The 57,671-nt window shown below is 34.6% G+C and carries 46 protein-coding genes and 3 pseudogenes (2 of these 49 cut by a window edge); 36 read left to right on the top strand and 13 right to left on the bottom strand.

Annotated elements, in window-relative coordinates; all coding sequences use genetic code 11:
* Nucleotides 1-433: the end of a SulP family inorganic anion transporter gene (locus tag RTP99_RS17295; protein ID WP_000486700.1), read on the top strand. 1,064 nt of this gene lie to the left of the window's left edge; the window shows 433 of its 1,497 coding nt (coding positions 1,065-1,497); its start codon lies beyond the left edge, outside the window; its stop codon occupies nucleotides 431-433.
* Nucleotides 434-591: 158 nt separating this feature from the next.
* The gene (locus RTP99_RS17290; protein WP_000278023.1) at nucleotides 592-963 is read left to right on the top strand and encodes a hypothetical protein; all 372 of its coding nucleotides are present in this window, start codon (nucleotides 592-594) and stop codon (nucleotides 961-963) included.
* A 27-nt stretch (nucleotides 964-990) separates the two neighbouring features.
* Here the strand turns inward: RTP99_RS17290 and secA2 are convergent.
* A pseudogene (gene secA2, locus RTP99_RS17285) lies at nucleotides 991-1,656 on the bottom strand (accessory Sec system translocase SecA2); the annotation flags it as partial.
* 272 nt (nucleotides 1,657-1,928) lie between these two features.
* Between secA2 and RTP99_RS17280 the strand changes: the two are divergent.
* The 3 genes from RTP99_RS17280 to RTP99_RS17270 all read left to right on the top strand — a co-directional run bounded on the left by RTP99_RS17280 (nucleotide 1,929) and on the right by RTP99_RS17270 (nucleotide 5,214).
* Entirely contained in the window at nucleotides 1,929-3,449 is a 1,521-nt protein-coding gene (locus RTP99_RS17280) for a putative polysaccharide biosynthesis protein (RefSeq protein ID WP_001060182.1), read from the top strand.
* A gap of 141 nt (nucleotides 3,450-3,590) precedes the next feature.
* Entirely contained in the window at nucleotides 3,591-4,700 is a 1,110-nt protein-coding gene (gene csaB / locus RTP99_RS17275) for a polysaccharide pyruvyl transferase CsaB (protein WP_001241615.1), read from the top strand.
* A gap of 268 nt (nucleotides 4,701-4,968) precedes the next feature.
* Nucleotides 4,969-5,214: a hypothetical protein gene (locus tag RTP99_RS17270; protein WP_001103254.1), complete on the top strand. Its 246-nt coding sequence runs from the start codon at nucleotides 4,969-4,971 to the stop codon at nucleotides 5,212-5,214.
* A gap of 96 nt (nucleotides 5,215-5,310) precedes the next feature.
* Here RTP99_RS17270 and patB1 read toward each other — a convergent pair whose 3' ends face one another.
* On the bottom strand, nucleotides 5,311-6,501 hold the full coding sequence (patB1, locus tag RTP99_RS17265; protein WP_000733047.1) for a secondary cell wall polysaccharide O-acetyltransferase PatB1: 1,191 nt from the start codon (nucleotides 6,499-6,501) through the stop codon (nucleotides 5,311-5,313).
* 24 nt (nucleotides 6,502-6,525) lie between these two features.
* Nucleotides 6,526-7,941, bottom strand: a complete 1,416-nt coding sequence (locus tag RTP99_RS17260; protein WP_000232131.1) for an MBOAT family O-acyltransferase — start codon at nucleotides 7,939-7,941, stop codon at nucleotides 6,526-6,528.
* Between the two features lie 225 nt (nucleotides 7,942-8,166).
* Here RTP99_RS17260 and RTP99_RS17255 point away from each other — a divergent pair, with 225 nt between their 5' ends.
* Both RTP99_RS17255 and RTP99_RS17250 read left to right on the top strand, forming a co-directional pair.
* Nucleotides 8,167-9,624, top strand: coding sequence for an MBOAT family O-acyltransferase (locus RTP99_RS17255; protein WP_000898518.1), 1,458 nt, complete (start codon nucleotides 8,167-8,169; stop codon nucleotides 9,622-9,624).
* 9 nt (nucleotides 9,625-9,633) lie between these two features.
* Entirely contained in the window at nucleotides 9,634-10,665 is a 1,032-nt protein-coding gene (locus RTP99_RS17250; RefSeq protein WP_000792068.1) for a hypothetical protein, read from the top strand.
* Between the two features lie 142 nt (nucleotides 10,666-10,807).
* Here RTP99_RS17250 and RTP99_RS17245 read toward each other — a convergent pair whose 3' ends face one another.
* Entirely contained in the window at nucleotides 10,808-12,202 is a 1,395-nt protein-coding gene (locus tag RTP99_RS17245) for an O-antigen ligase family protein (RefSeq protein WP_000256712.1), read from the bottom strand.
* 309 nt (nucleotides 12,203-12,511) lie between these two features.
* On the opposite strand from RTP99_RS17245, the gene RTP99_RS17240 reads away from it, so the two are divergent.
* The 3 genes from RTP99_RS17240 (at nucleotide 12,512) to RTP99_RS17230 (ending at nucleotide 14,067) form a co-directional block, all read left to right on the top strand.
* A complete protein-coding gene (locus tag RTP99_RS17240; protein WP_000454174.1) occupies nucleotides 12,512-13,300 on the top strand; it encodes an enoyl-CoA hydratase in 789 nt (262 codons plus the stop codon).
* A gap of 102 nt (nucleotides 13,301-13,402) precedes the next feature.
* Nucleotides 13,403-13,723, top strand: a complete 321-nt coding sequence (locus RTP99_RS17235; RefSeq protein ID WP_000755705.1) for a hypothetical protein — start codon at nucleotides 13,403-13,405, stop codon at nucleotides 13,721-13,723.
* 17 nt (nucleotides 13,724-13,740) lie between these two features.
* On the top strand, nucleotides 13,741-14,067 hold the full coding sequence (locus RTP99_RS17230) for a nucleoside triphosphate pyrophosphohydrolase (protein ID WP_001277353.1): 327 nt from the start codon (nucleotides 13,741-13,743) through the stop codon (nucleotides 14,065-14,067).
* 28 nt (nucleotides 14,068-14,095) lie between these two features.
* On the opposite strand, the gene RTP99_RS17225 is transcribed toward RTP99_RS17230, so the two are convergent.
* Complete coding sequence (locus RTP99_RS17225; RefSeq protein WP_001027096.1) at nucleotides 14,096-14,272, bottom strand: hypothetical protein; 177 nt, start codon at nucleotides 14,270-14,272, stop codon at nucleotides 14,096-14,098.
* A 126-nt stretch (nucleotides 14,273-14,398) separates the two neighbouring features.
* Between RTP99_RS17225 and RTP99_RS17220 the strand changes: the two genes are divergently transcribed.
* The 7 genes from RTP99_RS17220 (at nucleotide 14,399) to RTP99_RS17190 (ending at nucleotide 23,327) form a co-directional block, all read left to right on the top strand.
* Nucleotides 14,399-15,448, top strand: coding sequence for a M42 family metallopeptidase (locus RTP99_RS17220; protein WP_046646422.1), 1,050 nt, complete (start codon nucleotides 14,399-14,401; stop codon nucleotides 15,446-15,448).
* A 240-nt stretch (nucleotides 15,449-15,688) separates the two neighbouring features.
* A complete protein-coding gene (locus tag RTP99_RS17215; protein WP_000877252.1) occupies nucleotides 15,689-17,278 on the top strand; it encodes an N-acetylmuramoyl-L-alanine amidase in 1,590 nt (529 codons plus the stop codon).
* A gap of 132 nt (nucleotides 17,279-17,410) precedes the next feature.
* Entirely contained in the window at nucleotides 17,411-18,364 is a 954-nt protein-coding gene (locus RTP99_RS17210; protein ID WP_001059298.1) for a TRM11 family SAM-dependent methyltransferase, read from the top strand.
* A gap of 260 nt (nucleotides 18,365-18,624) precedes the next feature.
* Complete coding sequence (locus tag RTP99_RS17205; RefSeq protein ID WP_001265869.1) at nucleotides 18,625-19,779, top strand: tyrosine-type recombinase/integrase; 1,155 nt, start codon at nucleotides 18,625-18,627, stop codon at nucleotides 19,777-19,779.
* Between the two features lie 83 nt (nucleotides 19,780-19,862).
* Nucleotides 19,863-21,989 carry a tyrosine-type recombinase/integrase gene (locus RTP99_RS17200; RefSeq protein WP_000739305.1) on the top strand — a complete coding sequence of 709 codons (2,127 nt, stop codon included), beginning with the start codon at nucleotides 19,863-19,865 and terminating at the stop codon, nucleotides 21,987-21,989.
* Nucleotides 21,982-22,377 (top strand): DUF6262 family protein, encoded by a 396-nt coding sequence (locus RTP99_RS17195; protein ID WP_000526290.1) that lies wholly within the window; start codon nucleotides 21,982-21,984, stop codon nucleotides 22,375-22,377. Before RTP99_RS17200 ends, RTP99_RS17195 begins: the two co-directional genes overlap by 8 nt.
* 536 nt (nucleotides 22,378-22,913) lie before the next feature.
* Entirely contained in the window at nucleotides 22,914-23,327 is a 414-nt protein-coding gene (locus tag RTP99_RS17190) for a YjdF family protein (protein WP_000778908.1), read from the top strand.
* Between the two features lie 1,180 nt (nucleotides 23,328-24,507).
* Here the strand turns inward: RTP99_RS17190 and RTP99_RS17185 are convergent.
* Complete coding sequence (locus tag RTP99_RS17185; RefSeq protein ID WP_000383890.1) at nucleotides 24,508-25,353, bottom strand: AraC family transcriptional regulator; 846 nt, start codon at nucleotides 25,351-25,353, stop codon at nucleotides 24,508-24,510.
* 447 nt (nucleotides 25,354-25,800) lie between these two features.
* Here RTP99_RS17185 and RTP99_RS17180 point away from each other — a divergent pair, with 447 nt between their 5' ends.
* Nucleotides 25,801-26,568, top strand: a complete 768-nt coding sequence (locus RTP99_RS17180) for a polysaccharide deacetylase family protein (RefSeq protein WP_000742568.1) — start codon at nucleotides 25,801-25,803, stop codon at nucleotides 26,566-26,568.
* Between the two features lie 694 nt (nucleotides 26,569-27,262).
* Here RTP99_RS17180 and RTP99_RS17175 read toward each other — a convergent pair.
* A pseudogene (locus RTP99_RS17175) lies at nucleotides 27,263-27,504 on the bottom strand (YflJ family protein).
* A gap of 242 nt (nucleotides 27,505-27,746) precedes the next feature.
* Between RTP99_RS17175 and RTP99_RS17170 the strand changes: the two are divergent.
* From RTP99_RS17170 to RTP99_RS17155, 4 genes are all read left to right on the top strand, one after another.
* Entirely contained in the window at nucleotides 27,747-28,799 is a 1,053-nt protein-coding gene (locus tag RTP99_RS17170; RefSeq protein WP_116733406.1) for a proline racemase family protein, read from the top strand.
* A 19-nt stretch (nucleotides 28,800-28,818) separates the two neighbouring features.
* Nucleotides 28,819-29,796 carry an ornithine cyclodeaminase family protein gene (locus tag RTP99_RS17165; RefSeq protein ID WP_000960303.1) on the top strand — a complete coding sequence of 326 codons (978 nt, stop codon included), beginning with the start codon at nucleotides 28,819-28,821 and terminating at the stop codon, nucleotides 29,794-29,796.
* Between the two features lie 295 nt (nucleotides 29,797-30,091).
* Entirely contained in the window at nucleotides 30,092-31,117 is a 1,026-nt protein-coding gene (locus RTP99_RS17160; protein WP_001030813.1) for a hypothetical protein, read from the top strand.
* Between the two features lie 16 nt (nucleotides 31,118-31,133).
* Nucleotides 31,134-32,435 carry a hypothetical protein gene (locus tag RTP99_RS17155; RefSeq protein ID WP_000038219.1) on the top strand — a complete coding sequence of 434 codons (1,302 nt, stop codon included), beginning with the start codon at nucleotides 31,134-31,136 and terminating at the stop codon, nucleotides 32,433-32,435.
* A gap of 254 nt (nucleotides 32,436-32,689) precedes the next feature.
* Here RTP99_RS17155 and RTP99_RS17150 read toward each other — a convergent pair whose 3' ends face one another.
* Nucleotides 32,690-33,028: a hypothetical protein gene (locus RTP99_RS17150; protein WP_000141793.1), complete on the bottom strand. Its 339-nt coding sequence runs from the start codon at nucleotides 33,026-33,028 to the stop codon at nucleotides 32,690-32,692.
* A 286-nt stretch (nucleotides 33,029-33,314) separates the two neighbouring features.
* Between RTP99_RS17150 and RTP99_RS17145 the strand changes: the two genes are divergently transcribed.
* Genes RTP99_RS17145 through RTP99_RS17125 form a run of 5 tightly spaced genes read left to right on the top strand, consistent with a single transcriptional unit; the run spans nucleotide 33,315 to nucleotide 38,755 of the window.
* On the top strand, nucleotides 33,315-34,904 hold the full coding sequence (locus RTP99_RS17145) for an ABC transporter substrate-binding protein (RefSeq protein WP_000823589.1): 1,590 nt from the start codon (nucleotides 33,315-33,317) through the stop codon (nucleotides 34,902-34,904).
* A gap of 59 nt (nucleotides 34,905-34,963) precedes the next feature.
* Nucleotides 34,964-35,914 (top strand): ABC transporter permease, encoded by a 951-nt coding sequence (locus RTP99_RS17140; protein WP_000278794.1) that lies wholly within the window; start codon nucleotides 34,964-34,966, stop codon nucleotides 35,912-35,914.
* A gap of 6 nt (nucleotides 35,915-35,920) precedes the next feature.
* Nucleotides 35,921-36,772, top strand: coding sequence for an ABC transporter permease (locus tag RTP99_RS17135; protein ID WP_001065304.1), 852 nt, complete (start codon nucleotides 35,921-35,923; stop codon nucleotides 36,770-36,772).
* A gap of 26 nt (nucleotides 36,773-36,798) precedes the next feature.
* The gene (locus RTP99_RS17130; RefSeq protein ID WP_001291153.1) at nucleotides 36,799-37,791 is read left to right on the top strand and encodes an ABC transporter ATP-binding protein; all 993 of its coding nucleotides are present in this window, start codon (nucleotides 36,799-36,801) and stop codon (nucleotides 37,789-37,791) included.
* A complete protein-coding gene (locus tag RTP99_RS17125; protein ID WP_001206445.1) occupies nucleotides 37,784-38,755 on the top strand; it encodes an ABC transporter ATP-binding protein in 972 nt (323 codons plus the stop codon). The genes RTP99_RS17130 and RTP99_RS17125 overlap by 8 nt, the downstream gene beginning before the upstream one ends.
* Before the next feature lie 71 nt (nucleotides 38,756-38,826).
* On the opposite strand, the gene RTP99_RS17120 is transcribed toward RTP99_RS17125, so the two are convergent.
* The 4 genes from RTP99_RS17120 to RTP99_RS17105 all read right to left on the bottom strand — a co-directional run bounded on the left by RTP99_RS17120 (nucleotide 38,827) and on the right by RTP99_RS17105 (nucleotide 42,099).
* Nucleotides 38,827-39,369 (bottom strand): hypothetical protein, encoded by a 543-nt coding sequence (locus RTP99_RS17120; protein WP_000792410.1) that lies wholly within the window; start codon nucleotides 39,367-39,369, stop codon nucleotides 38,827-38,829.
* 47 nt (nucleotides 39,370-39,416) lie between these two features.
* Complete coding sequence (locus RTP99_RS17115; protein WP_001045661.1) at nucleotides 39,417-39,659, bottom strand: hypothetical protein; 243 nt, start codon at nucleotides 39,657-39,659, stop codon at nucleotides 39,417-39,419.
* A gap of 90 nt (nucleotides 39,660-39,749) precedes the next feature.
* Entirely contained in the window at nucleotides 39,750-40,205 is a 456-nt protein-coding gene (locus RTP99_RS17110) for a hypothetical protein (protein ID WP_000084805.1), read from the bottom strand.
* Nucleotides 40,206-40,776: 571 nt separating this feature from the next.
* Nucleotides 40,777-42,099: an MFS transporter gene (locus tag RTP99_RS17105; RefSeq protein ID WP_000079848.1), complete on the bottom strand. Its 1,323-nt coding sequence runs from the start codon at nucleotides 42,097-42,099 to the stop codon at nucleotides 40,777-40,779.
* A gap of 225 nt (nucleotides 42,100-42,324) precedes the next feature.
* Here RTP99_RS17105 and RTP99_RS17100 point away from each other — a divergent pair, with 225 nt between their 5' ends.
* From RTP99_RS17100 to RTP99_RS17085, 4 genes are all read left to right on the top strand, one after another.
* A complete protein-coding gene (locus RTP99_RS17100; protein ID WP_000749701.1) occupies nucleotides 42,325-43,914 on the top strand; it encodes an ATP-binding protein in 1,590 nt (529 codons plus the stop codon).
* 19 nt (nucleotides 43,915-43,933) lie between these two features.
* Entirely contained in the window at nucleotides 43,934-44,611 is a 678-nt protein-coding gene (locus tag RTP99_RS17095) for a response regulator (RefSeq protein ID WP_000921497.1), read from the top strand.
* On the top strand, nucleotides 44,608-45,582 hold the full coding sequence (locus tag RTP99_RS17090; protein ID WP_046646435.1) for a tripartite tricarboxylate transporter substrate binding protein: 975 nt from the start codon (nucleotides 44,608-44,610) through the stop codon (nucleotides 45,580-45,582). The genes RTP99_RS17095 and RTP99_RS17090 overlap by 4 nt, the downstream gene beginning before the upstream one ends.
* A gap of 251 nt (nucleotides 45,583-45,833) precedes the next feature.
* A complete protein-coding gene (locus RTP99_RS17085; protein WP_001104028.1) occupies nucleotides 45,834-46,478 on the top strand; it encodes a hypothetical protein in 645 nt (214 codons plus the stop codon).
* A 55-nt stretch (nucleotides 46,479-46,533) separates the two neighbouring features.
* Here RTP99_RS17085 and RTP99_RS17080 read toward each other — a convergent pair whose 3' ends face one another.
* Entirely contained in the window at nucleotides 46,534-48,714 is a 2,181-nt protein-coding gene (locus RTP99_RS17080) for an ATP-binding domain-containing protein (RefSeq protein WP_000974579.1), read from the bottom strand.
* A gap of 236 nt (nucleotides 48,715-48,950) precedes the next feature.
* Between RTP99_RS17080 and RTP99_RS17075 the strand changes: the two genes are divergently transcribed.
* From RTP99_RS17075 to RTP99_RS17055, 5 genes and pseudogenes are all read left to right on the top strand, one after another.
* On the top strand, nucleotides 48,951-49,451 hold the full coding sequence (locus RTP99_RS17075) for a hypothetical protein (protein ID WP_011040052.1): 501 nt from the start codon (nucleotides 48,951-48,953) through the stop codon (nucleotides 49,449-49,451).
* Between the two features lie 14 nt (nucleotides 49,452-49,465).
* Nucleotides 49,466-52,045 (top strand): MrcB family domain-containing protein, encoded by a 2,580-nt coding sequence (locus RTP99_RS17070; protein ID WP_225991085.1) that lies wholly within the window; start codon nucleotides 49,466-49,468, stop codon nucleotides 52,043-52,045.
* Nucleotides 52,046-52,071: 26 nt separating this feature from the next.
* Nucleotides 52,072-52,202, top strand: a pseudogene (locus tag RTP99_RS17065) (PD-(D/E)XK nuclease family protein); the annotation flags it as partial.
* Between the two features lie 691 nt (nucleotides 52,203-52,893).
* Nucleotides 52,894-54,903, top strand: a complete 2,010-nt coding sequence (locus tag RTP99_RS17060; RefSeq protein WP_000938709.1) for a site-specific DNA-methyltransferase — start codon at nucleotides 52,894-52,896, stop codon at nucleotides 54,901-54,903.
* 18 nt (nucleotides 54,904-54,921) lie between these two features.
* Nucleotides 54,922-57,671, top strand: partial view of a type III restriction-modification system endonuclease gene (locus RTP99_RS17055; protein ID WP_000698184.1) — the 5' portion only. 214 nt of this gene lie beyond the right edge of the window; 2,750 of the gene's 2,964 nt are visible here — the first part of the coding sequence; it begins with the start codon at nucleotides 54,922-54,924; its stop codon lies beyond the right edge, outside the window.

Below are 57,671 nucleotides of genomic sequence, written 5' to 3'. Positions count from 1 at the left end.
TATGCTCGTAACGATGATTGTCACAGTGAAGTTTGATTTAATGATCGCGGTTGCGTTCGGTATTATTCTTGCCTTCATTATATACATGGTGAAATGTAAAGAACGTAAAGCTTCTATTGTAAAAGAAAAGGAAGCAATATATAAAATTAAGGGCCCACTTTCGTTTTTAACAGTGGATCGTGTTTTTTATGCTTTACAAGACGTAAAATCTCCGGTTGTTTTACGTATGAAAGATACACGCTATATGGATGTATCAGGAGCTATGGCGTTATTGAATTTCATTGAGCAGTCGGGTAAGTCAGGATTGAGTGTAACGCTAGAGCAAGTGCCTGCTCATATTGAAAAGATATTAGTAACAATGGCGAGTAGTGAGCAGAAAGATAAATTACTATTTACAGAAGCTGATGTTATGCAAGGAAATGCCCTCGTATGAGGGTGTTTTTTATTGTTTTAATATTTTTCTTTTATTGGAATTTATTAATCTTAGCAGTATAGTAACATTCTAGATTAGGTATGTAATATTATATTAATGTATATGAATTATGAGAATTTTCGTTGGAAGGAAGAGCTTTAAGCTGGGGGGAATAATTGATGTACAAACAGTTGCCACACGGAGTGAAAATTGGGATTACACGCTCAATTGTTGTTTCTTTTGAGAAGTATATGAAAGAAATTGAATGGAACGAAGAAAAGTTTGATATGCAACAATTTGTTGAACAGTGGAAACAGTATTTATACACAAAATCAACTTGGATCAATAAAGTAGATGATGAGTTGAAAGGACATCCAGATTTCCATCAAGCGTTAGCAATGAAAGTAAATGAAAAAATTAACGAGCTTATTAATGAAAAACCGAGCGAAGAACAAGTGGAGCAATTAAAAAGAAATAAAGTAAAGCATGCAGATGAAATGTGCAAACTAGAAGCTGAATATCATATTGAACGTTTATTCGTAACGAAATAAATTTTACATAAAGAAAAAGCCTGTCCAAAGAGGTGTCTTTGCTTCGTCAATTAAAACGCTATCAATCTCATCGATAATAGCAAAATGATAAGGACGTTGTACCTGTTCATTTTTTGAAGAGGCCATATTATCACGTAGATAGTCAAAGCCAAATTCTGTTCCAATACCGTATGTAATATCAGCTTCGTAAGCAAGTTTCTTTTCGGCAGGATCGATTTGAGGAATATTTAATCCAACCTTTAAACCTAGAAATTCATGAACTTGGCCAATTAATTCTTTATCTCGTTTTGCTAAATAGTCGTTTACAGTAATAACGTGAACGCCTTTTCCTTCAAGAGCACGTACGTATGTTGGAAGAGAAGAAACTAATGTTTTTCCTTCGCCAGTTGGCATCTCTGCAATATTACCTTCTAATAGTACAAGGCCACCAATTAACTGCACATCGTAGTGACGTAATCCAAGTACACGCTTTGCTGCTTCACGTACAACAGCGAATGCTTCAACTTTTATATCATTCACTGTTTTTCCATCATGTAGCATGTTTTTAAATGTGATCGTTTTATGACGTAATTCTTCGTCAGATAAATCAGATAGTTTTTCTTCTAGATTATTAATTTCTTGAACAAGTTGTTCATATTTTTTTAGTTTTCTCTTTTGAGAATCTCCTAACAGCTTTTTTACCGAATTCAGCATGTTGTAAACACTCCTCTTACTGACAATAGCTACATTATAGCACATGTTTATCCTGAATAAGTAGAAGTAGTAAATTCAAGAAAAAACTGGATATAAATAAGGTGTTATTGTACATAATATATTTAAAACTTAGAAAGAAAGAGAGTATTCAATGTATAAGAAATTTGGTATGATAGCTAAATGAGATTTTTCAAAAAAGAGAAGAATATAGCTATCTCGTTTTATGATGTAATAGGTATGGAAATTATATATTGAAAGAAAAGAGCTAGAAGATGAATAATAAGTTTGTGAAAGGCGCTGCGATTTTAACGATTACAACGTTTCTATCGAAAGTGTTGGGAAGTTTTTTTCAAATCCCATTACAAAATATAGCAGGAGATGAAGTGCTGGGGATTTTCCGCCTTGTTTTTCCTGTGTATATGATAGCTTTAACTTTATCAGTAGCGGGAGTACCGCTAGCTATATCAAAATTAATTGCTGAACTTCATGAGAAGAATGACGAGGACGGAATTGCCAAACTATTTACTTCAGCATCTATTATTGGAGTAATATTTGGAGTTCTTGGATTTTCAGTTATTATGATTGGATCAAGTATGTTTGCAAATATGCTTGGTGGACAAGATACAAAACTTCCACTAATTGTCACTTCGTTTGCGTTATTAATCGCACCATATATGGCGGTATATCGAGGGTATTTCCAAGGTTTTGGGGATATGATTCCTACCGGGTTGTCACAAGTAATTGAGCAGTTCATTCGTGTTTTCTTTATGTTAGCAATTGCATTCTTATTTGTATCTTGGAATAAAGGGAGTGACGTTGTAACAGGCGGCGCAATGATTGGTTCTTGCCTTGGGGTAATTACGTCACTTATCTATTTGAGATTGAAGTATGTAAAAAGTGTATATCGTTATAAAAGTAACGCATATTCACTACAAGATTTTAAAGATAATGCAAAAAAGATACTTTTGGTTTCGATTCCAATTGCAGTTGGAGCGTTATCGATGCCGGTGTTAAATTTAGTTGATTCTGTAACAATTCCACATATGTTGCATGAATCCACTACAACGATTCAAGAACAATTTGGTATATATAGTCGTGGATTTGCGTTTACACAATTAATTGTCGTGTTTGCAAGTGCGATGGTATTCCCGTTAATCCCATTGTTAACTGCTGCATTAACAAAAAAAGATATAGCCTTAGCCAAACAAACAATTGAACGAACAAATGAGCTTGCTCATGTTTTAACAACGCCGATAACAATCTGGCTCATGGCACTTACAATCCCGTTAAATATTGGATTGTTTACAGATGCTAAAGGGAGCGGAATGTTAGCTATTTTAATTGGTAGTTCGTATTTTACGTCACTTATGGTATTATCAATAGGAATTTTGCAAGGAATTAACCGTTCTAAGCAAGCGGCGTGGATAGTTGCTGGGGCGAGTTTTGTAAAAGTTATATTAAATATAGTACTTGTAAGTCAATTTGGAATAATTGGTGCGGCTTATAGTACACTTATCATATATATCATGATTTGTATCGTAAATTATATATACATTCGAAAAGAATTGGCTTATTCGATTCACATAGGGAGATTTTTTGCTGTAATTGGGATATCTAGTATAGTAGGTATAGGATTATATTTCACATCTACTTTCATAAATGTGGTAGATTCTAGACTTATTGCAATAACATATAGTGGTTTAGCGTTTTGTATAGCCTCGTTCATATATGGCATATGCGTATTAAAGTTGAACTGGATATCCAAAAAGCAAATCCCGTTTTTACGTAAATAAATGAGTCCATAAATGAGTATGGCTATTTATATGTTTGTGAAAGAAATCAATCTGAAGTTATCCAACTTTTCTTATTAAAGAGTTGATAGCAATTTGTTGCATAACAAAAAGTTGATTGCGAAATGTTGGAGGAGATTAAGAGTGCGGTTAGTTTTATCAGGATATTATGGTTTTTATAATGTTGGGGACGAAGCGATTTTACAATCAATTATTAAAGCGCTATATGAAGAGGAGCCTACTCTTGAACTTGTTGTACTTTCGAATGACCCCGACTATACAAGAAAAATGTACGGTGTAGAGGCAGTAAATCGCTGGGATATAAGAGCAATTTATAAGGAAATAAAAAGAAGTAGTGGCTTAATTAGCGGAGGGGGAAGTCTCCTTCAAGATAAAACGAGTATTAAAAGCATTTTGTACTATACAGGTATTATGCGAATTGCTCGTTTTTTGAAGAAGCCATATTATATTTATGCGCAAGGAATTGGTCCAATTACGAAAAGACAAAATCGTTTATTAGTGAAATGGCAAGTATCCAAAGCGGAATATATATCAGTTCGTGATGAAGATTCATTTTTGTATTTAAAAGAAATCGGTATTAAGAAGGATATCGAACTAGTTCCAGATCCAGTATTGGCATGTCAATCAGAAGGAATGAAGTCAGAGTGGCTGCAAAAACATTCGATTCAAGGGAAAGTAATTGCAGTTAGTGTAAGGTATTGGGACGCGAAAGAAGATTATATGAAGAAGCTAGCAGATACGCTAAAAAAATTTAAGCGTGATGGGTACCATATTTTATTCGTACCAATGCATGGACCATTTGATCAAAATGCATCACGCGATATTATTAACTTAATGGGAGAAGAAGCTCATATGCTTCCGTATAAGTTGGATATTCATGAGAAAATTTCAATTTTTTCGGAATGTTCGCTTCTAATCGGTATGAGACTTCATGCGCTCATACTATCAGCCGTTGCTAATATTCCCATGGTAGGTATTTCATATGATCCAAAGGTTGATTCATTTTTACAACAAGTAAATCAGCCGATTATCGGAAACGTAGATGGTGACTGGACGGCTGAAACTTTGTATAATGTCGCAATGAAGCAACTAGAACAAAAAGAATATATACAAGCAAAATTGGAACAAAGAGTAGAAGAATTACGAGAGCAAATTTCAACAGCGTCTCGATACATCATAAGTGATTTGAACTCAAAAGAGTTTAAAAAAGAAAATGTCGAATTTCATAAGTGATTGTAAACTTATGCTTATAAAAAAAGAAGTTTGAGAAATAAGACATATGTTTTAAAATCCTAATGTTATATATATATAATATTAGGATCAAATGTTTTATTTAGTAAATGGTAAGAAAATAGGTATGCTAATAAAGATGTCGATTAACGTACCAACATCTTTATAGTTATATTTTGTAATTATAATCTTTTTCTGTGATAGTTGTAAATGGTTATAAGAAGATTGTTGAAAATGTAATGCTAACGGTGAAACTCTAGGTTCATTATATGTGAACGTAACAGAAGGTAATGTAGCATTTAAAAACTTTGAACTTGTATCTAAAGTAGGTCAATACGGTGCATCACCTGATACAAAACTTGATCTAACTGTTTCTAACACAGTTGCATATCAATTATCTAAGTACACTGACAAAGGTACATTAGTATTCAAAGTATTAGGCGATAAGAATGTTGTAACAAGTGAAATTGGTTCACAAGCAGTACAAGTGAACGTTCTTAACAATCCAAATCTATAAGTCGATTATAGATAAAGTAAAAAATCAGTGGGGATTCATCCCCGCTGATTTTTTTAATAGAAAGAAGGCTCTTGTAAAAATACAAGAGCCTTCTTTCTATTTCTTAAACTTAAACATATCCCCGCTCAAATTCGAATCACTATACACGAACAATACCATGTTAATGTTGTTGTCTTGAATGTATTGATATACATCTTTTTCGTGATAGTGACGCAGGTCGAGGATAGATGTGTGTTTGAAACTTTGTGCTAAGTGTGGCACGATTGCGTTTGCGAATGAGTCTTTTAGGACTAGGGCGCGTACTTCATTTTGTGCATTGTTATTTTCGATGACGATTTCTGGATAGTCATCCGTGTAATAACCTGCGTATGATGTTGTATCTTTTTGTTTTTCTACGCCGTATATTTCATCTAAGTTTTGGTGAACGGTACCTTGCACATCTTTTGCGGTTACGCTTGTGAAGTTGAAACCGTCTTTCGGTGTGTAGTAGCATAATTTTTCACCATTGGCATCGATGAGTTGGTATAGTTGGTTGTTAAAACTTCCGACTAAATGTTTATTTTGCGCACATGTACGAGTGTAGTCTTCTTTTTTTATTTCTTTTCCTTTATATATAGAAGATTGTTGCCCGATTGTGTTCATTATATATTGGTAACCTAAGAAGGCACCGTCCATATTCCAATGATGATCTGTTTTGAAATACATGTCTTGTATTTCTTCGTTTGTATAGTTCTGTTTAAAGTGTTCCATAAGTTTTATTGGCTTTACGTCTGCTGGAAGCTTCTTTAGAAAGTAATTTAAATTTTCCTGTGCATATGTGTGAATATGAGAAGGTAATTTAAATGATAATGCATTCGTTTTTGACGGTGGTAAAGCAAAGTAAAACTCAACGTTTTGTTCTTTTAAAAACTGAGACAAATCGTTTATAGCAGGCATAGATTGTTCAATTTCATTATATTTTTTTGTCCACGCCGGGTTTTTCAGGAGCCATTTATCATCAGTTAAAATAATGTCGTTAATGAGAGATTTGCCCATATTAATTTGAGCAATTGTATAGTTTTTAATAAGCTCATCTCGTCCGATTAGTTGATCATTTGTGTATGTTTCGACATCTTTAAAGAAGCTACCAGTTAGGAGAGCTTCTTTCGTAAGTGCTGGTTTTTGAGCGAGCGGCCGATTTTCAACTGGTGAAATGTCTCGGTCTGTTTTGAGTAACGATAATATGCCAAATGAAAAGATAATGGTGAGAAAACCGATAAACAGGATGAGGTTCCCCAATTTTTTCATAATAACTTTTCCTTCCTACATCAGTTAAAACCTGAAATAAATAAATGGATTATATGTTGAGTTAATCAAGTACATAACCGAAATCATAAATAATGTTAGTAATAATATAGGACGTACAAATTGCATTGTGAACATATACGTTTTTGGCGCAAGTTCTAGTATGTTTTTCATTCTTTTTAAAATTGGTGTCGCTGCGATAAAGGCAATGAGAAATACGATAATGTATTCATGTACGTATAACATCGTATTGTCATCGATGAAAGATTGGCTGCTTATGCCGAACATCGCTTTTAAATATTGGAACGAGTAAGCGAAGTTGTCAGCTCGGAAGAAGACCCAACCGATCATAACGATTAGTAATACGTATGCATGTTGCAGCGGCTTCCATAGTTTGTTTAATATTTTTTCGAATCCAGCTTTTTCAATTGAAATAATAAAGCCGTAATATAAGCCCCAGGCGATAAATGTCCAGCTCGCCCCGTGCCATAAACCAGTTAACCCCCATACGATGAAAAGGTTACGATAATTCGCTGGTTTTGAAACGCGGTTTCCGCCGAGCGGGATATATATGTAATCGCGGAACCAAGAGCCGAGTGTAATATGCCATCTTCTCCAAAACTCTGAAATAGATTTAGAGATGTACGGATAGTTGAAGTTTTTCGGGAAATCAAATCCGAACATTTTTCCAAGTCCGATTGCCATATCAGAGTATCCTGAGAAATCGAAATAAATTTGCAGGGTATAGGCGATAATACCAATCCATGCCGTTCCAACACTCATTTCAGATGGTGGTAAGGCAAAGATTTTATCAGCGACGAATCCAACTTGGTTAGCGATTAATATCTTTTTTGCTAGTCCGAGAACGAAAATTTGAATACCTTCTGTGAATCGTTCAAAAGAATGGATGCGCGTTTTAATTTGCTCAGCGACAATATTGTAACGAACAATTGGTCCGGCAATAAGCTGAGGGAAAATAGATATATATAGCGCTAAGTTAAGTGGATTTTTTTGAACATCCCCATCTTTACGGTATATATCGATGACATAGGACATCGCTTGGAATGTATAAAATGAAATTCCAATTGGTAGTGGAATAGGTTCCACATGAATAGATAAGTGCAATACGTTGTTTAAAATGTCTGTGAAAAATGAAATATACTTAAAATAAGAAAGTAATAGTATATTTCCGACTATAGCTATAATTAAAAATGTGACTTTCATATTTTTTCGTTTATCATAATGATGCACGAGTAGGCCGAAGCAGTAGTTTAATACGATGGAAAAGAGCATTAAAAGAACGAAACGTGGTTCGCCCCATGCATAGAAAATTAAACTAAATGCAAGTAATACGAAATTACGTAGCTCGGCACGCACTATAAAATAGAAAAATAATACGAGAGGTAAAAAGATAAATAAGAAAATCGAACTACTAAATACCAAAGGACTCTCCTCACTTTTTCGAAATACATTTCGTAAAAAAAAACGACATATCTATTATATATTCTTTTTTATAATAGTGCCTTTAATATTTTAGCATGTTAATAATTCGATTAAAATAATTATCCTATATAATAGAAGGAAAGCGGTATGGAATCCTTTTGACACCCACTATCTGGATAAGATAAGATGAATAAGGTGTGATTTGTTTAGAAGGGAAGAGATGGTGTGTTATTTAACTCGTTTGAGTTTATTTTTTTATTTTTACCGATAGCATTTCTTTTATATTTTTTATTAAATAAATTTGGACAAACTACTTTAGCGAAAGCTTGGCTTGTCGCAGCATCTTTATTTTTCTATAGTTATTGGAACATAAAGTATTTGCCGCTTATGTTAGTATCGCTTATTGTGAACTACTTTATTGGAATGAGGCTCGTGAAGCATAAGAGTAAATTTCTTTTAGCAGTAGGCTTACTATTTAATATCGGAATGCTTAGTTATTTCAAGTACTATGATTTCTTTTTGCAAAATGTAAATTCGTTATTTGGAACTCATTTTACATTATTATCATTAACGTTACCGCTTGCGATTAGTTTCTATACATTCCAAAAGATTGCGTTTTTAGTAGATACATATCGCGGGGAAACGGAGGCATGTCATTTTCTTGATTACGCTCTGTTTGTAACATTTTTCCCGCAACTTATTGCAGGACCAATTGTACACCATGCGCAAATTATGCCGCAGTTTGCGGATCGTAGTAAAAAGCGTTGGCAATCAAATTATATCGTTCTCGGTATTTTTGTATTTGCCATCGGTATTTTTAAGAAAGTAGGGATTGCAGACGTTTTATCTCCTGTCGTACGGGAAGGGTTTGATGTACAGCAGTCGCTAACCTTTGTTGAAGCTTGGCTTTCATCATTAGCGTTTACATTTCAGTTATACTTTGATTTCAGTGGATATAGCGATATGGCAATTGGAATTGCGTTAATGTTCAACATTAAATTGCCTCAAAACTTTAACTCACCTTATAAAGCGGTGAGTATACAAGACTTTTGGCATCGTTGGCATATGACATTAAGCCAGTTTTTAACGAAATATGTGTATATTTCTCTTGGAGGAAATCGAAAAGGTATTACGCGTACATACGTCAATATTATGATTGTCTTCTTAATAAGTGGACTTTGGCATGGGGCTGGTTGGACATTTATTTTCTGGGGATTTCTGCACGGATTAGCTTCTGTCGTTCATCGTTTGTGGAACAAAGCAGGAGGGTGCATGCCGGCCTGGGCGGGATGGCTCGTGACGTTTTTCTTCATTAATATAACGTGGGTATTCTTTAGAGCAACATCGATGCATGATGCGGTGAAAGTGTTAAAAGGAATGTTTGGATTTAATGGATTCGAACTAGCCAATAGCGTATTCCCGGTATTTATTATTGAGAAGCTACAATTTTTAAAAGGGTACGGTGTTTCATTTACTGAAGCATACCATGTTTCATTATTAAATACGGAAATAGTAGCGTATATTTTCGGAGCATTATGTATTAGTTTCTTCTTAAAAAATTCAATTCAGTTAAAAGACTCCTTCCGTCCGACAGTATGGACGGCGTTATTTACTGCAATATTACTTGTGTATAGTGTATTGCATTTAACGAGTATTAGTGAGTTTTTATACTTTAATTTCTAGGTGGAGAATATGAAAAACAAACAGTGGCTTATTTTCGTTTTTGTATGTGTTTTTATTCCACTTGCAGGTGTTGGAATATTTAATGGCTATGCAGATTCACTTTGGTTATTCTCGCATAAAAATAAGTGGAATGATGTTCAGTTTGGGTTTAATGAGAGACAACAAAAAACGAATTATATAACATATCGTCCGTTTACTTATGATGGCGTTATACTTGGAAGTAGCAGAACAACGTTTATCAATGAGAATGATTTTACTGGATTAAACGCATTTAATTATGCGGTAAGTAGTACAGATCCGCGTGAGTACGATGCGTACATTGAATATGCAAAAGAGAGAAAAGGTAGTGAATTATCTTCTATTGTGATTGGTTTAGATTTCCTTGGAACGAACAAAAATAGAGAAATCGGTTTTGAAAAGCCAGAAGTATATATTAATGAAGCACAAAGCTTACTATATCCAATTAAATCGTATGTGAGTATGGATGGGATTACATATTCCCGAAATACAATTCAAAACTCCATTCATCACAATAAGACTATTGATTTATATAATCGCGATAATATAAAATCGATGCGTGAGTATACGAAAGAAGAGCGTGACACACAAATTGCCGCGCAAGTAGATAAATTTAGTAGAGAGATTTATGGCGGGAATTATGAGTATCAAAATATGAAGGAAATATTAGGAACTGTAAAATCTCATAATCCGAATACAAAGTTTTATATTTTTACAACTCCTGTTTCAGAGCCATTGTTCCGTGCGATGATTCAATCAGGGCGTTGGGAAGAGTATAAAAGGTGGCTCCATGATGCTGTCGATGTATTTGGAGAAGTGCATCATTTCATGTATTTAAATTCAGTAACAAAGAACTTAGATAATTATATGGATGGACATCATTTCAGGCCAGAAGTCGGAAAGATAATTGCACATAAAGTTGTAAATGAAGAAGATCGTAATGTGCCGAAAGATTTTGGTATTGTTATTACGAAGGATAATATTGATGAGGTGCTGGAGCAGATTCATGCATCGTTTCAATAGAAAGAAATAGTTCTGTTTCAAAGATTGAATCGTCATGTGATTCGATCTTTTTTAGTAGTCCACAAAAAATTTAATTAAGCGAGAAAAAGCAATTATGACTGGAGTAGAAAGAAGCAGCATCCAAATAGATGCTGCTTCTTTCTTATTCTATTTCTAAATCAACAATTAAGTAGGCAAGTATAACGATGAAAAAAATGCTAACAGATGGCGCTGTTAATACGTGACCGGACATAAAGCCAATGCCAAGTGATAGGATGATTGTACTAGCTAATAGCATATATTTTACAGTTATAATTTGCTTAAAGTTTGTGATCATACGGATGAATAGTTTAATACCGAAGTATAGAAGTGGTATTAAGTAAATAAGGAAACCGATAATTCCAAAGGCGAAAAATAGGTCATGGAAGTCCATTTCAATTAATTTAATTTTAACTGTGTAGTTACCAGCGTAACCCATTCCAAAAAGTTTTTGTGAGAGCGGTGCTTCTTTATAGTATTGTTTGTATACTTTTAAGAATTTGTCCCGATCACTATAAATTAAACTCTTCACTTCAGAGTCTGTTAGTTCACCTTTTGCGTGTTTTTTTGCATCCTCTGGATTTTCTTTAATTACTTTTCCTTCTTTTTTATCCTGTTCTTCTTGTACTGATTTTTTGTATTCGTATATTTGCATGTGGATTCCCATATTTTTTGCGATAGGAGTATGCGGTGTAAGAACAATTAAACCTCCTAGTACAACTGCTGCAACGATGGTGTTTACAAGATATGTGAATCCTTTTTTTTCTTTTTTACGGTTTATCATATATTCAATGAACGAGAAGAAAAGTGCTACGCCTAATGTTAGCACAATTGCACCATATCCAACTTTTGTTCCGACCATAATACTTGCATACATCGCAAGTATTGTTGGAATCCAGTAATATATTTTCGAGAAAGAAGTTGTTTTATAAATCGAATATAAGACAACGATTGGGAACATAATCGCGAAGAGAGCACTTAAATCATTTCCAGCAAAGAACCAACCTCTTGAGCCAATTTTTGAGTGAGGATAGCTTGGGAAATCAGTGCCAGTTTGCATTGCGATAATCATTGTGATGCTTAAAATTAAAGTTGCATATAAGAAATATGTAATGATTTTATGAAACACATATTCTTTATTTTTTAGCTCTTTAAAGACGATAATATATCCAAACAGTAGCACAATTGGATATATGCTCTTTAAAATAAATTTAACTTCTTCTCCAAATGAAACTGGGGATTTAACCATCATATTATTTACAAGACCGATTGCCAGTGCAATTCCGAGTAAACATAAATAGAGAATGTACTTTTTCGCGCCTTGTTGTTTATGATGAAGAAGTAGATAACCTAATGCAAGAAGCATAAAGGCGAAACGGACTACGATTCCGACTGTTGCGCTCATGTGTAATACATAGATTGAAAAAGATGTTAATAAATCTAAAATTGGTTGAAACACGATGAATAGCAGTAGGAAATGCGGGAAGTAGTTATCCGTCTGTTTTAACTTAGTAACCATATGTTCCTCCATTTCTTCATTCCTTTATTTCAGCACCCCTCTATATAATAGGAAGGGGAATGAATTTCTATATTTAATTTTTATATCAGACTTAAGAATACACCATTTCATTGTAATGGTAAATAGATGAAGAGCCGGGATAAACCGACTTTAATTTCTATATTTTTCAACGAAATTGTATGTTTTATGCAAGGCGATATACAAATTACGAGATTATTAGACAGAAAATTAAGAAAAAAGAAGGGTTTTTCACATCCTTTCTATAATTATATAAGTATAATCTTTGTGTAGAAAAGAGGGGTATATATAATGGAAGTAACAAGTAAAACAGAATCTGTCATTGTGAAATATGAAGGGCACGTTGCAACGGTTATGGTCAATCGCCCAGAGGTGTTAAATGCATTAGATGAACCAACGTTAAAAGAGTTATTACAAAAACTGAAAGAAGTAGCGGAGAGTTCTGCACACATTGTTGTGTTATGCGGGAACGGCCGTGGTTTTTCTGCGGGTGGAGATATTAAATCGATGCTTTCAAGTAATGATGAAAGCAAGTTTGATGGTATTATGAATACTATTTCTGAAGTCGTTGTGACTTTATATACGATGCCGAAGCTTGTTATTAGTGCTATTCATGGACCAACTGCTGGTCTTGGATTAAGTATTGCACTAACAGCTGACTATGTGATGGCAGATATATCATCAATTATTGCGATGAACTTTATTGGAATCGCTTTAATTCCAGATGGTGGCGGCCATTTCTTCCTTCAAAAGCGCGTTGGTGAAAATATGACGAAGCAAATTATTTGGGAAGGAAAGAAATTATCAGCAACAGAAGCGCTTGATATCGGTTTAATTGATGAAGTAATCGGCGAAGATTTCCAAACGGCTGTGAAGCAAAAAATTAGTGAATGGTCACAAAAGCCAATCAAAGCGATGATTCAAACGAAGCAAATTTTATGTGAAGTAAATCGCTCAAATTTAGAACAAACGTTGCAGCTTGAAAAACGCGGCCAATATGCGATGAGACAAACAGCAGATCATAAAGAGGGCATCGCTGCATTTTTAGAAAAGCGTTTACCGGCATTTAAAGGAGAATAAAGTGTAGTGGCAGTTTTACTGCCGGTTAATTTAGGATAAAGGGGAGAAAGTGCTAACACATTTTAGTATAATTGTGTTAGCACTTTTTTTTAGGAGTAATATATGAAGAAAGTTATTGGTATTATCGTTATTATTTTACTTACATATTATGCTTTGCATAGTACACCATCTCTTGCGGTACGGACTGCACTATTTTTTGAAGGGCATCCAATTGCTGCTTTCTCAGGTGAAGTGGAGAAAGAACGGGATGTGAAAAAAGAAGCGATTCCTGATGAGTACCAAACCTTATATGGAGAGAAGAAAGAAGAACCAGAGCATTATTTCTTTCCGGCAGTAAGGGCGCACGGATCAGGAATTGATATGTTAAGTGCTTGTGTGAAAAAAGAGTGGTTATTTTATAAGGCAGAGCTCGGCTGCTATTAAACATAGGAGGATGAATGATGTCAGCATATAACAAGTTAGTAAGAGATCGTGTTCCAGAGAAGATCTTAATGTCTGGAAAAACATATACAGCACAAAAATTAACAGGACAAGCATACATACAAGCTTTGGCGAAAATTGGAACAGAAGAAATTCGTGAATTTGCTTCTATGAAAGAGCGTGAACATGCGCTTGATTCTCTTGCGGATGCACTGGAAGTAATCATCTCATTAGCGCGCGCAGAAGGTGCAACAATTGAAGATGTAGAACGTCTTCGTAAGCAGAAAGAGATAGAGCGCGGTGGGTTTGAAAGAGGTATTTACTTGTTGGATGTTTCAGAAGAATAGATTTGTAGGGAAAGCATAGCGTTACTCATTAACGAACGCTATGCTTTTTTGTTGCGATTAAGCTAATAATGAAGAAGATAGCTGTTAATACCCAGCCAATTGTAATAGAAGTAGTAGTATGAACTGCATAAGAAACTTGTAAACAAAGTAATGATGCTAGAAACCAAATGAGTGCAATGTGTACATATTTTTTTGATATATTCATATTGTATAACTCCTTTTATATACTAAAGTGAATTTTACTATAATTTAGAAAATTAAGCTATATGAGTAGAGGATTTATAGTAAATTCGGTATACTAAATAATAGGAAAAATGAGGAGGAAATGACAATGGCACATCATGCGAAAGAAACGATGGAATTGATTAAGGAGCTTGTCTCTATTCCAAGTCCATCTGGAAATACAGAGAAAATTATTCGTTTTATTGAAAACTATGTAAGTGAGTGGAATGTAGAAACGAAGCGTAACAATAAAGGTGCTCTTATTTTAACGGTAAAAGGGAAAAATGATGCACAGCATCGCTTATTAACAGCACACGTTGATACGTTAGGTGCGATGGTGAAAGAAATTAAGCCAGATGGTCGTCTCAGTCTTTCTATGATTGGCGGATTTCGCTGGAACTCTGTAGAAGGGGAATATTGCGAAATTGAAACATCAAGTGGCAAGACGTATACAGGAACGATTTTAATGCATCAAACATCTGTACATGTATATAAAGATACAGGTGAAGCGAAACGCGATGAGAAAAATATTGAGGTTCGTATCGATGAGCGTGTATTTTCAGCTGATGAAGTACGTGAATTAGGAATTGAAGTAGGAGACTTCGTTTCATTTGATCCACGCGTTCAAATTACAGAGAGTGGATACATAAAATCACGTCATTTAGATGATAAAGTAAGTGTTGCCATTCTATTAAAATTAATTAAGAGATTACAAGATGAAAACGTAACATTACCATATACAACTCATTTCTTAATCTCTAACAATGAAGAGATTGGATACGGTGGTAACTCTAACATTCCAGAAGAAACGGTTGAATATTTAGCTGTTGATATGGGAGCGCTAGGTGATGGACAAGCATCTGACGAGTATACAGTATCTATTTGTGCAAAAGACTCTAGTGGTCCGTATCATTATGCACTACGTAAACATTTAGTAGAGCTTGCGAAAACGAACAATATTGAATATAAAGTAGATATTTATCCGTACTATGGATCGGATGCATCAGCTGCGATTCGCTCTGGATTTGATGTGAAGCATGCATTAATTGGAGCAGGTATTGATTCTTCTCATGCATTTGAGCGTACACATGAAAGTTCGATTGCTCATACAGAAGCACTTGTTTATGCATATGTATTATCAGAGATGATTGCAGAATAAGAAAAGAAATAGGCTACCTCTAGTAGCCTATTTTTTATTTGCAGAGAAATCGACTTTATTTAACAAAAAGTAAGTTAATTGTAATTTGTTTTACAATATTAAGAAAGTAGGTTTACTACATAATTCGAGTATTATAAAATAATAGAGGCGCACTAATTTTTTTTGTTTGTATTTTTTGAGATTTATATATTAAGATTACGCGTTATTAAAAGGTGATTGTCGAGAGGAGTATTATTTTTTATGAAGTATCGTGCAGTCGCGGCAGGTATTTTAGCCGCAAGTTTATTATCGTCTCCAGTAAGTAGTTTCGCAGCAGCGAAGAAGTTTTCGGATGTTCCTTCATGGGCGCAAGAATCAGTTGATTATTTAGTAGGAAAAAAGGCGCTTGATGGAAAGCCAGATGGAACGTTTTCTCCATCTGAAGCAGTAGATAGAGGGTCAGCTGCAAAAATTTTAGCAGTCGTTCTTGGTTTACCAATTGATCCAAAAGCAAAGCCATCTTTTAAAGATGCACAAAACCATTGGGCAGCTCCGTACATTGCTGCAGTGGAAAAAGCAGGTGTAATTAGTGGAGATGGTACTGGTAAATTTAATCCATCAAGCCAAATTAACCGTGCATCTATGGCATCTATGTTAGTACAAGCATACTCATTAAATAAGAAAATTATTGGAGAACTTCCAACACAGTTTAAAGATTTGGAAACTCATTGGGGTAAGAAACAAGCTAATATTTTAGTAGCTTTAGAGATTTCTAAAGGTACGGGAAATGGCTGGGAGCCTGAAGGAACTGTAACTCGTGCAGAAGCAGCTCAGTTTATTGCGATGGCTGATCAAAATAAAACAGATACATCAAAAAGAATGTATATGAACAGAAACTTTATTACATATCATCAACCATCATTATCATCTGGTATTACTGATGTTCAGCATAAGCCACAAATGGTTGTAGTGAAAGAACAAAGAGCAGACGGCTGGTTAAAAGTTGTAACAAGTAAAGGTGAGAAATGGACACCTCTAACAGAAAAAACAGAAACGATTAATGAAGGATTTACTACTTATGAAACAGCTTCACATAGTTCTAAAGTGCTAGGTACATATAATGCACAAACAGTAACGGTTATGGAAGAGAGTGGAAGCTGGATTCGTATCCGCGTAGGCGCTGGTTTCCAATGGGTTGATAAAAATCAATTAAACCCAGTAAAACAAGAGAACTTCTTAGAAGGTAAAGCAATTATTATTGATCCAGGTCACGGTGGAATTGACTCGGGTAATGTTGGTTATTATGAGAAAGAAAGTGAAACTGTATTAGATGTATCATTACGATTAAAGAAAATATTTGAGCAAAGGGCACCATTTACTGTTATGTTCACTCGTACAAATGATACACGTCCAGGAACAAGTGGTCCTGATTCATTAAAGAAACGTGTAGAGTTTGCACAGGAACATAATGGAGATATTTTTGTAAGTATTCATGCTAATGGCTCTGAATATAAAAATGGACAAGGTACAGAAACGTTATATTATCAGTCAGCAAGAGCAAAAGTAACGAATCCGCATGTAGAAGACAGTATGTTATTAGCACAAAAAATTCAAGATCGTCTTGTAGCAGCACTTGGAACAAAAGATCGTGGTATAAAACATCAGGACTTATACGTAACTAGAGAAAATACAATGCCAGCTGTATTAACAGAATTAGCATTTGTAGATAATAAAAGTGATGCAGATAAAATTGCTACACCAAAACAGAGACAAGCTGCAGCAGAAGCGATTTATCAAGGCATTTTAGATTATTACGAAGCAAAGGGTAATAACGTATCTTCTTTCCGTTAATACATTAAAAGAGATTGCCAATAGGCAGTCTCTTTTATTTATTAACGTTTCTCTTTATTTCAGGCATGTGATATCATTTAATTTTATACAAAAAAGTATTGTAATTATAACGATATAGAGGATGATCATAGATTGAATAATCATAGGAAAACACCTGCATGTATATATACGTATGCATTTCGTGAGGAGGAGCGTGCTTTATGTTACTTGGAAATGCGCTCGTTCTTTGGAATGGAGTCCCACGTTAATATTTTGAAAAGTGATGTCAAAATTGACCCGAGTAGAAGTCCTTTTATGAAAGAACGCGTTGAGGTTATGTATGAAGGAGACGACTTAGAAAGTATTTTGGAACAAGTAAAGGAAATTGAATTAGGAGAAATGACGTTTAAAGTTATCTTCGTGAAAATCAATGATCTTGAGGGAGAAAATAAAATAGAGTATGCGGAAAGACGTATCATTGAACGACGTATTGGGGATTGTATTGATGCGGAAGCAGATGTGCGCAATCCAGAGCGTACTTTTGGTATTGTTCCATTAGGCGGACGTTGGTATTTTGGACATTATGTAGAGAGTAAACCAGTTTGGTACCATCATATAAAAAAACCACGTAGCTATTCGACATCTCTTAGCACACGCGTTGCAAGATCCGTTGCAAATATTGCGGTGCCAAATCCAGAGGGAGTAAGAGCGATTGATCCGTGCTGCGGCATTGGAACGGTTGTAGTAGAAGCTCTTTCGATGGGAATTAACATCGTTGGTAGAGATATAAGCCCGCTCGTTGCGATTGGAGCGAGAGAAAATATTGCGCACTTCGGATTCGATGGGACGATAACGAAAGGTCCGATCGAGGAGATTACGGAGAACTATGACGTCGCAATTATCGACATGCCATATGACTTATTTACGCACGCAACACCAGAAAATCAGCTCTCCATTCTTTCAAGCGCACGCCGCATTGCTAAAAAGGTAGTCGTTGTCACAATGGAAACAATGGACGATATGATTCATGAAGCAGGATTTGAAATTATAGATCGTTGCACTACAAAAAAAGGAACATTTTCTAGACAAATTCTTGTTTGTGAATAAGGAAGAAAGGTCACCCGTTTGTTAAAGTAAGATAATAAATTACAGGATAGTTAGTCCATTATGAGGGCTGATTATCCTTTTTTATTTACATAATGAATGGGGAAAATAAAGATTGAATATTTAGTTTAATCAGTATAATATAGGTGTGTAATTTGAAGTGTTTGTTAGGTTTTGGAAAGAGGACAAAGTTTCGATGTGAGGACCTTAAAAAACAATTAGAGGCACTCTTAAAGATAGACAAAGGATGGTAGGGTGTTTTAATGAGAGTTCAAGAAATATGTATTGGTAATAGAAAGGCATACCTTCTACTAAATTCGGAAGGAGTACCTGTTGTATCAGTAGCTAAGTATATGAAACATCTCTATAACAATGAGAGTAAAAGTAATACTTTAAAGACATACTGTACGGCTTTAAAACACTATTTCACATACTTACAACAAATAAAAATTGATTACCAACAAGTTAATTTTGAGATTTTATCTAACTATGTGGTCTGGCTTAGAAACCCATATAGAAACAACAAGGTAATTCCTTACAAAATACCTCAAAAACATAATAAAGAAAAAGAACCCAAACAACTGACTGAGAAAACAGTAAATAACTACATCAGTGCCGTAACCAACTTTTATGACTATTTGTATCGTAGCGAGCTAATCGATTCAGATATAGTTGAAAAGCTAATGAAAAAGATGTTTACTGGTGCCGGTGGAAATGGATACAAGAGCTTTTTACATCATGTCAACGAGGGAAAACCCTACTCCAAAAATATCCTTAAATTAAAAGAACCCAAAGAAAAAATAAAGATATTTACAAAAGAACAAGTTGAAACCATCTATCATTCAACTACGAATATTAGAGATCGATTTCTAGTTCTTTTGCTTTTTGAAACAGGTTTACGTATTGGTGAAGCTCTCTCTTTATTCCTTAAAGATTTTCAATTTGATGCTAAACAAAGAAAACATAAGCTTAAATTAACAGATAGAGGAGAATTACCTAATGGTGGTAAGTTAAAAACAGGATCTCGGGAATTAGAAATTTCTCAGTCATTAATGAACCTATATGATGACTATCTGTATGAAGTGATTGATGACTATAATCCGGACCATAACTTTGTTCTTGTGAAGCTTTTTGGGAAGAATTCTGGTGAACCAATGACCTATTCGGATGTATATGCCACTTTTAAAGAGATTGAGAGAAAAACTGGTATTTATATAACTCCACATTTATTTCGTCATACTCACGGAACGATTTACTATCTCGAAACGAAAAATATTAAAATGGTGCAAGAGCGTTTGGGACATTCGCAAGTCCAAACAACAATCAATCTATATGTTCACCCTTCTGATGATGCAATCCGGGAGGATTGGGAAAAAGCAGCTCATGCGTTTAAAATTGGACCCAAAATAGATAACTAAAAGGACGACGTTGCCTTAGAAATTCCTGACGAAGCGTTTCCTTTTTAATTTAAAACTAAACGAGTGATGTAGGAGGAAAAGCTTTGAAAAAAAATATAGAAAATTACCTAATTCCGCAAAGTGAATATTGGGACTTAATCACTTCTACCCTCATCTCTTACGAGGTGAAGGAAATATCTAGCGATGGAACACTAAGAAGAAAACTTGTGAAAGATAATTATTTTTCTATTAATGATATATGGAACGTGAATGAAATTGGTCAAATTCCTAACTTTGAAGAACGCTTTAAGAAATATACGGGGACAAGAAAAGTATTAAAGTTAGCTACTAAGTGCATTACAATATCCCAAGAGTTGAAATTTGTATTCTATTGCTACCTTTTTAACGATGAGTTAAGTTTTAACACTGTATTTTGCACCTACAACGTGCATTTAAAAAATTTGATTCAATTTCTAAATGAAAAACACAATCAACTACATTCTTTACTTGATTTAAATATCGATAAAGCTGAGAAAGAGTGGGTTTTGTGGTTAAATAATAAGGGATTAAAAACTACTTCATCAAAAAAGAACCGCGATTATAAAACTAAAACACAACAAGCAACTTTCTTGCGAAGAATGTATGAGAAATTATATTATCTGACAGATACACGGGAAGAATGGGAAAAAGATAAATGGGATGCCAGGGTGTTAAATAAGAAGTATGGGATCTTATATAATACTTCTGATTCTCATTATTATATAGATTTTACAACTATTCATAATGATGTTTTTAAACAGCATTTTAAAAAATATATTAAAACTAGATTACTAGGCGGAAAGAAATTTTCGGTGGGTACAGCTATGAATTATCTAAGATTTGTTTCAAGGTTTCTAAATTTTATCAGTCAACTAGAACCTAACTGGAGTAATCTAAATATGCTTACAAGAAAACATATCGAGAACTATTTAGAGTATCTTCATTATTATGCAAAAAATAATTTGAAATATAAAAAAACTAATCCAAAGCAACATATAAATGATAGTCTAAAATGTGTTTACACCTTTTTACGTGATATCCAACGTTTTGAATACAGTATTGCACCTAAGAAATCCACTTCTAGACTACTTTATTCCGAAGATTATCCAAAATTAGATAAGAAATCCGATGATGATATTGATTACATTCCTGATTATGTATTGGAGCAATTATTTACGCACATTAACGATCTTCATCCAGATGTTCAGCCAATCGTTTGGATAGCGTACAAAACTGGTTTGCGCATTAGTGATACACTTGGTTTGACTCAAGATTCTTTGATTAAGTTAAACGGTAAATACTGGATTCAGACGGATGTTGAAAAAACTTATGTAAAAGACCATAAAGTGCCCATTGATGAACAATTAGCTAATATAGTCGCCATTTTAATCCGTAATTCTAAAGAACGCAGCAATGATGACAATAATCCCAACAAATACATTTTCGTCCGCTATAGTGGTACACGTAAGGGGCGGCCATTTATCCGGTATTGGGTACAAACAAAACTTAATGAGTTATCAGTCAAAAAGAATATTACGGATGAAACAGGTGATATCTTCCACTTTAAAAATCACGCGTTTAGACATACTTACGCAGTAAAGATGTTAAATGGCGGAGCTGATATTTTAACCGTTCAGGAATTATTAGCACACGCATCACCTGAAATGACAATGCGATATGCCCGTTTATTAGATGACACGAAGCGTAAGGCTTTTGAAGAGGTCATTAAAAAAGGTGTTTTTAGCTTTGATTTGAATGGTGAAATTCATCAGGTATCAGAGGCTCAAGACATTCCGGAAGGTATTATGGATATGATATGGAAAGACGAGAAATTAAATGCATTGGACAACCCTTACGGGACGTGTCGTGCTCGAGTTAATGGTAATTGTCCATTAGCAGTAGAGCCCCCTTGCCTTACAGCAAACGATGGAAAACCTTGTTTTGACTTATCGGTTGGTATGACAAGCTTTGATGTAAAAAAATATGAGCTACATATAGAAAGTACAATTAAAATAATTGAAGTCTCAAAGGAATATGGTCGCCAAGATATGGTCGAAGCAAACGAAAAGAACTTAAATAGATACAAAAACATTTATGAAACGATTAAAAACGGAAATGTCATTTTTGGACGTTTTGAACGTATAAAGAGGCAGTTAGAGGACAAGAAAAGGAAAGGTGTTAACCGTGGGTAATTTTAACCGTGAAGAGCAATTGAAGCAGCTACACGAAAAAAGAAAGCAAACAACCAAAGTTAAAGTTGAAGAAGCTATTAAACGCTTAACAAAGATTTCTAAGGCAATTAACTTTAACAGTGTGGCGGAAGAAGCTGGTGTAAGTAAAGCTACGCTTTATAATCACCCAGAACTTAAAGAACGTATTAAATTCTTACGGAATCAACAAGAAAAAGCATTTGTAGACTCTAGAATTAAACGAGATGAAAGTAATCAAAAAGCCATAATTGCATCTCTTAAAAGAAAGATTGAAAAGCTGGAAAAAAGAAAAAAAGAGCTCGAAGAGGAAAATAAGCGATTACGCGAAAGAGAAAACGAAAAGCTTACTGATTACTTTTCGAAGTTATAAAGCAAGACCACACATATTAGAGGATTACCAGTATTAAAAAAACAAGCTAAACAAATTCATATAGGAAAAGAATTGAGTTTTACTCCGTTAAAAGAGATCACCATACATACCATCAAACTAATAAGAATACAAGATAAAAATGAATTATATTTTTAAAAGGTGCACAACTTTTTTATTTTAAAGACATTATAAAACTTTATAATCTTACAATTATTCACATTAAATTATTTTGGAAAACAAATGATTTTTTAAGAAACTGGCTATGATTGTCACTATTATGGTAATTAACTTTTGAAGATGGATGAAAAAGTTAGAGGAAAAGTAGTTTAATATGTATTTGTAAATATTAAAAGAAATAATTTAACTAAACTGATAATATCAAAATGTTTACAAATTGAGAATTTGGAATATAATAACTTTAGAGTGAAAAAACACAGTTCGGTTGGTAGTCCGGACGCAATAATTATTTAATTATTGTCAGTAACCTTCCCCCCTGGGATGTCCATCACTCATGTAATAAACAAGGGGGATTCTCAATGAAACTTACAATTTATTTTGATGGACAATTTTGGATTGGAATTGTAGAAATGTTTGAAAATAATAAATTGAAAGTATGTAAACATACTTTTGGTTCAGAGCCAAAAGATAGTGAAATACTAGATTTTATTTTTCATGATATGGTTCCGCTATTAAAAAGTACATCAGGCGTTAAAAACTCTATTGATAAAAGGAAAAGTAAAATTATTAATCCCAAAAGATTAATAAGGTTAGCCGCCAAAGAAATGAAAAATCAAGGAGTTTCTAACAAATCTTATGAAGTATTGAGAATAGAACTAGAACAAAAAAAGAAAATGAAACAATGTATTACGCGTCAAAAGAAAGAAGAATTACTAGAAAAAAAGCGACAAATGAAAATTCAAAAACGAAAAGCAAAACATCGAGGAAGATAAAAGGTCATCTTCAAATGAAAAAGAAATTATATTCATAAAGCGAAAAAAAACGCTATATTTTTGTAGGGAAATATAGCGTTTTTTATGAATTTATTTGATTCAAGATATGTTTAAGTTACTTACTGAGCTTCATATCATTTTATATATTCAATATTTATCCCCTTTTGAATAAAGATCTAAATTTCGTTAATACTATACTTGCATCTAGATTGCCATCTTTGAGCCGAGCAGTTAGCTTTTGCTAGCTGCTCTTTTTTGTAAAAATATACGCAATGGACTGGATGCATATATAATATTTTGTGTTTCTTTCTATATAAAATGAGGTAGTCTTTACAAAAGAATGATCTCGTTAAAAGAGTATTTTATTAAGTGCTCTTTTTATGTTTTAAACTCATACAAAATGATTTTTTTATTAATTTCTTTGTCTTTCCTGCATAATGTTTTCGATTCAGTTTATACTATCACTGTAACTTATAGTTACAAAAACCAGTGCTTGATAAGCGCAGTTTTCTTTTTTTACAGAGCAGTTAGCTAATCACGCTAATTGCTTTGTTTTTTAGTTCAATTTTATTTGTATATTTATAATTCCTATAAATGAAAAAGCATGATACAATCAAGTAAAGATAAAATTCCATTCCATACGAGCCCTTATTATTATGTAAGGGCTACACCCTTATTAAAATTACGATTTCTTTCTAAAACTGGACATACCTTTTAAATATACATATAATATCACGTGGTATTCTTTTTCAATGTTAGTTTTTAAATAAAGGTTTCAATTGAATTTTTAACCTTATACAGTTCTTTTTCAAAGAGTACTATTCGAGGTGCTCTTTTTTATTACTAAATAGAGGTAGAAGGACACTCCCATCAATTTAAGAATATTAACTTCCTCAATTATAAAGAAACAGTATTCTCTTTAAACAAAATAAATTAGAAGACGTTTTTATGGATCTTTCGATTCGAAGTGAACTCTAATTATTTGCTGAAGAATTAGAGCGATATCTTACCCCTTTATTTTTAAAAGAATTTGCTAGAAAGTTAGCTTTTGTATAACGGAAACGTAAGTTTTCAGGTCATTATGTGACTACTCACAATATAAAAAGCTCAAATTCTAAAGCGTTTAAGTTAAGTTTTTTTGATTACAACTTAAACAGCTCTTTTTTATTGAATGCGTGTCTTATTTTGGGATGACAGGGACCCAAAGTTCATGTCTCGGCTTATGTTTCGGACCGTAATAACATTCAATGCACGGTAAATTGGCAAGTTCATACTCAGAAGTTGGGACCCACTCGGAATATAATCGTTTCCATGCGTCTACTATATTCGGGAAAACTACCCATGTACTTGCGGGAATAATTAGTGTTTCCATATTAGCTGATACCTCCCCATCATATCTTACACCCATAAAATAAGAAAATTCTTCATCTTTTATGGCAGCTTCCTTCCCACAAACCCCTAAAAGACTTTCAAGCGTGCACTTTGGATTTTCCCATGACATATCTATTAATTCTTGCATAAATCCGTCTTTTTTCGCAGTGTTCCAAAGTGTAGGGATTTTTTTAAAGGCGCTGCTTGTTTTTACTGGTTTACTCTTTCCTACAATTCTTAACTCAAAATCGAGGTTTTCAATTCTGTACTCCATCTCGGTATCTCCTTTAATAGAAATTTGGAAGGAAATCTTCGGAAAGGCTTTTAACTGTACTCCTTTATTACGAGCATTAGAAGGGGTTATTCCATGCATTTTTTTAAAAGCACGTGAGAAAGCATCAGAAGAAATATAACCATATTTAATTGCCACATCAATGATCTGAATGTCACTTTTTTGAATTTCAAATGCTGCAAGTGTTAAACGTCTTCGTCTAATATATTCTGAAAGCGACACACCTGAGATTGAAGAAAACATTCTTGAAAAATGAAACTCAGAGCAATTAGCTGCCTTTGCAATCTCCTTATAATCTATCTCTTCATCCAAACTATTCTCAATATAGTCCAATGCGTTATTCATTCTTTTTAGCCAATCCATAATTTTACTCCCTTTCAAATATTTAATTTAATACATAATAGATAATAATAACCGACATTTCATGCCTAAAAATGTCGGTACAAAAAATATATCCTTAAATTGAATGTAACATAAGGGTTACCTATTTGTTCTCTGATATTTATATAGTCTTTTTAATTCTAGGGATCACTAACATTTTAGAAAAAAACAGGCTTAGCATATTAGAATAAGAAAAGAGTCCTATTCCCTTCGTTAAGAATAACTGTTTACAGTTAGAGGTATTATACAGCATGGTTTATTAAGACGAAATCAGTACGCTGAATATTACCAATAAAAATTGAAGTTTCAACTAATGAAAAAATAATAGTCCTTCTTTCCAATCTCTTTCATTTTTTAGTTTCTTTTTAAATAATTTGAAAATATCTTCATAAACTAAACTTACTTGTATTTCATAGGAGTGTATTAGTTGTGAAAAAAAATTGGATATTCCTCATTTTCTTTATGGTTTCTTTTTGTTTCAAACCAATATCCATATATGCTTTTACAGATAGTCGTAAAGCATATGAAAGAACAGGGAAAGTAATTTGGGAAGTAAATACAAAGGAAAAAATAGTTGCACTAACATTTGATGACGGTCCTCATCCTGTTTTTACCCCTCAAATACTTGATATATTAGCTAAATACAATGCGAAAGCAATTTTTTTCGTAGCGGGTAATAAAGTTAACAGGTTCCCAGCTATTTTAAAGAGACAAATAAAAGAAGGACACGAAATTGCGAATCATACATATACTCACATTTATGATAAAAACATTACTGCAGCTAAATTAACATCAGAATTAAATCAAACGGATGAAATTATCAAGCGGATCACTGGTTATAAACCAACTCTGTATCGTCCAGTTGGAGGGCTTCATAACAATTTAATTATTAATACAGCTATACAAAATCGCAAGCTTGTGATCTTGTGGTCATGGCATCAGGATCCACAAGATTGGAGGAGTCCAGCAGCTAGCAAAATCTCGAGGTATATAACGAAAGGTGTTAAACCTGGTAATATCATTCTACTTCATGATTGGAATGGTAGTGAATTTTCTAAGATATCTCAGACAGTTGAAGCATTAGAAAGTATCATGAAGTATTTAAACAACAATGGATATAAATGTGTCACAGTATCTGAATTGCTCTATCGTTCCATAAAAAGTATGCCTCCTTTTTTTGATCCTTTATATCAGTGAATTTGGGGTTATTTATTACCTATTTTAAAAATTTATTGTACTGGGGTAGAAAGAGTAACCATGCCGTGAAGCGCAAAGTAGTTCCTATAGAATATATAAAAAAGAAACACAAAGTTTTTTACTTCTGTGTTTCTTCTATAATTTCTTTAATAGTCATACATGCGTAATGCAATCGAGAGCTTTTTTCTAATTTTGGCCTACCTATAACTTTTGCCACGCTTCTTACTTGCTTCTAATCCTTCTACTTGTTCTTAATGAATTTTGAAACAACGGTTTCTTTTGTGATTTATAGTATGTATAAACACTACATTGAATAAATCTTTTTAAGAGAAGAGAGGTGTATTATGTAAACAGATGCTTTACTTCTACCCCACCACAATTAAGCTTAGAAAAGCAAATACCCCAAAATGAGAAAATGTACATTTTTTGTTTTATGAGTGTAAAAAAATCTTAAGTTGATAGGTGTGGAGTCCCGCCGCATAATAAAAAGGCAGAAACATTTTGTATATATCAAATATGTTCCTACCTTTGATTTTATTGTGTTTAAGTTCTATGACCTAAATATAATATATAGGTGACCTTTTTTATGGTGGTTTGATGTGTGATTGGTTGGTGGAATGGAGGAGGGATTTGGCGAAATTTGTCGGTAAGTCGATATTCCATGTCGAATCGTCGATATCGTTACATTAGTATATTACTGTTCTTTTAATTTCTCTTGCTGTGCAAGTAGTAAATTGCGCAAGATGTGTCCGCGGTAACTTTCTAGTTTGCGCCCTTCATGATAGCGCACGCCTAATTTCTTTAGTTCGGCTACGTACCAGCCTTTTGTTCCGTAATACATGAGATCACTTCCTTTTGCTTTTGAACAGTATATGTTGGGGATGGAAGTAACTTTCCATTGAAAATAATAAGCCTGGCTGTATCAAGTGGTTCCATAAAATGGATTCCGGATTGTGTATAAAAAAATAGACAGTACTGTATGCTTTTTCAAACAATGTATACAAATTTATCCCGCATTAACGGGCAGTAAGACCCCCCACCTCAAAAGTCAGCGGAAGCAAAGAAGTTAGGTGGGGGATCAACTGCCCGTAAAAGCCCGATTGGTTCAACTAATAATCAGTGGGAGATGAACAAAACCCCCAATGATTAACGTTTCACTTTATACCCTATGCGTTGGCATGATATTTGCTATGAAAAGAGTATTAACATATAGGGGAGAGATAGAAATGAAGGTTAGTAAAGTGTATACAACAATTGATGCACACGTAGCTGGAGAGCCACTTCGAATTATTACAGGCGGCGTGCCGGAAATAAAGGGAGAAACGCAGCTAGAAAGACGCGCATACTGTATGGAGCATTTGGATCATCTTCGCGAAATTCTTATGTATGAACCGAGAGGACATCACGGTATGTACGGTTGTATCATTACTCCGCCTGCCAGTGCTCACGCTGATTTTGGTGTGTTATTTATGCACAATGAAGGATGGAGTACGATGTGTGGACACGGCATTATCGCTGTTATTACAGTTGGAATTGAGACAGGTATGTTTGAAGTGACAGGTGAGAAACAAAAGTTCATTATTGATAGCCCTGCTGGGGAAGTCATTGCGTACGCAACATATAGGGGGAGTGAAGTAGAGTCCGTATCATTTGAAAATGTTCCTTCATTTGTATACAAAAAAGACGTTCCTATTAAAATAGATGACTATGAATTTCAAGTAGATATCGCATTTGGCGGAGCATTCTACGCTGTTGTGGATAGTAAAGAATTTGGTTTGAAAGTTGATTTCAACGATTTACCTGCTATTCAAACGTGGGGCGGTAAAATTAAGCACTACATCGAGAGTAAAATGGAAGTAAAGCATCCACTTGAAGAAGGGTTAAAAGGAATATATGGCGTTATTTTCTCAGATGAACCGAAAGGGAAAGACGCAACGTTACGAAATGTAACAATCTTCGCTGATGGGCAAGTAGACCGTTCTCCTTGCGGCACAGGAACTTCCGCAAGAATCGCAACTCTTTTTGAAAAAGGTATTTTACAAAAGGGAGAAATATTCATCCACGAATGCATTACTGAAGGGAAATTCGAGGGAGAAGTACTGTCGGTAACAGCGGTACATACATATGAAGCTGTCGTTCCGAAAATAACGGGGAATGCATTTATTACAGGATTTCATCAGTTCGTTGTAGACCCGAGAGATGATTTGAATCGGGGATTTTTGTTAGGATAGAAGGAGGAGGTGGAAATATATGCTAGTCATAAGCGCGAACGAACAACGAAACTTAGTAAATATGAATGAAGTCATTGAATATGCGGCGCTTGCCTTAAAAGAGTTTTCCGCAGAAAGAACAATCACGCCAATTCGCGATTCATTACCATTTGCGAACGAGCAAAATACGGCATTAATTATGCCTTCAGTCGCAGAAGGACTTGAGGCACTTGGCTTAAAAGTAGTAACAGTAGTCCCCGAGAACAAAAAGATAGGAAAGAAAACGATAAACGGGATTGTGATGCTATCAGACTTTCAAACGGGAGAACCGCTCGCACTGTTAGAAGGATCCTACTTAACGATGATTCGAACAGGCGCCCTATCAGGAGTAGCGACAAAACATTTAGCTCGTCATAACGCAAAAACTTTGTGCATCATCGGGACAGGCGAACAGGCAAAAGGAATTGCCGAAGCTGTATTTGCGGTAAGAGATATTGAAAAAGTCATTTTATACAATCGAACAGAAGAAAAGGCGTATGCATTCTCGCAATATATACAAGAGAAATTCAATAAACCTGCGTACGTTTACACAAGTGCAAATGAAGCAATAAGCGAAGCAGACATCATCGCCACAACTACGAACGCATCCACACCAGTCTTCTCAAAAAAACTACAAAAAGGCGTCCACGTAAACGCCGTCGGCTCATTCAGGCCAAGCATGCAAGAACTACCATCTCACGCCATCGCTAACGCAACGAAAGTAGTAGTTGAATCAAAAGAGGCAGCATTAGAAGAAACAGGAGACCTTCAAGTTCCGATACAGGAAGGTTTATTCAAATCTAGCGACATCCATGCCGAACTTGGTCAAATCATAAGCGGAGAAAAAGCAGGTCGCGAAAGTGATGAAGAGGTTACTGTTTTCAAATCGGTTGGTTTGGCGGTAGTGGATATTATTGTTGCGAAGTATTTGTATGAGAGGGCGGTGGAGCGCGGAGTTGGGGAGAGGATTGAGTTTTGAGAGGGGCTGCCTTTTGGTGGTCTTTTTAATTTTGGGTTGGTTCTCCATATATTTTGGTACATGAAAGTGTATTGGAGTTGTGATGTCCTTTTGGTTTATAATGCGTGAACACATCTCAAATAGAATGCAAAAGCTAGGGGAATTATGATGTTCATTTGCAATTCAACTAAGAAATCTAGCAAATCGCCGTAGAAGTAGTTATGAAGAATTTGCAAACAATCCACGTGTCTGTTTATGAAAAGATTTCCTGTTATAATTAAAGTGGAGCACCAGTTTTGAAAGGGAGAGATTTTTTATGAATAAGGATGTATTAGAACAATTTGGTTTAGATATTCAACAAACTAGACTTTTATTTAGCATGCAACGTTACATTGTAGAACAAGATATCGGCATTGAAAAAAATGAAAAATATAAAGAAAAGAAAGTTCAATGGTTACATATTTGGGAGAAAGGAATTCTTCAGGTTTTAAACAACGCAGATAATAAAATAAATCTAGATTTTATTAAAGGAGAAGAAGAGCTTAGAAAAACATCTAATCATATTATTAATATGAATGAGAATTTTAATATATCTCAGTATTTGATTCTATTGGAGTTGTCTTTGTTTGTTCCTTATTTTCCAATTGGAGAATTTCAAACAAAGTTTTATGAAAGAGTAAATTTAGACACCAAGTATGCAGATTTTTTATTAGAGAAATTTGCTGATATGTTAGAAGTCGATAAAGAATTCATTGAACGTTATAGAAAGACATTTAAAAATTCAATTCGCTCTATATCTGGATTCTATACAAGAATGTTAATTGGTGCAGGAGTAGGCGCTGTATTATTAGCAATTACGGCAGGATTTGCAGCACCTTTTATTGGAGGATTAGCAGCTCCTCTTGGACTTTATGGTGCAGCTGCGGTAAATGCAGGATTAGCAGCTTTAGGAGGAGGAGCTGTTGCTGCAGGTGGGTTTGGAATAGCAGGTGGATTATGCGTGATTGTTGGAGGTGGTACGATTTTTGGAGTGCTAAGCGGAGGGGTCATGGGTGCGGCTTTAAGTAGTTCATCTGAGTTTGCTTTGCGTGAGGGTGCGAAATTGGAAGTAGTGATGAAGGAGATTATACTTCTTGCTCAAAAAGATGTTCGACTTGCTCAAGAGATGATTAAAAGTCAACAAGATGTTATTAGAGAATTAGAGAAACAACTATGTGATTTGAAGTTCAATGAAAAGGAGAATAAAGAGAAAATTAAAACGTTAGCTAAGTCCATTGATTATTTACGTACTTCTCTTAATAGCTCTTATAAAGTGTTAAATGATATTGAAACTACTGTATAAATAAAGGACGGTAAAAATGTCAAAAAAGAAAATCATTGATTTTAATGAAGAATTTTCTTCCATACAGGATAGTATAAGCTCTATCACTTCTGATTCATTCTATGTTAACAGAATGAATCAGGAGAACTTAGAAGAAATAGAGAGACTTGAAAAAGAAATTTCAAATTTGTTTTCTAAATCGAATCTACAGCAAGATGTGATTATTAATGAAAAAACAAATCATATAGATAATAATTTAAAAATCTATTCTAAAGAATATTTTAAAAATATATCTGATGAATTAGAAAAACAACTGTTAAATGATGTGAACAATCGTGCAGACCTAATCCCATCTTTAACAAAAGTAGATATAACTATTTCTGTTGTAATTGGTCTTGTTGGAGCAATAGTCGATTTGTTTTTAGTAAAGGTACCGAAAAATACCAATTATTTAAAAAAGTACCAACAAGGTGGAAGTCCATTTACTGAATGGCTTCGTACTTTAGGTATAGACGAGAATGGTAAATTAAATGATTTCTTTCAGCTATTAGAAGAAAAATGTAAGGTGAATTTTGATGCGAGTACAACAAAAGCCTTTCCTGATTATACAAATCAAGTAAATGGCTTTTATCCTAAGACGCACAGAATGATGAATTTAGGTCACGATCCATTGTTTGGTTTGATATTCGGACTAATTGACATGTTTAATGGTAGGACAACCTTAATTGATTCGAAAGGGATCATACATTGTATTCCAATTGAAAAATATCAAGATTTCCCTATGGATAATAAAATATTCGCACCGTTAATTTGGCTGGGACACATTTTATCAGATGTATGTACTAAAATGGGAATACCAATTCCAGGATGGGGGTTTACTCAGTTATTACAGTTTGGAAATTTAGGTGAGAATAGCAAAACAATTGCAGACATAACAAGGTGGATGTATGTAGAAGGATATGATATAAGGCAATTTTTAACAATGGGTACGGTACCAGCGATTATAGAAATGTGTACTAAAATGTATTTTAAATTTACTTTATCAAAAGATGAATTTTTATACCCAATCTATATAAAAGAATTAAAATCGATACAAAATAATATTAGGCTAGAAAAAATGATTTTCATTGCTCATTCTGTGGCGGTCAGTGGAAACATAGGTAAAATTATGATGTATCATGGAAATCCATTAGCATTCAACTTTTCTGAGTGGTTAGTATTTGCTAAACAAAGTGTACAGAGGTTACTTATTCAGTCAAGAGATGCTACTGGTGAAAAAATAGTGAGAAATAGAAATAGGATTGATGAAGAATGGAAAAACATTATGGATATGGAATGAATAAAGCCTTTGTTAATTTAAATTAATGACGTAAATATATCTAAATTTAAGGTTCTCTCTATGTGCCAGTTAAAAGAAAGGGCTAGTTTTTATTTGCTTAAAGCAAGTGCCAATATTTATTTATCATTAAATCCTCGTGGTAAAAATCAAATTGATATTATGTTGGAACATGTGAATCCTATGCGGATATCAAATCATGAATTCAATTAGCGTATGAAAAAAGTTGCACCTCTAACAAGTAGAAGTGCAACTTTTTACCATTCCCGCCATTCTTCTGTTATGTCTTCTTCCGATTCTAAGCCAGCTATTCGTGCTGCTGCATCGATAAATTCATAGAGATCTTCTCTTTCCATTGTTTCGATAAAATGGTTATGTTCGATATTTAGTTCATTTAATTTAATAACGACCTCTTTAACAACTTGCATGACTTCGGCTTCGGTTGGATTCTCACCTAATTGCTGTAAATTGTTAATGTAAGTGTCAAGAACCTTATTTGTTGCACTTATATTTTCTTCAGTGAAAAATTCCCCGTCTTCATCATACTCAACCCATGATGTTGTTGGTTTGGTTTTTTTCAATTCATCAAATGTCATGATAACCTCCTAAAAAGTGTTTTTTTATCTTTAATCGCATTCTACATTTTCAATCATATATAACAATCATTTAAGAGGAATTTTTTAGGATACTAGTTTTTTAACTTATTTTGCTCTTCGCATTAATATAGTTTATCGCAAGAATGCATAAATAGATTTCAAGCCTTCTAGTTTTACAAAAAAGTTTGACTTTATATAGAGGTAGTGGTAATTTAAAACTTATAAGAAAACTCGGGATTAATTCCGAGTTTTCTTATGGGTATAACTAGTTTGAGGGGGCCGAAAGATGAAACGGAAATTATTTGCATTACCATTTGTCCTAATACTACTTATTGCATTAGCGGCTTGTTCTGGAGGAAAAGATTCTTCGAAGCAAGCGGGCACTAGTAAATCAGGGACTCCGAAAGATGGAGGAACGTTAACGATTGGTGTTAGCGATAACCCAGAGACGATGAATCCGCTTTATGCGAATGATCGTGTGTCGTTAACTGTGCAGCAAGCTTTATATGCACCGCTGTATCATATGGAAGACGGTAAGAAAAAGTTTGTTCTTGCTGAAAGCTTTACGCCTTCAGAAGATCAATTAACATGGACATTGAAGTTAAAAGATAATTTGAAATGGCATGATGGTAAGAAAATTACATCAGACGACATAGCATTTACATTCCAATCTATTTTAGATGAGAAGCAAAATAGCTCAAGTCGTGAAAACTTTGTTTTTAAAGGAAAACCGCTTGAGGTGAAAAAAGTAGACGAGTTAACAGTTCAATTCGTTTTACCACAAGTAAGCGCATCTTTTGAAGGTGTGATGAATGATTTTTTCCCAATTCCGAAACATGTATTTGAAGGGGAAGCAGATTTAGCGAAGAGTAAGAAAAACTTACAACCTGTAGGATCAGGTCCATTTAAGTTTAAAGAGTATAAATCAGATGAGTACGTTGCATTAGATCGATTCGATGATTATGTAGGTGGTAAAGCGAAATTAGACTCTATCGTCTATCGCGTTGTAAAAGACCGTAATACAGCAAATGTTTCACTACAAAATGGTCAAATCAATATGAAGATGATTGAGCCGCAAGACTTTAAGAAATTAGATAGCACTGGGAACTTCTCAATGGTGACATTCCCTGAAGGTAGATTATTCTACTTATCGTATAACCAAAATACAGATCTAATGAAGAAAAAAGAAGTGCGCCAAGCAATTGCGCATGCGTTAGATAAGAAAGAAATGATTAACTCTGCATTCGTTTCTAGTCAATTTGCAGAACCAGCAAATTCAATTTTAACGCCGGATGCTATGTATTATGCAAAAGACATTAAAGATTATAAGTATGATAAGAAAGAAGCGAAAGATTTATTAGCGAAAGCTGGCGTGAAAGATAAAGAAAAAGTACGCGTTATGTATGTAACGAATAATAAAATTATGGAAAGCTTAGCGCTTTATACACAACAAAAATTACAAGAAGTTGGCTTAGAAGTTGAACTGAATGCATTAGATGCTAGTGCAGCAAGTGAAAAAGGCTTAGATAAAGAGAATAAAGAATATGACATTACATTTGGTGGTTACATAATGGGACCTGAGCCAGATTCATATAAGAGCTTATTCTTAAGTAATGCTGAATACAACTATGCACGTTATAAAAACGCTGATTTTGATAAGTTATGGGAAGAAGCTGCAGTTGAAACAGATAAAACAAAACGAGCAGAACTATACCATAAAATTCAAGAGACAGCTAGAGAAGATTTACCTTATCTACCAATTGCGTATCCGAAAGCGGTTATTGCAGTAGATAAAAAGTTTGATGGATTAAAAGAAGCAAAAGCAATTCCTGTCACAATGTTTGAAGATTTATCTAAGATTTATGAAGTGAAATAAGAAACAAACAGTAAAGAAGCTGGTGGAAATCAGCTTCTTTAGCTTGAGGGGGGAAGTTTGTGTATAAAGTAATTGCGAAGAGGCTTTTAAATGCAATTCCGCTTTTATTTGTTATTTCTATTATCTCTTTTTTATTAATAAAACTAGCACCGGGTGATCCTGTTCGAAACTTTGTCACACCGAATATGAGTCCAATTGATGTTGAGCGTATTCGTACAAGTTTAGGGCTCGATCAACCAATTTATATGCAGTATATTTTATGGTTAAAAAATATTTTAACAGGGAACTTTGGTTATTCACTTCAAAACCATCGTCCAGTTTTAGATCTTATTGTAGAAAGGTTACCTGCGACAATTGGCTTAATGGGATCGTCTTTACTCGTCTCATTTGTAATCGCAATCCCGCTTGGACTACTTACAGGTGTGAAAAAGAATTCTATCTTTGATCGCATTGTAAACTTTATCTCTTATGTGGGAATCTCAATGCCAGTCTTTTGGTTCGCTTTACTATTAATCTATTTATTCTCTTTAAAGTTGAACCTTCTTCCAAGTATGGGTATGCGTACAGTCGGTCAAGATTCCTTCTTGGATATTGTGCAGCACGGTATTTTACCTTGTATGGTGCTTGCGTTCCAAAACGTTTCTGTTTATATGAGATATATTCGTTCCAGTACAATTCAACAATTAGAAGAAGACTATGTACAAATTCAATATGCGTACGGTGCTTCGAAGAAAACCGTTTTATTTAATCACGTACTTCGAAATGTATTAATACCAATCATTACAATTTTCGGATTATCTATTCCAAGTTTAGTAGGCGGAGCGTTCATTACGGAAACAGTATTCTCATGGCCGGGTCTTGGTTCACTTGGGGTAAATGCTATTTTTAGATTTGATTATCCAATTATTATGGCAATTACATTACTATCATCCTTCATGTTAATTCTCGGTAACTTAATTGCTGATATTTTATATGGCGTAGTAGATCCGCGCATTCGAATGAGGGGGTGATTTGGAATGAATAATAGGAGATTTCAAACGATAAAAAGTAGTTTTACGAAAAATAAGTTTGTACTAATGGGAGTTATTATACTGGCGGTTTTAACGATTGCATCGATATTTGCATTTGTATCACCGTATGATCCTAGCAAAATGTCGATTCCAGATCGCTTACAAGAACCGAGTATGAGTCATCCTTTCGGAACGGATGATTACGGAAGGGATTATTTAACGAGGGCGTTATATGGTGGAAGAGTTTCACTTGCGGTCGGTTTTCTAGCGATGGTTGTTTCTATTACAATCGGTACCGCAGTTGGAACAATTAGCGGATATTTTGGCGGAAAGTTAGACAACTTTTTAATGCGAATTGTTGAAGTACTTATGTCAATTCCATCATTTTTCTTAATGCTGTTATTAAATGCTTATTTAAAACCAGGGATTACGACGTTAGTTCTTATTATTGGATTACTAACATGGATGGACACTGCTCGTATTGTAAGGGCAGAAACGCTATCCGTAAAAGAGCGGGAGTATGTTTTATATGCAAAAGTATCAGGACAAAAATCACTTGCAATTATTGTAAGACATATCATTCCCAACATTTTATCCACCATTATTATCGCTGCGACATTAACAATTGCGACATCGATTTTAATGGAATCATCACTCAGCTTCTTAGGTTTAGGTATTAGAGAACCAGATTCTTCTTGGGGCAGCATGCTAAACAATGCGCAAGGATATATCGGTGAAGCTTGGTATTTAACACTCTTCCCAGGATTCCTTATTCTTTTAACGGTACTTAGTTTTAACGTAATTGGTGAAGCATTGAAGAAAGCTTTCGCGCCAAAAGGAGCTGGAAATGAAAACTAAAGTGTTACGTGAAAGGAGTGAGAAGCGTGTCTGAAAAACTATTAGAAGTGAAAAATTTAAAGACTTCTTTTTTCATAGAAAGCGGCGAAGTAGAAGCGGTTCGAGGTGTTACATTCCGTTTAAATAAAGGTGAAGTAGTCGGTATCGTTGGGGAATCTGGAAGCGGAAAGAGTGTGATGGCGAAGTCTGTTATGTCTCTCGTTACATCACCAGGAAAAGTGAAAGAAGGGGAAATTCTTTTTCATAATGAAAACATACTTTCTAAATCTGAAAAAGAATTGCGTTCTATTAGAGGAAATCAAATTTCACTTATATCCCAAGATCCAATGTCGGCGCTAAATCCAGTCGTGAAAATTGGGAAGCAAATGACGGAAGTAATTATACGTCATCAAAAAGTGAAAAAGAAAGAAGCAGAGCACATCGCGGTCAACTTGTTAAAACAAGTCGGCCTTTCGTCACCAGAAGAAAGGGTAAAACAATATCCGCATGAACTAAGCGGTGGAATGAAGCAACGAGTTATGATCGCAATGGCGATGTCTTGTAATCCAGACCTTCTCATTGCGGACGAACCGACAACAGCGCTTGATGTAACGATACAAGCACAAATACTAGATTTAATGAAAAACTTAAAAAACGAAACGAACATGGCGTTACTTCTTATTACGCATGACTTAGGAATAGTCGCACAAAACTGTACACGCGTTATCGTTATGTATGGCGGGCTTATTATGGAAGAAGGACCTGTACTTGATATTTTCCAATCGCCGAACCATCCATATACGAAGGGGCTATTAAATTCTTTGCCAAAAATATCGAACGGCGTAAAAGAAAGACTCGCACCCATTCAAGGTGTAACGCCAAACTTATTACATCCGCCGAAAGGTTGCCCATTCGCAGAGCGTTGCCCGCATGCGATGGACATTTGTGAAAAAGAACGTCCGCCATATTTTGAAATTGGAAACGAAAGACGTTCTATGTGCTGGTTAAACGATAAGACAGTAGGTGATTCCCATGCGTGAAGAAAACTTAATTGAAGTTCGGAACTTAAAAAAGTATTTTCCTATTAAAAAAGGACTATTCGGCAGAAAAACAGAGCAATTAAAAGCAGTCGATGACTTAAGCTTCACAATTAAAAAGGGTGAAACATTCGGATTAGTAGGAGAATCGGGCTGCGGAAAATCAACGACAGGAAGAAGTATCATTCGTTTACACGACGTTACTTCAGGTAACGTTTTATTCGACGGAAAAGACATTGCAAGTTTAAAAGAAAGTGAACTAAAAGAATATCGAAAACGAATGCAAATCATTTTCCAAGATCCATACGCATCATTAAACCCGTCGATGAATGTATTCCAAATTATTAGTGAGCCAATGAACATTCACGGATCTTATGAAAAAGAAGAACAAAAAGAAATCATATTAGACCTGCTCAAAAAGGTAGGCTTAAAAGAAGAACATTTATATCGCTACCCGCACGAATTTAGCGGGGGTCAGCGCCAGCGCATCAGCATCGCGCGCGCACTATCTGTAAAACCAGATTTCATCTTATGCGACGAACCGATCTCAGCACTAGATGTCTCAGTTCAAGCGCAAGTCGTAAACATGCTGCAAGACATTCAAGAAGAAACAGGCGTCACATACTTATTTATCGCACATGACTTATCTATGGTAAGACACATATCAGACCGAATCGGAGTCATGTACTTAGGAAACATAGTAGAAATTGCCGACAGCGAAGACCTATACACAAAACCGGCACATCCATACACACAAGCACTACTCTCATCCATGCCAGAACCAGATCCAACAAACATAGGCAAAGAACGGATCATCCTAGAGGGAGAAGTACCAAGCCCATTAAACTCACCATCCGGCTGCAAATTCAGAACACGCTGCAAATTCGCGACTGAAAAATGCGCACAGGAAGTACCGAAGATGGTCGAGATTGCGAAGGGGCATGAGGTGGCTTGTCATTTGTTTTAGGGTGGGGGAAAGCACTGGGGGACCTGGTGCTTTTTTGTTTATATAGATAATATTAAGGATAGTTTTACAATTTACTTGAAAAATAACTTCCCCTTATAAGTTTCTATATAGATGCGCCCGTCGTCTTCTTCTTCTTTTATTTCGCTATCAAAATGTTTTATCCAATCAACAATGCCTCGATCACTTTTTGTGACATTTTCTCTTACATATAGATATGAATGAATTGATTTATAAAATGTATAGTTAGTTAAAAGCCTTTGACCAAGAGAAATAGGAGTATTTGAATTTGGAGTCTCCTGAATTATATATGGAGATGGGAGAATGTTATTACTGTTAACATATACATAATATTTGGACTGATTAATGGCCCATTTTAGCCATATGATTTGAACTATTATTATAACTATGGTTACAATTTTTTGTGTTTTTTTTAAACTTCGTCCTGGAAAAGAGTAGTAGATGAAAATCGGAATAGCAAATAAACCAACCCAAGCTACCCATTTGTCAATTGGTGCACCATTTATCCAGAGGATAAATCCTAAAGCTTTTGTAAATAAAAATAAACAAACAAGACTGGTGAAAATTATTGACAAATAGTATGTTTTATTTTTCATGATTTTCTCTCCAAAATATATGTTCATAAAACGAGTATAAGAGTATTTTAAAAAGTGTATATCATATAGATGTAGAGTACAAAATAGTAACTTAAATTAAATAGGGCAAGCATAACGCGTTGGTAAGTTTTACTGGCTCCAGCTGAAAATAAAACGCCTATAAGTGGTGCAAATAATCCAATCTTCCAAAATATATTTGCTGAGCCACCTATTTCTAATGTATCTTCATTTACTATAGTTAAAAGAGCGTAAGGTACACAAGCTAAAGATAATATAGCCCACTTGTTCAAAGTGTCACCCCCCTTTCGTTGTTTTAATATAAATAGTAGGAAAAAGTTTTTATGATTTGGAAGTGTATCCTATATATTTGGAATATTAGGCTATAATAAGTTATTATTTGTGCTGTTCATATATCCACCCATTTTTTCCGTTTCGAAATCATATTCCAATGTTTTAGTTTCATATTCAAATTTCATTACTATTGAAACTTTAGTATTATCTTTCCATGAAATTTCATAAAGGTCTGAACTATTAACAATATTAAAATTAGCCACCCTTATTTTTGTTTTCTCTACAAGTTTGTTTTTTTCTTTAAAGTAAATTTTTATGTATTTATCATCGAAGAGATGTCCATATGAAATCCCTGTAATTTCTATGTGATTTGCTTGGTTAGTTGACGTATTTTTTACAAGAGGTTTTTCGATTTCTTGAAAAAACAGCCAATAAATAGGATATAGAATAAGTATAAAAATGATACTCATACCTAATAAAAATTTTAATATGCAACCGCCAAAATCGTGGTCTGCTATTTTATCATTACTTAGCCATTGGCTCATATTAGTTTCACCACTCAACTTTAGTATAATTAGATAGAAAACTTCTAAATGATTTAAAGTATCACCTTGTTTAACCACTTACTAAGAATAGAATGTTAACTATATTTATAAATTATTATCTTCATTTTGGAAATAATTTTTATACTTCAATTGGTTTAATTTACCACAAAGTGAAACGAACCGCCAGTGTTTTCGAATGATATCTATATGTATAAATATATGTAAATGGTAGACAGGCTTCAAGTTTTAGTGCAAAACAATAGCTCAAGTATTCTACGGCATTTCAAGACTTTAAATGAGAGAATACTTGAGCTTGGTGAATCTTATAAAGTAGGTATTTATTTTTCTTAAGTTGATACACATGAGATGTTACCTCTATAATCTTCTTTTTTTCGTTTCATAATGATGTATTATAAATAATACATGTCATAATCAAAAAAGAAGAAAAGTAAATTTGAATATGTTTTCTGTTATAAAGTTTAAAAACCTCTACATATAAGTAGAAGTTTTTAAGTTGCACATTAATGAATTATACTTTTTCAGATAAACGAAGATCATAGAATACATAATTTTAACTAGATTTATTATTAGCTAGTTTATCCCCACCACCAAGCTCCGCCTCAATCTGCGAAGTCTTCGATGACTCATCCATACGCCAATACGTAATAAAGCTGATCGCGATACATCCGGCTACGTAGAAGTAGAATAGTGACTCCATTCCAATACTCTTTAGCCATAAAGCGATGAATTCTGCTGTTCCGCCGAATATCGCAACGGTTAGTGCATATGGTAAACCTACGCCAAGTGCGCGAATTTCAGTTGGGAAGAGTTCTGCTTTTACAATTGCGTTAATCGATGTGTAACCAGTAACGATAATAAGGCCGACCATCATGAGTAAAAATGCTACGATTGGTTCTGTCGTTTTTTCCATAAAGAAGAAAATTGGTGCTGTTAGTAACGTTCCGAGAATACCGAATGTCATTAATAGTGGGCGGCGTCCAATTTTATCGGATAGTAACCCCGCAATTGGTTGAAGTACGACGAAAATAAGTAGTGCGACAAAGTTAATCCAGCTTACAACTTCTTTCGGAAGGCCGACTGTGTTTACCATGAATTTTTGTAAATATGTTGTGTACGTATAGAATGCAACAGTGCCCCCAAGTGTTAGGCCGACTACTGTTAATACTGCTTTCGGGTGTTTCATAAGAGCGCTAATGGTTCCTGCGCTTTCGCGTTTTTGTGATTTTATGTTTGCGAATTGCTCCGATTCATCCATCGTACGGCGAAGCCATAATACAGCTACTGCACCCATCGCTCCAATAATGAATGGAATGCGCCAGCCCCAAGCTTTCATATCTGGTTCGCTTAGTAATTGCTGAAGAACAATTTGAACGCCTAACGCAACCATCTGTCCAGCAACGAGCGTTACATATTGGAAGCTTGAATAAAAACCACGGCGACCACTACTAGCCATTTCAGATAAATATGTTGCGGAAGTTCCGTATTCTCCGCCAAGTGATAATCCTTGAAGTAAACGAGCAAGAACTAAAATAATAGGCGCCATAATACCGATGCTTTCGTAACTAGGTGTACAGGCGATAATGAAAGAACCACCGGCCATAACTGTAATGGAAAGCGTTAATGCTGCCCGGCGTCCGTGCCGATCCGCATAGCGTCCCATTAATAAACTTCCGATAGGACGCATTAAAAATCCAACTGCGAAAATAGCCGCTGTGTTCAGTAACTGACTCGTTGGATCTCCTTTAGGAAAGAACTCTGCTGAAAAATAAACAGCAAAAGCAGAGTAAACGTACCAGTCGTACCATTCAATTAAATTGCCGACAGAACCTTTGAAAATATTGCCGGCGACTCGGTTAGATTTTACTTGAGCCATAATCATTCCTCCTCTGGCTTATAAATAAAATAACAATTATGAAAGCGTGTTCATTGTAGTTGAATTGTACTGTCTTTGGTACGAAATCTCAATATTATGACAATTTTATTCTTTTTGTACTTTATGTACATGGAGAGTTTTAATAGTTGCTTCATTATTCGTTTTGTCATAATAATAGAAAAAGGAGATTGATAGTTTAGAATATTTTATCAAAGGATATGAAGTATGAAGAAATCACGCACAGTGTCATTACAAACGAAAATAGTAAGCTTAATTATCGCGTTAATTTTATTTGTCGTTCTCCTATTAGCGGGAATATTTGTTTACATTCAGTCCGTTGATACGAAGCGCCAAGTAGAACAGTTAGCACTGCAAACGGCTAAGTCGCTTTCTTTTATGCCTGCTATAAAAGATGCTTTTCAAAATAACGAGCATAAAAGTACGATCCAATCCATTGCGGAACAAGTTCGTGAGCAAGCTGGTGCAGATTATATCATTATAGAAGATCGTTATGGAGTTATGTATTCGCATTCTAATTCGGAGTTGATTGGTACAAAGAGTAACAATCCATATAACTATGAAGCACTCACTTTTGGCGGTTATTATACGCTCGAAGGAAATGGGGAAAGTGGTCCAGCTTTAATGGCGAAGGCACCCATTATTGTTCATAACGGAGACTATGATCAAGTAGTAGGCGTTGTGACAGTAGAGTTTTTAATAAAAGGCATTGAATCTAACATATTGAGTAGAACGAAAGAAATTATCCTCTTCTCCTTAGCGGTGTTATTAGCCGGCATTGTAGGTGGCATCCTTTTAGCGCGTAGCATTCGTAAAGACACACTCGGTTTAGAGCCAAATGAAATCGCAGCGCTATACCGGGAACGAAGTGCGATACTACTATCTATAAAAGAAGGAATTATTGCTATCGATCAAAACGGTTCTATTACGATGATGAATACGTCAGCAGAAGAAATGCTGCATGTAAATGGTGATTATATGCAGCAGCACATTTCAAAAGTTTTACCAGAATTTCATATGGAGAGAGTACTAGAAAACGATCAAGAAATCGCATTTCAAGATAAAGTGTTTATTTTAAACATGACGCCAATACTCGAAAATAACAGTACGGTAGGCGTTGTATGTAGTTTTAGAGATAAAACAGAACTGCAAAACTTAGTGAATACGATATCTGAGGTAAGAAAGTATTCCGAGGACTTACGCGCTCAAACACATGAATTTACAAATAAGCTTTTCGTCTTATCAGGATTACTTCAGTTAGGACATTATAAAGAAGCGATTGAATTTATCCAACAAGAATCTAATATTCATCAAAGCCAAAACCATATTTTATTTCATCAAATTCATGATGCGAAAGTACAAGCTATTTTATTAGGGAAAATCGCAACAGCCTCTGAGAAAAAAATTGATTTTCATATTGAAGGGGATAGTGCGCTTCATCCGTTACCAGACCATATAAAAGTGTCCCACCTCATTACGATTCTTGGAAACATAATCGATAATACGTTTGATGCGGTGAGTGAACGAGAGGAAAAGAGTGTTTCCTTCTTCGTTACGGATATTGGGCACGATATTGTGTTTGAAGTGATAGATAGCGGGATAGGAATACCGGAAGAAAAAATCACGACCATTTTTCAAAAAGGATTTTCAACGAAAGGAAATAATCGTGGTTACGGACTAGCAAACGTGAAAGAAATGGTAGATCTACTCGAGGGAACAATTGAGATTCAAAATGAGAAAAATGGGGGAGCTATTTTTACAATTTACCTTCCGAAAACATTGAGAGAAAGTATATGACAAACAGGGGGATGGGCATATGTTGAAGGTTGCAATTGCAGAAGATGATTTCCGCGTCGCGCAAATTCAGGAAGAGTTTTTATTAAAAATAAAGGATATAAAAGTGATTGGAAAAGCATTAAACGCAAAAGAAACGATGGAACTACTACAAAGGGAAGAAATCGATTTACTTCTATTAGATAATTACTTACCAGATGGAATCGGTACGGACTTATTGCCGAAAATCCATGCCGATTTTCCAAACGTTGACGTCATTATGGTAACAGCGGCAAATGAAAACCATATGCTAGAAAAAGCAATCCGAAACGGCGTAAGCAACTATCTTATAAAACCGGTTACGTTAGAAAAATTTGTTCGCACAATTGAAGACTATAAAAGAAAGAAACAACTATTACATAGTAACAATGAAGTAAATCAAGCACTCATCGATAACTTCTTCGGCATTTCACAAACACAAGACATAAAAAACTTACCTACAGGTGTCGATCCGTTAACACTGCAAAAGGTGAAAGGAATTATAAAAGGATTCGACGAGGGCATTACAATAGAAGAAATGGGAGAACAAATGGGGGCCTCCAGAACAACCGCAAGAAGGTATTTAGAATATTTAGTAGCGACAAACGAATGCACAGTAGAATACACATACGGCATTATTGGACGACCAGAACGAAAGTACCGAATAGGACGAGGACTATGAAAAAACGATTATTACTATGTATATGGATCATGACAGGAGTAATAGCTGGTTGTTCCTCGGAAAAATCTCAAACGAATACAGTAAACATAGAGGAAGTAGAAATCGTTGCACCGAACGTTCAAGGAGCCGGATGGGACTTAACGGCACGAGCGATGCAAAAAACACTAACAGAAGAAAAAATCTTCACAAAACCAATCACAGTTACAAACAAAGTAGGTGGCAGCGGTGATGTCGGATGGAAATATACGAAACAAAAAGGCGGTCACGTACTGGCGATTAACTCAAGCTTACTCATAACGAACAACCTACTAGGCCACAGTAAACTAACATATAAAGACTTCACACCGCTCGCAACACTTGCGTCAGACTGGGAAGTTGTTGTCGTATCAAAAGAATCAAACATCGAAAACGCAAACGAACTAATGGAACAACTAAAACAAGACAAGAAAAACTTCAAAATCGGCGTTGCTCCAGGCCTAGGAAACGACGATCACCTATCCTTCGTACAAGTAAGCAAAGCATTCGGCATAAACCCAGCCGAACTACAATTCTTCGTCTACGAAAACAAAGAAAAAATCATAAACGCCCTAACGAACAAACAAATAAACGCCGCAACCATGACCCTATCCGAAGCCGAAAAACAATACAAAGCCGGCAAAATAAAAATACTAGCCGTATCCGCACCAAAACGACTAGACCGACTACCAGAAATCCCAACATGGAAAGAACAAGGAATCAACGTCATATTCCAGCACTGGAAGGGAATTATGGGCCCGAAAGATATGACGGAAGAAGAGGTTGCTTATTGGGATGGTGTGATTAAGAGGATGGTGGAGAGTGATAGTTGGAAGGGGATTTTGAGGGAGCGGGGTTGGGAGAGTTTTTATAAGGGGAGTGGGGAGAGTAGGATGTTTCTTGAGCAGAGTAGTCAGGAGTATGGGGAGTTAGTGGGGGATAATAGGAATTATTAAATCATACGGTATGGCGTATGATTTTTCTTTTATACATATATGTAGTTTGATAAAATGGTAGTAATTGTAATTGTTGCGTGAGTTAAGTTAGGAATATTTTTGAACCTAATATTATAAAATATGAAACTGAACAATATTAAATTATTGATGTATAAAATTTGATATATATTCAAGAGTGAATAGAGTTTTATATTTTTATACTAGCATGAGGATCTAAAACTAATTCAAATATTAATATATGGGGTGGTTGAATGAATTGGATAGAAAATGCTAAGAAAAACATTTTTCCTTTGAGTAACGAAAAGTATAATTTAAAAAAGGCTTTGGGGGAATGGGTATATGAGGGGAACATGTTTGATATAGAAATTGCAGATGAAATATGTCATTTATGCGATCATTCTAATATCAGATATCAATTTGAAATTGTGAACAAACAAAATGGAAATCTGCTATTAATTGGGTCAGAATGTATTAAAAAGTTTAACATTGTAGTTGTGAATGATGAGGGGACTAAATTATCGTCTGAAGATGCAAAGAAGAAAGTGAATAAAGATAGAAATAAATTAGTCACAGAGGCGAAAGAAAAAAGCGTCTTAAATACTTTAGTAAAATTGGCTTCAGTAGATAATGAGTTTATTATTGAAAACTTTATTGAGTATTTTAAAGAAAGAAAAGCTTTCACTCCTAAGCAATTAAGTTTATTAATATGGAGGCTTAAGAAAGCTGATATTGATTTTAATAAATCGCATTTTAAGTTAACTATTAAGAAAAAAAGGGAGCAGGAAAACTTATTACAGTTAGAGGATTGGAAACTAAAAAGTATTTGGGAATGTTTATCTAGTAGTCAGAAAAAATTCGTTATGGAAAAGAAAGGATTGTCTAGAGCTCCATTTTGATTAAATAATAAGTGATAAGGAGCTGCTTATCATTTATTAGCTGCTCCTTATCTTATCAGTTTGTAATATAGTTCTCTTCTTCTTCGTTTACATTATGAATGGGAGGTCGTTTGAAAGTAAATTTGAAGGTGTTGCCACTTTCTATAACTCTTCTCATTTCATCGTACATTGGCGAGGTAGATTGAATTCCTGTTAAAGTAGCCCATCCACGTGTTCTTGTCAATGCAACGAATAGTTGATTGCGAAGCTGGATATTGTCTTCTTTAGATGCAATAAGATCAAAACCAACTACGTATATAACATGTGCTTCGTTACCTTTAGCACGGTGGATTTGTGAAATCGTAATAGCGTCATCTTCCCAAAATTTATCACGATTTTCCTTTGGCCATTTTGGGAAGAGATAATTTTTTTCTAAGGCACCTGGAATATAGATATTTATGCCAGCTTTCATCAAATGTTCAGAGACGGCCTTTTGTAGTGTTTTTCCTTCTCCTAGGGTAATAATGAGAATGTCTCTTGAAAGATTTAATTTATCATTCTCAATATTTTCTTTTATAGATTTTGTAAGCGCATTAAGTTCTGCTTCCCTGGAATCGTAAGTTTGAAATTGTAAAACATCACCTTTCCATTGATAGGGAATAAGGTTTGGAGAGTTTTTCTTTGGGCGATGTAGCACAATTTCTTCACCGGATCTAAAGCTACCTTGCTGTACTTCATAACCGATTCCTTCCCAATCTTTTCTAGTTGTTAAACCACGCAGCATTCCTTCATCTCGTAATAGTCCCATTCCAATTGCATGTGCTGCAGTAAGAATTGGGCCTGGCGTACGATAACAACGTTGCATGATTTCACTTTTTTTAATTCCTCCAGAATAAAGACCGCTCACCATTTTACTAAAGTTTTTATCATTACCGAAAAGTTCTTTGGAAGTAGGAACTTTTAGGCTATCTAGACTTTGACTTTCATCATAAGCCCATATTAAACGGCGATCATAGGGAGCACTTTCGTTTATTGGATGGAGTGATTGAAAGGCGAGCCAATAAAAAGGTTGTTTTCCATTATATTTAGCATGGTCACCTACTACTAAATCTTGTGCTTCATCAATTAATACGGCATCGAAGACAGGGTAGATATGTGAATTTTTTAATAGGTCAGTGCAAGCATAGGCAAACTTTTCACTTGGAGAACCTGAAGGTAAATCTGATGGTTTTTTAGGTATTATTCCATGACGTCTACATAGAAAACGATAAAAACCTTCACGATCTTTTGCTCCCCAAGCATGCAAAACTTTGATTTTTCTTTTTACGATCTCATCATAACAAGTTTCTCCATTACTAAAATGGCGTAACCACTTGTCTACTTGTGCAATGAACGAATCGTAAAGACTTCTTGTAAAGAAAACAAGTGCGATATCCCAATCTGGGTGTTTTAAATGCATATGTGCTGCTTTTTGAGCAAGTAAAACGGTTTTTCCGGATCCCGCGATACCACGAATGCGCTGTGCTCCTGGTGGAATAGTTTTTCCTGCTCTTTCTTGCTTTAAATCAAATTCGTAAAGGCTTTTATTTAATGCTGCGATCACAGCAGAACGACTATGCTCATGTCCAATGATTTTTCTTTCTTGTTTTATATGTAGAGGCGCACCACTTAATATAGATAAAAGTAGTTCCCAACGTTCTTCGATTAGTTCTTCCCCCGATTGCGTAACATAAGTAGATTCGATTTTATTTAATAAGCTAGCTTTTCCTAATTGATCTTTAAAAATAATTGGAGGACAAGATGGCAAACGATCGAATCCCTTACTTTTCCATTCGGCTTCTGTTATATAGGGTAATGCAACTAATACTCTACCTGTGATTTTATTTCTGATTTCTGGGAATGTATTACAATTATTTAAAAGTGCGTATAATTGATCTTCGGCTTGTTCGTAGGGATTTCCATATTTTGTGTAAAAATTTTCGAATTCCCAACGGTGTCCATTTAATTTTTTGACTTGATTAATGTGAATTGATTTTACTTCTATAACCACTAAACCGAGATTTCGATCTGCAATGAGAATATCAGGTTCTTTTCTACCATGCCCGGATTTTGAAAATATAGGGTACTTCCAGTAACCTAAGCATTCTCGGGAGCTAAAAGCCTGTCGTACTGCTTCCCAAACTTTTAGCTCCCCCGTTTCTCCGCTTTTTCCAAACTGCTCAGTCACGATAAAGTTTTGTTCATCAATGATTGCCATACCTCTTCCTTCAATCCCTTCATTTATCTATAAAGATATAAATTTTGTTGGAAATATTTATATTTTATATTGTATAACGAATAGAGAAATAATAAAATTTGGAAATTTATTATTTCTTAACAAAAATTAAATTTCTTAGAGGATGAAACGTACCCATGTATAAAAGATTACTTTCTTTTATACATAGTTTGGTAAAATAGTAGTAATTGTAATTAATTGTAACGGTGGGGATGAAAATGTTAGAGCAACTCATAATGGAATTAGCTAAGTCAATAAAGCAGGTTGAAGATATAAATGATGATAAAGCTTATCTGTTTATAAATAAAGATGATGAAGGATTATACGTTGAAGCTAAATTTTCACATGAGCAATATGAAGAGAAAGCACCACCTTATTTTAAAGTGAGCTTTGAAATTCTTAAGGATGCTTGGAGAAAATTTATAGCTATGCGTACAGTAAAGAGTGAAGATTTTGGACAAGTGAGTGAATGTAATACTTTCATGGTAGCTTTCTTTTCACAGCTTCCATTTGTGGATGTAAAGGAATCGGGAGCTATTACATTTAAAGAATTCAAAACCGATAATCTACCAAGCGAAAAATACGATAAAGTCATGCTCTTTTTAGAAGAGATCATAAATGGTACATATAATCCAAGTACGTTACGTGAACAAACGGATGAAAATTTATATAGAGTGAAATCTAATGCGCGCCAGGATTTAAGATTATTGGGCTTTTGAATGAATCTCATGAAATGAATCAGCTTCTATTAAATGAATATGTTCAATCAGAGGATAAGAATGCTTATATAGCACAGCTAGTTTTAAGGCAGGAATATTTCCGTCATGCTTTATTTGTTCTTGGATTGCTAGAGAAATATTCAAAGGGTGAAAAGAAAGAAGCTCTAGTTGATTTTGGAATGACGATTGTCCGAAATTCAACAGGAGATAATTTGATGGTTGAATCAGTAGCGAAGCGGCGAACAAATAACCTATTAGATTGGCTTGAACAAGTAGGACTAATTAATGATGAATGGATTCCTGTTGAACAATATGCAAAAGACGATGGAGAAAAGGGCGGTAGTATGAACAGTAATTTACGTGAAAAGTTTTTAACGGTTCTGAATGAGTATTTACAGGCAAGAACAGAAAGATTTGCGGGTCATAAAATGGGATCGTTTGTTAGGAATGAGATGACAACGGAAATAACGAGATTACCATTTATTGATCATAGTCAGTATGTTGTTACAGGGTCAGTTGGACAAGGGAATTGGGCTGCTGTTCCATGGCTTGCGATTATGAATAAAGATATTACGACATCTACGCAGAGAGGTTATTATATCGTTTATTTGTTTAGTGAAGATATGGAGCGATTATATTTAACGCTGGCGCAAGGTGTGACAGAAACAACTAAAGAAGAGATGCAAAAAATTAAAGAAGAGATCCGTGAACAAATACATATGTCTCAAAAGGTGAAAAAAGATGATGAGATTTTCCTAGGAACAAGCTCAAAAGCAAAAGGATATGCGAATTCAACCGCAGCTTATATTGTATACGATGCCAATAAAATGCCAAGTGAAAAAGAGTTAGTAGAAGATCTAGAAGAAATGCTTCGCTATTATGAGGGATTCATAGCGTATAAAGAGAAAGGAACGAAATATGAAATGATTTATGAGAGGAAAGAAGTGTATTTAGATCAGCAATCAATTATCGATCACGTGTCTTCTTATATTCAAAGTAAAGGTTTCTTTTATGAGAAAAAGGATCTTATTAATTTCTTCCTGTCATTAAAAACAAAGCCATTTGTAATTTTATCAGGTATTTCAGGTACAGGAAAAACGAAAATTGTGCAGTGGTTTGCAGAGAGTTTAGGAGCAACGGAAGAGAATGGACAATTTACGCTTATTCCGGTTCGACCTGATTGGAGTGATAGTTCTGATTTGCTTGGTTATGTGAACCTCCAAGGGGAGTTTCAAGAAAGACCGTTAATTAAAGTGCTTGAAGCCGCAGATGCAAATCCAAATAGTCCTTATTTTGTAGTATTGGACGAGATGAACTTAGCTCGAGTGGAATACTATTTTAGTGATTTCTTAAGTGTAATTGAGAGTCGTAAATGGAAAGATGGAAAAATTGTTACGTCACCAGTACTTCCAGAATCAATTACGAATAAGCACATTACTATCCCATCAAATGTATATATTATCGGAACGGTAAACATGGACGAAACAACACATCCGTATTTCCAGAAAAGAAACGGTAGACTACCAACAGTTACACAAAAACCAGATACGATGCTCGCTATTGAGAAAAAGGGAAAGAACTATCAATATCAATACATTTTTGATGCGAAATACCGAATTGATTTTGCTGAAAGGTCTCATTATAAAAAGAAGTATGGTACTCCTGGCCCAATGGAAGAAGACATTAATACAATGCACCGCTACAGAGATGCATTAGTTGTGGAACAAGATGGACCTTTTGAGCGGACAGCTTACGGAGCGTACGTATTATTCCCATGGAACCAAGAGGAAGCGTACGAGAACCATCCATTTTATAAAAGTATCGAAAAAGTAAATATCGGTGGCTTTCCATTCTTACCAAACGCAACAAGACTAGTCGAACAATTTCTAGACCATCTCATTGAAAAAAGCCCAGAAGAAATTATAAGAGAAGGCATCCTTCCAAGAGGCACAAAAGAAGAATGGCATTCATCACTAGAAGAAAAAGTATTAGTGGGCAGCGTGAAAACTGAAAGTGATTATGAAACGTATAGAAAGAATGGCGTATATCAATTACCAATCAAACAGCTAAAACCAGGATGGCAAGAAGCGAAGTGTATAGCATTATATGCATCAAAAAAATGGCACGGAGAAAAAGGCGGAATCCAATACGTAGCAAAAATCAAACACATTCAAATGCAACAAAACGATGAGTATGTATATTTCAAACTAGAGCCATGGAAAAAACTAGAACACCTCATCCGCCCGGTAGGATATGGCATTCAAACATACACAATAACAACTATGTCGTTATTAAAAGAAGTGCAAGAACTCCCGGAAATATTCATGAAATCAAAGGAAGAACGAACTCTTTGGAAAACGCTGCGACGTTTTACGAAGCAAGTTAAGGTTGAGCTGGATCATCGCAATTTAGATGAGGCTTCTGCTATTAAGAGTTATTATGTGCAGGATGTTCAGATTTGGGTTGATTATGAGAGTGGGGTTGTTATGGTTGTGGGAGATGGGCGAGTTAAGGAAGTTCCTTTGGAGTTGGTTATTGGGAGAGGTTCGGTGTTGTTTAGGGAGGTTTTAGAAGTGTTAAATGTTGGGGAATAGCACTTAGATATAAAGGGGATTAAATAATGGATAAGAGACCGAATTTATTTTCCCATGGAACAAGTGAGTTCTCGCAAGATGCTTTTATTTGTTGGTGGCGCATTCAAATTATAAAAGCATGGATAAACGGTTACATGAAGCCAGTGTGAGTTTTATTATAAAAAAATTAGGAGCCAGATAAGGCACGAGCGGTTATTTCGACATAAATATTAGGTATGTCTATTGTGTTATAATTATATGTGGTCTATATGCTTTATCAATAAATATAAGTGGTAAAAGTATGCCAGGCTTTGTTAGACAAAATTTTATTATCCTAAAATGTAATAATTGTAATATGCAGGCAAGGGTTCAATATTTACTAATTAGTATAAGAAGAAGGTTTATTTGGGTGAATAATAAACGATGAGGAATTTTACTTGTCCTAAAATATTTCTCTAATATAATTAATCTTAAGAGTGCTTAAAAGGATACAAAGGTGAAACTGGTATCTATTCCCTAGTTTATTAATCTATTGAGTCGCTAAATTGATATTACCATCATTCTGCCCTATAGGTAGAATAGGCTGACAAATGAAAGAGTATATAAGCAATTAGATATTTAGAGATATAGGGGCATCTGATATTATAAGTAATGAGAAGATCCTAATATACACAATAATACATTATTCAGAATTTGGAAACACTTTATTAGAGATTATTCTATCCAATAGTGAAGTGTTTGCAAGTATTATTAATTGTATCGATAGTTACAATTTATTGGCGGATGTATGATTCTGAGGAATATGATTTAGAAACTCAGAGCCAACATTAGTCATTGATATATCAATATTTATAGAGGGAGTGTGCAGAATGTTGCAAGACAACTTGAAATATAATGAAGAAGTAAAGTCTAATACGTGTTTATTAAAGGAATTGAAAGAAAAGCTTCCAGAATTTTTTACAGAGAGCAAATTTGATGAGGAGGGCACGTTGATTGAAGAGGGAGAATTTGATTTAGAAAAATTTCAACGTGCTTTAAAAGAAAGAAATATTAATGAGTTAACAAGCGGATATCAACTAGAATTCATAGGGAAAGATTACGCAAAAAAACAAGCGGGCGAACATCCCACAACAGTTATAGTTCCAAATAATGACCATAATAATTTAGATGAAAATAAAAAAAGTAAGAATTTATTTTTTACGGGTGATAATTTAGAAGTATTGCGTCATTTGCAAAATAACTATAACAATTCTATCGATATGATTTATATTGATCCTCCATATAATACTGGGGATGATGGATTTATTTATCCAGATAAATTTGAGTTTGACGATGAAACGCTTAAAGATATGTTTGGTATGAATGATAAAGAATTTGAAAGATTGAAGAGTATTCAGGGAACAGCAACTCATTCAGCTTGGTTAACTTTTATGTATCCGAGATTATGGCTGGCGAAAAGGTTACTTAAGGAAAATGGAGTTATTTTATTATCAATAGACGATAATGAACAAGCTAATTTGACACTACTCCTCAATGAAATATTTGGTGAAGGGAACAAGTTACCTCCATTTACATGGCAGAATAAAAAAGGTGGAGGTAATGATTCAACACATGTTGCGGAAGAAACTGAAGTTGTTCTTGTTTATGCAAAGAACATTAATCTTGTTCCAAAATTATTTGAGTCTTATAACTCGGAGTATGTAAAAAGATATAAAGAAGAAGATGCTTATGGAAGGTTTTATTGGGACACATTTAAAAGGAAATCAGGAAAACAATACTATCCAATAGAAGCTCCGGACGGAACTATTCTACAATATGATGAACAAGGAAACGAAATTAGTTGGTTAAGATCAGAAGGAAGATTTTATCAAGATTTAGAAAATGGTGAAGTAAAGTTTGTGAAAAATAGAGCAGGTGAGTGGAATGTGCATTTTAAACAACGCATTCCAAACGGTAAAAAACCTAGAAGTATCCTTTCAGATAAAGGGACTACTGCTTCAGGTAGCCAAGAAATTCTTAATTATTTTTCAAAGGAAGTGTTTAGTAATCCTAAACCAACGACCTTAATAGAATATTTTATCGAAGTATTTACTGATGACAAAGCTATCATATTAGACTTTTTTGCAGGCTCAGCAACGACTGCTGACGCGGTAATGAAATTAAATGCAGCTCAACAATGTGATAGGAAGTTTATATTGGCTCAATTAAATGAGCTTACATATACTATTAATAATGATGGGAAAGTAGTACCTAAAAATGATAGTGTAAGTAAAAATGCTTATAGTTTAGGGTATATGTCTATTGATGAAATTAGTAGGGAACGAATTAAGAGGGCAAGCCAAAAAATTCAAAAAGAAGCAGGTTTAACGCTTTCTGAGAAATTTGATGGTGGATTTAAACATTATCGAGTGATTTCTTCAGAACAACCAACATTGGATGATTTGGAATCATTTGATATTGAATCTGGTTTGTTCAAAGATTCGAGTGGACAACTCAACCAGTTATCAGAAAGTGGATTTGACGATATGATTCAGCCGTTTTCATCGAAAGGATTAAAAGTTGATGGCAATGCTAGTGGAGAGGACACGATTATAACAACTTGGTTAGTATCAGATGGTTATAAAATGGGGATAGATGTTGAAAGAATTAATTTAAATGGTTATCAAGCCAGTTATATAGACAATAGTCGTTTGTATTTAATTAATCCTCATTGGAGTTCTGAACAAACAAAAGAACTTTTGAATTTGATTGGAACTAATAAATTAGTTGTTCAAACAATTGTCTTATATGGATATTCATTTGGTTTGGAAAGTATAAGGGAATTGGAGCTTGGCTTGAAGCAATTGAATAGTAAAATAAATTTAGTTAAGAGATATTAGGGAGGTAGTGAATATAAAATGAAAATATTATTAGAAGAACTGCCTCACCAAGAAGAGAGTTTGAAAGCTATTTTGGAAAATTTCACAGGAATAGATAATGCTGCCAACGATTCTGATGTGGATTATGTATATGCTAATCCATTAATTCGTGGCAGATATAATGAAATCTCTAATATCGATGTGAAAATGGAGACTGGTACAGGAAAAACTTATGTCTATACAAGATTAATGTACGAAATGCATCAACAGTATGGTATTTTCAAGTTTGTGATTGTAGTTCCGAGTCCTGCGATTAAAGAAGGAGCTAAAAACTTCATACAAAGTGATTATGCGAAGCAGCATTTCTCTCAATTTTATGAAAACGTAAGAATCGAATTAAATGTAATTAATGCGGGTGATTTTAAATCTAAATCTGGACGCAGAAATTTCCCGGCTCAATTACTTAATTTTGTTGAAGGAAGTAGACAAAATTCTAATACTATTGAAGTATTATTAATTAATGCTGATATGTTACGTTCAAAAAGCATGCGTAATAACGATTATGATCAGACATTAATTGGAGGGACGACAAGTCCAATAGAGGCTATACAAGATACACGTCCAGTAGTCATTATTGATGAACCGCATCGTTTCCCAAGAGATAAGGCTAATTATCAATCAATTGAAGCTATTAAACCCCAAGTGATTATCCGTTTCGGAGCAACATTTCCAGAAGTTACTACGGGCAAAGGTAGTAATAAAATTACTAAGAAAGATTATTATCGAAAAAAACCACAATTTGATTTGAATGCAATTGAGAGCTTTAATAATGGTTTGGTAAAAGGGATTGATATCTATTATCCAAATCTAACAGAAGAACAAGCAAAAAACCGTTATGTAGTAGATAGTGTGAAGGCAAAGGAACTGGTACTTAAGCAAAATAGTAAGAGCTGGATACTTCATGTTGGTGATAATTTAGCAGAAGTAGATTCAGGTTTTGAAGGTGATATTGAATATGCTGGTTCAAAGATGTTAAGTAATGAATTAGAGCTTGAAAAAGGTATGACCTTGATTCCAGGTACTTATCGCTCAACTTATCAGGAGTTGATTATTAAAGATGCAATTGATAAGCACTTTGAAATTGAACAAGCTAATTTTTTAAGAGCGAATCAAAGGGAAAATAATGTACCAAGAATTAAAACATTAAGTCTCTTTTTCATTGATAGTATTACTAGTTATCGTCAGGATGATGGGTGGCTAAAAGCAACTTTTGAACGTTTATTAAAAGAAAAGCTTTCTCGCTTAGTAGCGGAATATGAATTCAAACGTCTACCTAGAGAAAAAGAGTATTTAGAATTTCTAAGGGCTACCCAATCAAGTTTAGCCAGTGACAATCAAAATGTACATGCAGGATATTTTGGGGAAGATCGGGGTTCTGGTGATGAATCGATTCAAGCAGAAGTTGACGATATTTTGAAAAATAAAGAAAAGCTTTTAAGTTTTAAAGATGAAAATGGTAATTGGCAAACGAGACGTTTTTTATTTTCAAAATGGACGTTACGTGAAGGATGGGATAACCCAAATGTTTTTGTTATTGCTAAATTGCGTACTTCTGGTAGTGACAACAGTAAAATTCAAGAAGTTGGCCGAGGATTACGATTACCAGTGGATGAAACGGGTCATAGAATTCAACAAGATGAGTGGCCGACTAGACTAGCATTTTTAATTGGTTATGATGAAAAAGATTTTGCACAAAAACTCATTGGTGAGATCAATAGTGATGCGAAGCTTCAATTAAACGAAGAAAAATTAACGGAAGATATGATTCAATTAATAGTCACCAAACGAAAAAAAGTAAATCCAGAATTTACGGACGAAAGATTACTGGAGCATTTAGATAATTTGGGTATTATTAATAGGAAAAATGAGTTTAAAGAATCTATTGATATTGGAGGCGTTCAAAAAAGTGGATTTGAATGGTTAGTTGAACTATACCCTGAATTGAATACGAATCGCCTACGAGAAGGAAAGGTTATAGATACAAAAAAACATTCAATAAAAGTTCGTGTAAAATTAAGAAAAGAAAATTGGGAAAAGGTGAAAGAGTTGTGGCAACAATTTTCCAATCGTTATATGTTGGAATTTCAACGTATCCCAGAAACAATTAGTTTTATGGCTGAACAAATAGTGGGTAACCACAGTTTATATGAACGTGAAGTTCCTATGCAAATGAAGGAATCGCTGCATGCAAGTGATGACAACGAGAGTGTTGTTTTGCGAGAACAAGAAAATGAATATCAACGTATATACTTGCCGGGTATGGCTTACGGAAAGTTTGTTAAAAGAATTAATATAGCAACAGGTATACCTATCAAAGAGATCCATGCAAACTTATTCAAACTCATGAAGTCATCTTTAAAAGGTGATGCTAGATACTTAAGTGAATTATCTCTTAATAATATTATCCGAGAATTTAAAAAGCGGTTTGATGAAATATTTGCACAAGCTTATGAATATAAAAAGTTAGATTTTCAAGCGCGTACAGCAATTTATAATCCTGAAATGGATAGTTTTGTGGATGATATCAATGCAGAAGTTATTGGAGTAAATATTGATGAACAAGCGCAAGAAGATAATCGCTATCTCTATGAACTTCCTCCAATGAGGTATGACAGTGTAACACCTGAAAGAGACTTGTTACGCCATGGATATAATGATAAGGTAACTGTTTTTGGAAAGCTACCTAGACGGGCCATTCAGGTTCCAAAATATACTGGGGGCTCAACAAC

This window comes from Bacillus sp. (in: firmicutes) (genome assembly GCF_031983925.1).
In the GTDB taxonomy this organism is placed as follows: domain Bacteria; phylum Bacillota; class Bacilli; order Bacillales; family Bacillaceae_G; genus Bacillus_A; species Bacillus_A pacificus.
The sequence above is the reverse complement of the archived record's forward strand: the minus strand, read 5'-3'. Positions and strand labels throughout refer to the sequence as shown.

Coding starts and splice junctions, on each gene's coding strand:
- RTP99_RS17145 (WP_000823589.1), top strand. CDS start 33,315: ATGAAACGGAAATTATTTGCATTACCATTTGTCCTAATACTACTTATT.
- RTP99_RS17165 (WP_000960303.1), top strand. CDS start 28,819: ATGCTAGTCATAAGCGCGAACGAACAACGAAACTTAGTAAATATGAAT.
- RTP99_RS17075 (WP_011040052.1), top strand. CDS start 48,951: ATGTTAGAGCAACTCATAATGGAATTAGCTAAGTCAATAAAGCAGGTT.
- RTP99_RS17155 (WP_000038219.1), top strand. CDS start 31,134: ATGTCAAAAAAGAAAATCATTGATTTTAATGAAGAATTTTCTTCCATA.
- RTP99_RS17230 (WP_001277353.1), top strand. CDS start 13,741: ATGTCAGCATATAACAAGTTAGTAAGAGATCGTGTTCCAGAGAAGATC.
- RTP99_RS17070 (WP_225991085.1), top strand. CDS start 49,466: ATGAATCAGCTTCTATTAAATGAATATGTTCAATCAGAGGATAAGAAT.
- RTP99_RS17120 (WP_000792410.1), bottom strand. CDS start 39,369: ATGAAAAATAAAACATACTATTTGTCAATAATTTTCACCAGTCTTGTT.
- RTP99_RS17185 (WP_000383890.1), bottom strand. CDS start 25,353: ATGGATTGGCTAAAAAGAATGAATAACGCATTGGACTATATTGAGAAT.
- RTP99_RS17095 (WP_000921497.1), top strand. CDS start 43,934: ATGTTGAAGGTTGCAATTGCAGAAGATGATTTCCGCGTCGCGCAAATT.
- RTP99_RS17235 (WP_000755705.1), top strand. CDS start 13,403: ATGAAGAAAGTTATTGGTATTATCGTTATTATTTTACTTACATATTAT.
- RTP99_RS17280 (WP_001060182.1), top strand. CDS start 1,929: ATGAATAATAAGTTTGTGAAAGGCGCTGCGATTTTAACGATTACAACG.
- RTP99_RS17135 (WP_001065304.1), top strand. CDS start 35,921: ATGAATAATAGGAGATTTCAAACGATAAAAAGTAGTTTTACGAAAAAT.
- RTP99_RS17250 (WP_000792068.1), top strand. CDS start 9,634: ATGAAAAACAAACAGTGGCTTATTTTCGTTTTTGTATGTGTTTTTATT.
- RTP99_RS17105 (WP_000079848.1), bottom strand. CDS start 42,099: ATGGCTCAAGTAAAATCTAACCGAGTCGCCGGCAATATTTTCAAAGGT.
- patB1 (WP_000733047.1), bottom strand. CDS start 6,501: ATGAAAAAATTGGGGAACCTCATCCTGTTTATCGGTTTTCTCACCATT.
- RTP99_RS17110 (WP_000084805.1), bottom strand. CDS start 40,205: ATGAGCCAATGGCTAAGTAATGATAAAATAGCAGACCACGATTTTGGC.
- RTP99_RS17080 (WP_000974579.1), bottom strand. CDS start 48,714: ATGGCAATCATTGATGAACAAAACTTTATCGTGACTGAGCAGTTTGGA.
- RTP99_RS17190 (WP_000778908.1), top strand. CDS start 22,914: ATGAAACTTACAATTTATTTTGATGGACAATTTTGGATTGGAATTGTA.
- RTP99_RS17160 (WP_001030813.1), top strand. CDS start 30,092: ATGAATAAGGATGTATTAGAACAATTTGGTTTAGATATTCAACAAACT.
- RTP99_RS17205 (WP_001265869.1), top strand. CDS start 18,625: ATGAGAGTTCAAGAAATATGTATTGGTAATAGAAAGGCATACCTTCTA.
- RTP99_RS17085 (WP_001104028.1), top strand. CDS start 45,834: ATGAATTGGATAGAAAATGCTAAGAAAAACATTTTTCCTTTGAGTAAC.
- RTP99_RS17125 (WP_001206445.1), top strand. CDS start 37,784: ATGCGTGAAGAAAACTTAATTGAAGTTCGGAACTTAAAAAAGTATTTT.
- RTP99_RS17290 (WP_000278023.1), top strand. CDS start 592: ATGTACAAACAGTTGCCACACGGAGTGAAAATTGGGATTACACGCTCA.
- RTP99_RS17100 (WP_000749701.1), top strand. CDS start 42,325: ATGAAGAAATCACGCACAGTGTCATTACAAACGAAAATAGTAAGCTTA.
- RTP99_RS17220 (WP_046646422.1), top strand. CDS start 14,399: ATGGCACATCATGCGAAAGAAACGATGGAATTGATTAAGGAGCTTGTC.
- RTP99_RS17170 (WP_116733406.1), top strand. CDS start 27,747: ATGATATTTGCTATGAAAAGAGTATTAACATATAGGGGAGAGATAGAA.
- RTP99_RS17215 (WP_000877252.1), top strand. CDS start 15,689: ATGAAGTATCGTGCAGTCGCGGCAGGTATTTTAGCCGCAAGTTTATTA.
- RTP99_RS17060 (WP_000938709.1), top strand. CDS start 52,894: ATGTTGCAAGACAACTTGAAATATAATGAAGAAGTAAAGTCTAATACG.
- RTP99_RS17240 (WP_000454174.1), top strand. CDS start 12,512: ATGGAAGTAACAAGTAAAACAGAATCTGTCATTGTGAAATATGAAGGG.
- RTP99_RS17225 (WP_001027096.1), bottom strand. CDS start 14,272: ATGAATATATCAAAAAAATATGTACACATTGCACTCATTTGGTTTCTA.
- RTP99_RS17090 (WP_046646435.1), top strand. CDS start 44,608: ATGAAAAAACGATTATTACTATGTATATGGATCATGACAGGAGTAATA.
- RTP99_RS17245 (WP_000256712.1), bottom strand. CDS start 12,202: ATGGTTACTAAGTTAAAACAGACGGATAACTACTTCCCGCATTTCCTA.
- RTP99_RS17150 (WP_000141793.1), bottom strand. CDS start 33,028: ATGACATTTGATGAATTGAAAAAAACCAAACCAACAACATCATGGGTT.